Here is a 56,406-nt window from a genome sequence, read left to right on the forward strand (position 1 = left end):
CTTTTGCTCCTTGGAAAGCCAACCGGACTCATCATCGCCTACGGCGTCCTGGGCGCATTGTTTATGCCGTTCTTAGGCCTTACCCTCTTGGTCCTGCTGAATACCAAACACACCCCGAAACAATGGAGAAACGGCTGGATCGTCAACACCTTGATGGCGGTAATCTCCGTTGCCTTCGTTTACCTTTGCGTTTCCCAATTGGCTGAAATTCTCTAGCCGAGAATAAGTGCCTACTTCCCCTGCGGCACTCGCTTCGGCTTGTTCCCCACCCCGGCGTGCGGGTCGCGGCCGAATGCCCAGGCAATGATGCCGATGAAGGCGATGGCACCGCAGACGGTGAAGGCGAGGGGGAAGCCGGAGGCGTCGGCAAGCAGGCCAATGAGCATGGGGCCCAAGATTTGGCCGAAGTCTCCGGCCATCTGGAAGGTGGATAGCACCTTGCCGCCGGAGCGGTCATTGCCCACGATGTCGCCCACCGCGGCCTGCTGGGAGGGGTTGATAAGCCCGGAAGAGGCGCCGGCGAAGGCGGAGACGAGCAAGAGGAACCACACGCTGGTGGCCATGCCCATAAGCACCATGAAGATGGCGGAGCCAACGAGGCCGATGAGGATAAGTGGTTTGCGGCCGTGGATATCGGACCACTTGCCGGAGAACTGCAACACGATGGCGTTGCCGGCCGCAAAGACTGCGAGCGCCAGGCCGGAGGCGGCCGCGCCATTGTGGAAGATGGAGGCCGCAAAAAGCGGCAGGACGGATACGCGCACGCCCATGTTGATCCAGCTATGGGCAAAGTTGGAGGTCAGCACCGCGCGGTAGGCGGTATCACCCCAGGCCTCCTGCAGGCGCATGGGTGGCAGCTTATCCTTGCTGGCTTGTTTGTGGTTGACGCGGGGCATTTGCCACCAGACGACGAACGCGGCCAGCGCCACGCCCACGCCGTAGATGAAAAATGGCCAGCGGAACCCCAGGAAGGACAGGCTGGCACCAAGAACGGGGCCGGCGACGTTACCGAGCAGGAAGGCAGTGGCGTAGGTGGCAGAGCACTTGCCGCGAATCGTCGGCGGGGACATACGCACGATAAGACCCATGGCCGAGACGGTGAACATGGTCGAGCCAATGCCGGCCAGGGCGCGCAGGGCCACGATGTGCCAGTAGCTTTGCGCAATGGAGACTAGGCCCGTGGTCACCGCGACGGTCATGAGCCCGATGAGATAAACGCGGCGCGAGCCGACGCGATCCACAAGCGTGCCGGACATGGGCGCGAAGATAAGGCGCGAAGCGGCGAAGATGGAGACCACAAGGCCCGCGGCAGCCATGGAGACATCGAAGCTCACCACGAACTGCGGAAGCAGCGGGGCGATGAGGCCATAGCCCAAAGCGATAATAAAGGCAGCCGTGACCATGACCCAGATTTCGCGCGGAATCTTGGGCGCTTCCTCTTGTTCTACTTCCCCACTGCGTGCATTCATCATATCGGCTGCAACTCTAATCCTTGGTGTCAGGGAAAGCCATTTACAGTTTGGGCTCGAACATGCGTTCGTTTTTGGTGGGTCTATGTCCGCGCGGGGTTCTAGTGTGATGGCCATGCACAACGTACAAAAGAAGTTTCCCCAGCCCACCGCAATGAACCTGCCCCAGTCCGCCTCCGAGATTGCGGCGGACTTGCTCTACCACGAATATGACACCATCAATTCCATCGCCGCCATCATTCACCACCCGCGTTCCCTAGCGCGCCCTACTCCCACCTGGCGCCCACCGATAAAGCAACTGCCGACGCCCGCCGGTGGACCGGGCGGAGAGTATTGCATGAGCATTACCCGCCACCGTGTGGGTGCGCGCGTGAAGGCCCGCGTGCGCGGCTTTGGGCAAGACCGCATTCCGGCGTATCTGATTACCATCCGCATTACCGAGAACTTTGGTCAGCCGGTAGATCCAGCTGTGGCCGAGGGCTGGATACGCACGCTCGTGCCGGCAGAGATGGTGGGTGCAGTCCACGAGGTCTCCCGTGGCCCGAATGCCACTTATGTGTGGCTCGTGGATAGCTCCTATCAGCCGGTCCACTCCCCCGAGTCGCTCTTCGCCGGCTTCAGCCAAGCCGCCTAGGCGGTCGCGCGCTGTTGTGTTGACTGCGCAGATGCGTCTGACTCTGCATGCGGGTCAGGCGCGTGGAGCACCTTCCTCATCACCTCGTGGTTGAAGGTCACCGTGTAGTGCCGGGCAATTACCTTTGGCATAAAGCGCAGGACCAAGCAGGCGATGAGGACGGTAAAGACCTTATCCAAAATGTCCGAGGTAAGGCCCTGCAAGATGATGGCCAGGCGCTCGTCTTGGAAAATCATCTCGTAGAACTTGGTGAGGTTTTGTGGCCCCTTGCGCGGGCGACCGCTGAAGGAAAAGATGAGCACGTACACGCTCATCACGCCGCAGCCGATGCCCATTCCGAGGCCGGAGAAAATGATCCACGACAGCTTGTTGAATACCCCGCGGCGAGCCAGCAGGCCTACTGCGGCACCGATAAAGATACCTACGGGCGCAAAGGCGAGATCATAGGCAAAGTACACTCCACCCAATACGGTGGTGGTAAGCCCCGTGGCCATGCCGAGCACGGGACCGGCGATGATGGCGACGATGGCGGTGCCGACAGCATCGAAGAACATCGGCACCTGCGTGCGCACCGTCAACGAGCCCAACAGCAGGTTGATGGAGGCGCCGAAGATCGGATACAGGAGGATGCAGTTAGGCACCAGCCCATGCTGCGAGGTATATAGCAGCACCGCGGCCGCTAGGAGGAGGACCCAGACGCTGGCGGTCAGGTAGGACTCGAAAGTCACATTTACCGTGGAGTACACCCCAAAGACGGTGCAAAACCACGCGGCAAGCGAGAGTGCCACGGCTACTACAACAAGGACGTAGCGCCACGTGGTATCGCGGGTCATCGCCATGGTCTTCTCCTCCTCACAAGGCTAGGTTTAGGGCGGATTTCCAGCTGCAGGCTGGGAATGCCCTAAAGCCTAATTGGCGGCGCGCGAAAGTAGCAACACAAAAGGGCCCCTAAAACGGGAAAGGCCCAGCCTGGCCGCGGGAGGCGGCGGGGCTGGGCTATGGGAAGGCCGGGATTACTTTTCGTCAGCTTCGGGGCTGTCGGATTCGTCGTCCAGGTCGACATCGTCGCCGTCGAAGTAGTCCTCGTCTTCGTCCTCGTCGTCTTCGCCGAAGATATCGTAGACATCGGGCTCTTCGTAGTCTTCGTCATCGAAGGAGACGAGCTGTGCTTCCCAGTCCAGGGCCTGCTCGGAGACGAGGCCTAGGACATCAAAGAGGCGATCGAAGTCGGTGTAGGTGCCAAGCTCAAGGGCCTCGGCGGGAACCTCCACGATGGGAACGTCATCAAACTCGGCGTTATCAAAGAGGGCGAGGCGGTCAGCCTCGTCGAGGTCCTCATCCTCTTCGTCCACTTCCCACGCGAGGGCGACTGCCTCATCCTCCATGTCATCGAGATCGTCTTCGTCGAAGTCGAAGGCGAGGAAGCGGACGATGGCGGACGGGACGCCGTCAATGGTTTCCACGAGTACGCGCAGCTCCGAGTCATTGGCCACTTCAGCCACGACGAGGTGCGGGTTGAGCTCATCTTGGGCAAATTCCAGTTCCGCGATGCGCTCATCGGTGCCCTCCAGCAGGTCCCGCAGGACGGTGACCACCTGATCGGTAGCGATGTGGCGGGACACCGCCTCCACGGCATCGTCTACAGAGAAGGCGACGGAGACAAGGACTGCCTCGAATTCCTCATCGTCTTCATCAACATCCGCCGCGGCAATGTAGACGTTCGCGGCGGGGAGAAGCGGATCGATTTCAATAAATTGGATTTCCAGATCAGAGGTGATTGGAACGAACATGACGTCATCGTTGACGCGGGACTCGATGCCCTCGGCATCCAATGCAGAAGCAATATCTTCGAAAAAGCTCATGGTGGTTTAAAATCCATCCTTCGGAAGCAGAGGTTCCCACGGTAGGCAAGCCGCCGCCCGCGGTCACTGTGGAGTCTACCGTTATTCCCACCCGGATGGTTGGAAGCCCAAAGATCTCACCAGCTCCGGGCGCCCACTTCCCCACTCCAACATGTGGTATCCCTCCCAGGCTTGCCGCTTGAGCTCGTGCGGCGCGTGCTCAATATAGGCCGCGGCATCGAAGATCATGGTGGCGCGGTGGTTGGACCCGTAGCGTGGCCAGCTCATCTCCGGGCGGCCGCCGTGGATAAAGGCGGACCAGTGTTGCTGCATGGTGGCGGTAAGTTCCTCCATCTCCGCGCGCGAGCCCCAATTGGTAAGGAAAGATGCGCGCGAGGAGTAAGGGTCACCGAAGACATTGCCGAGCTCCATCGAATGCATGGCGCCGAGGCCGAGCCATTTGAGCACGGCAGAGGCGAAGTCGAAGCGATACATCCACGTCGGTGCCACTTTTGCATGGGCGGCGGCGATGCGGGTGGAGGGTGCCCAAAAGAGGGCGTCGGCAAGCAGGTGCGCAAAGTCCTCCCGGGCCACCGCGCCGTCATAGGCAGCGACGACCTCGGGGGCGTGCTGGGGATCGAAGGAAGCCAGGAGGCGCAAGGCGGCGCGCTCGCGGGAGCTTTGGCGCTGGAAGAGGAATTTGCCAAAGCTAGCCTCGTCCGAGTTCGTGCCGATGAGCAGCGGAACCTGGTGCTGATGCCCGTTTTCGAAGGCGGCGATGGGGTGTTCCGGAATGAGCTCATCATCCACCGTGGGCGCGTAGCAGGAATTGAGGTGAATGAGCTCGCCGGCCCGCCACATCATGGATTGGCCCGAACGCACCAGATCGGCAAAGTTTTCCTGGCGCAGGTCCTCCACCGAGGTACGCCGGGGCAAGGCCATGCGGTGGACCAGCTCGCGCGCCCACAAGGTGGACTGGGCGCGGGAATGGATCATGGCAATCGGCGGGGACTGGGCAATGGCGCGGTGGAAGAGGCCCTCCGCGGCCGGGCTCGCCATGAGGGTGAGCACCGCCGCGCCACCGGCCGATTCGCCCATGAGGGTGACGGAATCAGGATCACCGCCAAAGGCCGCGATATTGTCGCGCACCCACTGCAGCGCCAGGATCTGATCGGCCACCGCCGGGTTAGCGCTGCAGTCCCCGCCCAGGCTGCGCAGATCCAAGTAGCCCAGGGAATTGAGGCGGAAGTTAATGGATACGTAGACCACGTCCATGCGGGTGGCCAGCTCAAAACCGCGGAGCATGAGCATGTGGGACGAGCCCATAATGAAGCTGCCGCCGTGCAGGTAGACCACCACGGGAAGCTTCTCTTCAGTGCGCGGGCGCACGATGTCGAGGTGCAGGCAGTCCTCGGAACCGATAATGCGATCGGTCCAGGAATACGTGGGCTGCGGGGCCGGTGGGCCGAACTGGCTGCAATCGCGCACACCCTCCCAGGCCGGTGCGGGCTGCGGCGCGCGGAAGCGGTTGTCCCCGGCGGTGGTATCACCAAACGGGATACCGCGCCAGGTAAGCACCGGCCCGGCGCTAATGGGGCGATCGGTGCGCAGGTCTTCCTCTATAACGCCGCGCACCCACCCGGAGGTAGTGCGCACGGTGAGCTCATCTGCCAGGGCGTTTTGGGCCTCTTCGTGCGCGCGGCGGGCGCGTTCGTGCGCTTGTTTCGCTTTAAGGCGCGCCGCCGCGGAAGACTCCTCCAGAGGGAAACCCTCGGAGTCGCGGTTGTTCTCGTGCGGCGTAACCATACCCACTAGCTTAGGTCGCTTGCACGCCCTCGGCGATCTCATTACGGCGCGGCGGCGCATTAATAGAGCCTTTACTATGCTGGGCGCAGATAAGTTTTAGCGAAAGAGAAGGACACATGGGCTTATTTACTAAAGACAAAAAGGACAACTCCACCGAGGTCGACACCGTCGATACCTATGACATCGATCCGGAAGATACCAACCGCTTTACCTCTGCCCTGCTCAATTCCCTGGACCGCGCAGTGGCCGTACAGTCCGGTGTCATCATCAAGTACGTCGAGAACTTAAAGAAGCGCAATAAGGACGCGAGCCCGCAGCAGCTGCAGGAGCTCATTGACAAACACTTCCTCAATATCACCTCCGGCACGGGTGCGGCCGCGGGCGCTTCCGCTGCCATCCCAGGTGTTGGCTTGGTAACCGGCGCAGCTACCATCGCCGGCGAATCCGTGGTCTTTTTGGAGGCGACCGCGTGGTACATCTTGGCTTCGGCCTACCTGCATGGCGATGACATCAAGTCCCCCGAGCGCCGCCGCGCCCTTGTACTTTTGGTGCTGACCGGTTCGAAGGGCTCCGCTTTGGTGGATACCTTTGTGGGTGATCTCAATAGCGTGGCGGGCATGCGCTCGGCCGCTAGCCTGTCCCGTTTCTCCGGCCCGACGCTGTCTGGAATCAACGGCCGCCTGACCAAGCTTTTTACCAAGCAGATCACCAAGCGCCTGGAGTGGGCGTGGATCAGCAAGCTCATGCCCATGGGCATCGGCGCCGTGCTCGGCACTACCGCCAACCGCAAGCTGGCCAAGCAGGTCATCGAGCACGCCAGCGAGCAGCTTTCTCCCCTCACCCAAGCCTAGGGGTAGCCGGGAACCGATAAGTGGGGCAATTGATACCCCTAACATAGTGAGTTTAGGGGTATGACCCGTATCATGTAGGCAGACTCTTTGGCGAGTGACGCATGCGCTCGTGCAAAGGCCGCACTAAAGTCGAATAAACGACCATTTTAAAGCAGAGAAATGAGGCGAATACCTGCCGTGAGCACATCGAATATCTTCGGCCCCAATGCGTGGCTGATAGACGAGCAGTTCCAGCAGTACTCCAAGGACCCTAGCTCCGTAGATAAGGAGTGGCGCGACTACTTCGAAGCAAACGGCGCGCCCAAGTCTGAGGCACCTGCCAAGGAAGCCCCGAAGAAGCCGTCTAAGCCTGCCGCGAAGAAGACTGAGGGTACGACTACCGCCCGCAAGCAGGAGGCCCGCGAGACCAACGTGGATAAGTCCGTGGCCAAGGCGCAGGAAAAGTCCGCTAAGGCCAAGCAGTCCGTGAAGAAGTCCGAGTCCCCGCTCGACCGCATCGAAGACTACAAGGGCGGCGAGGAGCACCAGCTCAAGGGCATGTTCAAGGCCATTGCGAAGAACATGGAGGAATCCCTGGAGATTCCTACCGCTACCACCGTGCGCGATATGCCGGTCAAGCTCATGTGGGAAAACCGCTCCATGATCAATGACCACCTCAAGCGCACTCGCGGTGGCAAGATCTCCTTTACCCACATCATCGGCTACGCCATGGTTAAGGCCGTACAGCTGCACCCTGACATGAACGTGCGCTACGAGGAAAAGGATGGCAAGCCTTATGTCATCCAGCCGGAGCACATTAACCTGGGTTTGGCCATTGACCTGCCGCAGAAGGATGGCTCCCGCGCGTTGGTCGTCGCCGCCATCAAGGAGTGCGAGACCAAGTCCTTCTCCGAGTTTGTTGAGGCCTACGAGGACATCGTTACCCGTTCTCGCAAGAACAAGCTCACCATGGATGACTTCTCTGGTGTGACCATTAACCTCACCAACCCAGGCGGCATCGGCACCCGCCACTCCATCGCCCGCCTGACTAAGGGCGCCGGCTCCATCATCGGCGTGGGCTCTATGGATTACCCGGCCGAGTTCGCTGGCGCTTCCGCGGACCGCTTGGCAGACCTGGGCGTCGGCCGCCTGGTTACCCTGACCTCCACCTATGACCACCGCGTCATCCAGGGTGCAGAGTCCGGCGAATTCTTGCGTACCATTGGCCAGCTGCTTGTCGACGGCGCCTTTTGGGACGACCTCTTCTCCTCCATGGGCGTGCCTTATGAGCCGTTGCGTTGGGCACAGGACGTGCCGAACTCCGGCGTGGACAAGAACACCCGCGTCATGCAGCTCATCGAGTCCTACCGCTCCCGCGGCCACCTGCTGGCCGATACCAACCCGCTGGGCTGGGTACAGCCGGGCCTGCCTAACCCGGACCACCGCGACCTCGACATCGCGACCCACGGCCTGACCATTTGGGATCTGGACCGCACCTTCAACGTCGGTGGCTTTGGCGGCAAGGAGCAGATGACCCTGCGCGAGGTGCTGTCCCGCCTGCGCGCCGCCTACACCCTGAAGGTCGGCTCCGAATACACCCACATCCTCGACCGCGATGAGCGCGGCTGGCTGCAGGACCGCTTGGAGGCGGGTATGCCGAAGCCGACCAACGCGGAGCAGAAGTACATCTTGCAGAAGGTCAATGCCGCAGAAGCATTCGAGAACTTCCTGCAGACCAAGTACGTGGGCCAGAAGCGCTTCTCCCTCGAGGGCGCCGAGACCCTCATCCCGCTGCTGGATTCCATCATCGATACCGCCGCCGGCCAGGATCTGGACGAGGTCGTCATCGGCATGCCGCACCGCGGCCGCCTGAACGTCCTGTTCAATATCGTGGGCAAGCCACTGGCCGATATCTTCGGCGAGTTCGACGGCAACTACAAGGGCGGCCAGCTCGGCGGCTCCGGTGACGTGAAGTACCACCTGGGCTCCGAGGGCCACCACCTGCAGATGTTTGGCGATGGCGAAATCAAGGTCACCCTCGCCGCCAACCCATCCCACCTCGAGGCCGTCGATCCGGTCATGGAGGGCATCGCCCGCGCTAAGCAGGACATCTTGGACAAGGGCCCAGAGGGCCACACCGTTGTTCCAGTCATGCTCCATGGTGATGCTTCCTTCACCGGCCTGGGCATTGTTCAGGAGACCATCAACCTGTCCCAGCTGCGCGGTTACACCAACGGCGGCACCGTCCACATCGTGGTCAACAACCAGGTGGGCTTCACCACCACCCCGGACTCCGGCCGTTCCACCCACTACGCCACCGACCTGGCCAAGGGCTTCGACTGCCCAGTCTTCCACGTCAACGGCGATGACCCAGAGGCAGTTGTCTGGGTAGGCCAGATGGCAGCCGAGTACCGCCGCCAGTTTGGCAAGGACGTCTTCATCGACCTCATGGTCTACCGCCTGCGCGGTCACAACGAGGCCGATGACCCGTCCATGACCCAGCCGGAGCTCTACTCCGTCATCGACGAGCACAAGGCAGTGCGCGAGCATTACACCAACGACCTCATCGGCCGTGGTGACCTCTCCGCCGAAGACGCCGAGGCAGCCGCTCGCGACTTCCACGACCAGATGGAATCCGTCTTTGCTGAGCACAAGGAAGCTGGCAAGGCTCGCCCGAAGGAGCAGACCGGCATCACCTCCTCCCAGGAGCTCACCCGCGGCCTGGATACCTCCATTACCGCTGAGGAACTCGCCGAGCTGGGTGCCGCCTACGGCAACCCACCAGAGGACTTCGAGTACCACAAGCGCGTGGGCAAGGTAGCCAAGGAGCGCGAGAAGTCCTCCCGCGAGGGCGGCATCGACTGGGGCTGGGGCGAGCTCATCGCCTTCGGTTCCCTGGCCGGCGAGGGCAAGGTTGTCCGCCTGGCTGGTGAGGATTCCCGTCGCGGTACCTTCACCCAGCGCCACGCCGTCACCTTCGACCCGCGCAACGGCAACGAGTACAACCCGATGCACGCCATCGCCACCTCCAAGGGCAACGGCGGCAAGTTCATGGTTTATAACTCCGCGCTGACCGAGTACGCCGGCATGGGCTTCGAGTACGGCTACACCGTGGGCAACCCAGACGCCCTCGTGGCGTGGGAGGCACAGTTCGGTGACTTCGCCAACGGCGCCCAGACCATCATCGACGAGTACATCTCCTCCGGTGAGGCCAAGTGGGGCCAGCTGTCCAGCCTGGTGCTCCTCCTGCCACACGGCTACGAAGGCCAGGGCCCGGACCACTCCTCCGCCCGCATCGAGCGCTACCTGCAGCTGTGCGCTGAGGGCTCCATGACCGTGGCTCAGCCTTCCACCCCGGCTAACCACTTCCACCTCCTGCGCCGCCAGGCACTCGGTGAAATGAAGCGCCCGCTGGTCGTCTTCACCCCGAAGTCCATGCTGCGCAACAAGGCAGCTACCTCCGCCGTGGAAGACTTCACCGAGGTCAAGCGCTTCCAGTCCGTTATCAACGACCCGAACTTCGTTGACGTCAACGGCAAGAAGGTCGGCGATACCGACAAGGTCAAGACCATCATGCTGGTCTCCGGCAAACTGTACTGGGATCTGGAAAAGAAGCGCGAGGCCGACGGCCGCGATGACATCGCCATCGTCCGCGTGGAGATGCTCCACCCGATTCCGTTCAACCGCCTGCGCGAGGCATTCGAGGCTTACCCGAATGCCACCCAGGTCCGCTTCGTTCAGGACGAGCCGGCCAACCAGGGCCCATGGCCGTTCTACAACGAGCACCTGCGCACCCTGATTCCGGATATGCCGGAGCTGGTACGCGTTTCCCGCCGTGCTCAGTCCTCTACTGCCACCGGTAACGCCAAGGTGCACCAGATTGAGCAGAAGAACCTGCTGGAAGAGGCCTTCGACATCTAGTCGCCTCTACCCCGTTTAAACCCCAGTGAGGACCTCCTCGCTGGGGTTTACTCATGCCGACGTCAGCATTAGTAAAACTTCAGTTCTTGCTTCTGCCGGAGCACTCCCTCGGCGTTCTTGCCCTCTCACGTCTTTTCTCATCTCCGATTCCTTCGCGCTCACCAGCGGAACACTGTTGTCTTGGCGGTCGCTTTCCCATGAGCGCCAAGGGAGCGGGTTAAGAAGTAACGCGCTTACTCGATATGTCCAATCGTGTCGCGGATGCTTGTCACTCAAACCCGGGAGCAATGAAAAGCACTAGCGTCGGTATTCACGAGCCCAGAATGGTTCCATATCGAGTCACACGTGTCCTTGATCCTGTGGAGGTGTTGGTCTGCCGGTTGCTAACCATCAGGAGCTCCAAGTTGCCAACAAGCCCGGGAAACTCACACAAACCTGCCAACGGTCAAATATTAAGAACCAGTGAGATTCGACCCGCCGGAAGAATCGGAGTCGCCTTCTTCATGGGCGATGTCGCCACCGGAGGAATTCATCCAGGAGCGTACGACCTTCTCCGCGCTGGAGTCGTCATTTTCTACCTCTTCGACCATGTCAGAGAGATCTTTTTGGGTAATGAACTTAGTCAGCGAGGCCACGGCCTGGCGCTCTTCGCGGTCGAAAAGAATCGTCTTGATAGAGCACCACGAAATTCTCTGGCAACTCGGGCTCAGCCTCCTCGCAGCCGCTGGCACCGGAAGGCTCGACCGTGGTGGTATCCGTGGGCAAGCTCGACATGAGCGCAATGTGGGTGCGGGCCAGGTAGTCCTCCCCGCCGGGCTCGGAGGATTTCTGTGCCTTCTTGTAATCCTTAGAAATCGCCCGCGCCTCACCGGGGTTAAGGATATTAAGGAACGCGCCGGTGCAGCCTACATAGAAATTGCCGCCCGGGTTCATGGAACGCCCACCCTTGGTGTCTAGGAAAATGTCTTCCTTCACAATGGACGCCTCGCGGCCCTGCCCCATCAGCTCCTGGCGGAAGATTTCCGCAAGGACAAGCTGGTCGGTCTCATTGGTATCCACCAAAATGCCGATGGGCTCGCTCTGGGGGCTCTTGGCAAAAGGGTTGGCATCGAACTGGGAAGAGCAGCCGGTAAGCAGCGTTGCGGACAGCACCACACCGGCAATGGCGCGGGCGGGGCGGGCAAAGCTGCGCATAGCGATACTCTTCTCCTTTTAGTTAGCGGCGCGTGAGCGTCTAGCTGATTCTACACCGAGGGCGTGTTTACCTCCTGTTGCGGCGTGACTAAGATGGCAAGGGTTATGTCTAGCGTTATTACTGAATCCGCCGTACGCGAGGCACTCTCCCGCGTCGAAGACCCCGAAATCGGCCGCCCCATCACCGAACTCAACATGGTGAAGTCCGTTACCGTCACCGGTAATGACGTGGCCGTGGAAATCTACCTCACCATCGCTGGCTGCCCCATGAAATCCACCATCGAGTCCAATACCCGCGCTGCGGTAGAGGATATCGAGGGCGTTGGAAACGTCACGGTGACGATGGAAGCCATGAGCGACGAGCAGCGCCGCGAGCTGAAGAAGAAGCTGCGCGGTGGCCAAGCCGAGCCGGAAATCCCATTTGCAAAGCCAGATTCCACCACTCGCGTTTTCGCGGTGGCCTCCGGTAAGGGCGGCGTAGGCAAGTCCTCCATGACCGTCAACCTTGCCGCGGCATTGGTCCAGAAGGGCCTCAAGGTTGGCATCGTGGACGCCGATATTTACGGCCACTCCGTACCCAACCTGCTGGGCTGCACCGACGGCCCCACCGTGCTCGATGATGAGATGCTGCTGCCGCCGATTTCTCATGGCATTAAGCACATTTCCATCGGTCAGTTTGTGGAGGGTAATGCCCCGGTAGTCTGGCGCGGCCCCATGCTCCACCGCGCGCTACAGCAATTCCTGGCTGACGTTTTCTGGGGCGACCTCGACGTGCTGCTCTTGGATCTGCCTCCGGGCACTGGCGACGTCGCCTTGTCCGTAGCCCAGCTCATCCCGAATGCGGAGCTACTCATTGTCACCACCCCGCAGGCCGCGGCGGCCGAGGTGGCAGAGCGCGCCGGATCCATCTCCCAGCAGACCCGTCAGCGCGTGGCTGGCGTAATTGAAAACATGGGCGCCATGGTGATGCCGGATGGCTCCACCATGGATGTCTTTGGCACCGGCGGCGGACAGATTGTGGCCGATCGTCTGGGCGTCATCTTGGGCCATGAGGTGCCATTGCTGGCTTCCGTGCCGCTGGATCCCACCTTGCGCAGCGGTGGCGATGCCGGCACGCCGATTGTCCTCGACTCCCCCGAGTCCCCCGCCGCCCAACAGATCCAGGCGGTAGCCGATAAGCTGGCCATCCGCTCCGATTCCCTGGTGGGCAAAAACCTCAACTTGGGCGTGAACTAACGCCTTAGGTCACATCGCCCCACATGCCGCCGCCGGTGGATTCTTCCCCACCGCTCGGCGGCTTTTTCTCGGGCGCGGGCTGCTCCGTCGGCTGGGGGGCTGCGGTGCGTTGCTGCGGCTGGGGCTGAGGCTGCGGCTGCTCAGCGTAGATCTGAGAGTAGTCGAAGCTCGGGCGCTGCTGCTGCGGTTGAGACTGCGGCTGCTCCTCCGGCTCCTGTGGAGCGGTAGCGGTCTTGACGTTTTCTGCCATCTTCTTGGGGTTGAAATCGTCCCAGGCGGAATCGTCGCCGTCGAAAAGCGCCTTGGTAATAGCGCCCTTCGGGCCAAGGCGCGTCCACTGTGCGGCTTGGGTGAGCGGGCCGCGGATATCATCGAATTCCGAGGTAATCGAGCCCATCTCGCCGTTGAGCTCCGCCTTGGCGTTATTGATGGCCTTGCGCGCCGCGTAAATGGCCGCGCGCACGTCCTTGATCACCTCGGGCATGCGCTCCGGGCCGATGACGATGATGCCCAAAACCACGATGACGAAAATCTCGGGCCAACCAATGGAAGAAAACACGGTTAAATACTAGTCCCTCACTCTTAGCCGCGCTGATTGTGCTTGATTGCGCGAACCACCATCTCCACCTTGTCCAAGAAATCCTGCTGCGGCCGGTGCACGGGCGTTGCCGCATCCGGCCCGGGCGCAACCTCTTCGGTGGCAATGCCCGCGAGCTTTGCCAGCAGGGATTGTGGCGCCTTGACCTTAGCGGAATCCGCGCAGTGGCGAACCCACTCTGAGGCATGGCGCTGCTGGTGCACATCCGCGCGGCACTCGGCGCAGTGCACCAAGTGGATGCGCACGCGGTGCATGAATTTCGGCTCCATCTCCCCGTCCACGAAGGCAACGACAGCCTCTGGGCCAAGGTGCCCGATGGTATCGCTGCGCCGCGCCTTGGCTTTCGCCTTATCGCGGGCCTTGGCCTGGGCGGCATCGAATCCGCCGCGCACGCTCAGCGTGGACAAGGTTCGGCGTCCCCGCAGCGAGTCCATCAACACCCTCCTCCACTAGTTGCTTGGCCTTCAGTGACACGGAAAGTCCCCGCCGGCGGCGGGGACTATGCAGTTTCTTTAAAGTTTAGCGCGCGATGGTTTAACGCGTGCGCAGCAGAATGCGGGTTTCCGCATTGGTTTGCGCCTCTTTTTCGAGCGCCGCACGCAGCTGGGAACGGCCACGGTGGATGCGGGAGCGCACCGTACCCATCTTGACGCCGAGGGTCTCCGCAATCTCGTCATAGCTCATACCTACGACATCACACAGCACCACGGCCACGCGGAAATCGGGAGCCAGACCATCGAGTGCGGACTGCAGCGCTGGGTCCAGGTTGGCCACGGTATAGGCCTGCTCCGGGGTCATATCCGTGCCGGGCACGCGCTCATAATCCTCCGGCAGGGCCTCCATACGGATCTTGGAGCGATGGCGAACCATGTCCAAGAAGAGGTTGGTGGTAATGCGGTGCAACCAGCCTTCAAACGTACCGGCCTGGTACTTGTCCAGGGAACGGAAGACACGCATGAAGGTTTCCTGGGTCAGGTCCTCTGCATCGTGCTGGTTGCCGGAGAGGCGATACGCCAAGCGGTAGACGCCATCGGCGTGTTCGGCCACGAGGTCACCCCAGGCTGGCATGTCGGCTTCGCCGGCATCGAACGCCGCGGTACCGGTCAACTCCGCCTCAGGGGTGGCGGGCTGAAGGGATTCGGCATCGCGCTTCGTTGTTGTCATGCATGTCATCTTTCTACACTTCATGGTGAAACTCCAGCCACAGTGCTGATAATTTCCTGTGAGTCCGTCACATTATCCCCACCCACCACAACCTCGCTGGCTAGGCGCGTTTTTGCCACATCGGCAGCCACTTTTCCCTATGGTTTATTACGTGACTACTACCGCATATGAAGCACTGCGTTCTTATATCGAGACCACCAGCGAGCCCTCCGCGGCCCTACGTGGCGCGCGCGACCACGCCGATGAGTACGGTCTGCCAGTTCCAGATGAATCTACGGGCCAGCTGCTCACCACCCTGACGGCCGCCTCCGCCGGTTCCACCGAACGCCCCCAGTCCGTAGCGATCACCCCGGCCGCCAATGTGGTGGGCCTCTACCTGCTCGCTGGCATGCCCGATAATGGCATCTTGACCTGCATCGACCCCGAGGCAGAGCACCAGCGCAGCGCCAAGACCGCCTTCCGCGAGGCAGGCTATGCACCTTCGCGCGGCCGCTTCCTGCCGTCTCGCCCGCTCGAAGTCATGGGCCGTCTGGCTAATGATGCCTACCAGGTCATCTACGCGGACGTCGCCGCGCTCGAGCTCCCCGCCATCATCAAGGCCGCGTGGCCCCTGCTGCACCAGGGCGGCACCCTGGTCTTGGCTAATTCTTTGCTCGATGGCACGCTTGCCGACGCCTCCCGGACCGACCGCGACACCGCCGCCGCCCGCGAAGCAGACGAGTACCTGCGCGAGCTCGAGGGCGCGAACGTCACCCGCTTGCCGCTGGGGTCCGGGCTCACCCTCGTAACGAAGCTTTAGACCTTCTGGTTTTTGCCGACGACAACCACGCCGCCGTCAGAAACCTTGAAGCGCTCCTCATCGCGCTCGCGGTCCACGCCGATAATTGCGCCATCGCTGACGACGACGTTCTTATCGAGGATCGCGCGGCGCACCACCGCACCACGGCCGATGCGCACGCCCGGCAGGATGACCGATCCTTCGACCGTGGCGCCATCGGCCACGTGGACGTCAGACGCCAGCACCGAATTGCGCACCGTGCCGCCGGAGACGATGCAGCCCGGCGCCACCATCGAGGACTGCGCGATGCCATTTTGCACGAACTTCGCCGGCGGGAAATTGGAATCATCCGTGGAGTGAATCGGCCAATTCCGGTTATAGAGGTTGAAGATTGGGTGCACCGAAATCATGTCCATGTGCGCTTCATAGAAGGAATCGATGGTGCCCACGTCGCGCCAGTAGCCATGATCGCGCTCGGTAGATCCCGGCACCTCATTGGCCATGAAGTCATAGACGTGCGCCTGCCCGCGCTCCACAAAGTACGGAATAATATCGCCACCCATATCGTGGGCGGAGTCCTCGTTCTTTTCGTCCTCCAAGAGGGCGTCAATAAGCGCCTGCGCAGTAAAGACATAGTTGCCCATCGAGGCATAGCTCATATTCGGATCATCCGGCGTGGCCGGTGGGTCCGCGGGCTTTTCCACGAACTCCGTGATGGTTCCCATGCCATCGGCCTGGATGCAACCAAAGGCCGTTGCCTCAGAACGCGGCACGCGAATGCCGGCCACCGAGCAATCCAGCCCCGTGGCAATGTGCTCTTCTACCATCTGCGCCGGATCCATGCGGTAGACGTGGTCCGCGCCGAAGACGATGACGTAATCCGGATTCTCGTCATAGATGAGGTTGAGCGACTGCACGATGGCATCCGCCGAACCGTTGTACCAGCGCTTGCCGCGGCGCTGTTGGGCAGGCACCGAAGCAATGTATTGCGGCGTCGGCCCCGCCAAGTTCCACGCCTGGGAAATGTGGCGGTCCAGCGAGTGGGACTTGTACTGGGTCAGCACCGCAATCTTAAGGAAACCGGCATTGACCAGATTGGAAAGGACAAAGTCAATGAGGCGGTAGGAACCTCCGAAAGGCACGGCGGGTTTGGCGCGGTCTTCGGTCAGGGGAAAAAGGCGCTTTCCCTCGCCGCCGGCGAGGACGATGGCTAGGACATTTGGCAGGCTTCTCACGTTTTCAAACCTATCCGCAAATCCCACATTTCGCAGCAGATATATGCACATTTCTACCCCCATCCCGTATTTCTGCACGCGGCACCAGAGATACGTATTCTGGGTGGGCATGAGAGCCGGAATCTTTTCCAAAGAATACCCGCCGGAAATCTACGGCGGAGCCGGAGTTCACGTAGCTGAACTCACCCGTTTCATGCGCGATATCATCGACGTCTCCGTGCACTGCATGGGCTCCCCGCGCGAAGAAAAGGACGTCTTTGTACACGGCGTAGACCCCGCACTCGAGGGTGCCAATGGCGCGCTTAAGACCTTGTCCACCGGGCTGCGCATGGCCGATGCCGCCTCTGACATCGACATCGCCCATTCCCACACGTGGTACACGGGTCTTGCCGGCCACCTCTCCGCCCAGCTCTACGATATTCCGCATGTGGTCACCGCCCACTCGCTGGAGCCGCACCGCCCGTGGAAGCGCGAGCAGCTCGGCGGCGGCTATGACGTCTCCTCGTGGTCCGAGAAGAACGCCATGGAATATGCCGACGCCGTCATCGCCGTCTCCGCCGGCATGAAGGACTCCATCCTGGATGCCTACCCGCGCATCGACGCCTCCAAGGTCCACGTCGTCCTCAACGGCATCGACACCGAGCTATGGCAGCCGCGAGAGGGGGATGTGTTGGACAAGCTGGGCGTCGATAAGCAACGCCCCATCGTTGCCTTCGTCGGCCGCATTACCCGGCAAAAAGGCGTGAAGCACCTGCTGCAGGCGGCGCAGAAATTCGACCCGGATATCCAGCTGGTGCTGTGCGCCGGCGCGCCCGATACGCCCGAAATCGCGGCGGAGACCGAGGCGCTGGTAGATGAGCTGCGCGCCCAGCGCGATGGCATTTTCTGGGTCAAGGACATGCTCCCGCGCAACGAGGTCCAGCAGATTTACTCCGGCGCAGATGTGTTTGTCTGCCCCTCCATCTACGAGCCGCTCGGCATCGTCAACCTGGAAGCCATGGCCTGCGGCACGGCCGTGGTCGCCTCCAACGTGGGCGGCATTCCGGAGGTTGTGGTCGATGGCGAGACCGGTGTGCTGGTGCCTTACGACGCCACCGCTACCGCAGCCTTCGAAGCCGACCTCGCCGCCGCCGTCAATGACGTCGCCGCTGATAAAGAGCGCGCCGCCAATTTTGGCCGCGCCGGCCGCGAGCGCGCCATCCGCGATTTCTCTTGGGCTACGATTGCCGCCCAGACCGTCGATATCTACCGCAGCTTGATTTAAGGAAGGATAGCCGTGACAACTCACCGCCCCGAACTGCATTTTGTCCCTGAAGACGGCGTCCTCGACGCCCCCGCTGGTATCCTGCGCGACGGCGATACCTGGCACCTGTTCTACCAGTACCGCCCCACCGCGGACTCCCCTGCCCGCTGGGGACACACCTACTCCGAAGAGTCTCCCTTTGACTGGTTGGACTGCGACGATGTCCTCGCACCCGTCGGCGGCGAGCTCTCCCTGCGTGCTGGTTCCGTAGCCCAAGGCCCGGACGATATCCACCTCTACTTCACCTCCGTGACCGCCGCCGGAATCGCCGTTCACCTCGCCCGCTATGCTGACGTGGACGAAATCTGCGAGGTCTCCGATGACCCGCAAGCCCTCGACCCCAATGTCGTTCGCTTTGGCGAGGTCGTAGGCAATACCCGCAACTTTGATCACTTCCGCTCCCCCTCCGTGGTGCCCGATTGGGCCTCCGAGGACCGCGATGACGGCCACGACGGCTGGCTCATGCTCGCGCTCACCGGCCACTCCGACGCCCCGGTTCCCGTCATCCTCGAATCCGCCGACGGCGTGTCTTGGCGCCTGCGCGGCAGCCTCAAGTTCGACGGCGACCCTGGCTTCCTAGAGGGCGAGGTCCCCGCTACCTCACCGATTCCCCCGGTCGTCTCCCCGCGCCTAGTCCGACTGCGCGATGAGGTTGACGGCAATATCTACGACGTCCTCTTTGTCACCTTGGAGCGCGGCGGCCGCGACGTCTCCGGCTACCTCGTCGGCCGGCTGGAGGGCACCACCTTTACCGTGGTCTCCGGCTTCCGCCGCGTAGATTTCGGCCACGATTTCTCCCGCCCTCGCAGTACCAACACCACTACCGGCACGCTCACACCGGAGCAGCGCTACGAGCGCGCCGTCATCATCGGTCTCCTCAACGGCAACGGCCGCGGCGATGATGCCACCGCACACGCCTCCTGGGAGTCCGAAGGCTGGGCCAATGCCCTCTCCCTGCCTCGCCGGGTCACCCTCGAAGGAGGCGTCCTCTATCAAGCACCCGCCCCTGGCCTGCCCGATGCCGTCAAGCTCTCCGATTACGCCCGTTCCTGGACCGGCGTCATGGAGGTCCCTTCCGGTTCCTGCGTAACGGTCACGCTTCTCGACGGCGCCGGTGACCCCGCCGCCACCATCCGCCACTCCGGCGATGGCATCAGCCTCGATCGCTCCATGAATAAGGCATTCGACCACTGTTTCGCCGATTCCGAGCCCGCCACGGCCACGCTTGCCGAAGGCGACTCCGATACCCTCACCATCATCCAAGACGGCTCCACAGTCGAGGTTTTCGTCGACGGTGGCCTCATCGCCATGGCATCCCGCGTCTACTTCGAAGGCGGCTGCTCCGGACTGCGGGTCGAGACCTCCGGCGATGCCATCATCGAGCAGGACTGGCAGCGCTCCGGTTCCAAGCTCTAACCCCCCGGCTCTCAACGCCGCCTCACCCGACCCCGTTTCTCCTCACCCCGCCCTTCGCGCTCACCGGCGCGGCCGCCCAGCGCGGTCCCGCCTCCCTTGGTGAGCGGCAAGGGCGGGGTTTTCGTTTTCAGTCCACATCGCTGGGTGGCGCCGCCCCGCGTTCCTCCTCGCACCGCCCTTCGCGCTCACGGGGAGGGGCTGGGGCGTCGGAAAGCGTGTGCCGGTGAGCGGCAAGGTCGAAAACCTCCCCTCGCGCTCACTGGGGAAACGAAAGAACCGCCCCACGCGCTGCCGGTGAGCGCGAAGGGCGGTGGAGGTGGCTGGGGCCGGCCGAGACCTAGACGGCGCAAAGGCGATCCAAGCGTGCGCGGGCGGTGACCGTGAGCGTCGGGGGCAGCGCGGCCATGCGCTCGGCGAGTTCGCCGGCGCTGATGTGGCGCGCGGACGGGCTCATGCCCACCTGAGCGGCCACGGAGGCCTTATCAAGCTCGATGGGGAACGAGATATCCACCGGGTCGGCCGCCTGCTCGAGGAAGCCCTCGGCCTGCTCATACATGCGCTCGACCTTGCCTTCTTCCACGCCGAGGATGCCGAGCGGCTCGCGCAGCTCGTCCAAGTGTCCGGCGCCGGGGGTCAAGACGATGACCTGGCCGCCCGGGGCGAGCACGCGCTGGAATTCGGCGGGATTGCGCGGGGCGAAGACGACGGAGATTGCGTCGACGGACTCATCCTGGATGGGAAGGCGCTCCCACACATCGGCCACGACGGCGCCGACGCGCGGGTGGCACTTAGCCAAGTGCTTCGCGGCGTGCGGGGAAATATCGAGGCCAACGCCACGGGCCTCCGCGATGGAGTCCAGAGTATGGGCCAGGTAGTAGCCGGTGCCGGCGCCCACCTCGAGCAGGGAGGCGGGCGTGGACTCGGCCAGGGAGGCGGAATCCAGTCCGTCCTGGACGGCCCCGGTTACGGCCTCAACGAAGGGCGCGAAGTGGCCCATGGCCAAATAGGTCTCGCGGGCGTTGACCATATCCATGTCATCGCCCTTGTGCTTGAGTCCGGCGCCGGCTGCGAGGGTGACGTAGCCCTGCTTGGCCACATCAAAAGAGTGGCCGGATTCCGAAACGAGGCGAGAGAAATCATCGGCACCAGAAAGCGCGGTGCCATCGTTGGGATCGGCCAGAATGTCGACGATATGAGAAAGCATGTACCTAGACTAGCTAGAAACCTCGGTCAACAGGGAACCGAGCTCGGCGGCCTCGTCCTTGCTCAGCTCGATGACGATGCGACCGCCGCCATCCGAGGGGATGCGCATGACAATTTTGCGGGACTCCTCTACTGCTTCCATTTCTCCGCCCGTCGTGCGCGGCTTCATTGCTGCCATAGTGAGTCTCCTTTAGTTAACTTCTTTTCCTTCCAGCTTAGACCTTTTCTGCGCGGAAGATAGTTGTTCTTCCAGTTGCGCGAGGAGATCGTCTACCTGATCCTGGCGATATCCACGGGGAACTACCTCGAATTTCACCTGGTCAAGGCGGCCTTCGCGGAGGGCGGCGCGGTTATTTTCGCGCACCTTCTGCGGCTCGTCTAGCGGGTGCATGACCTCGCCGCGGCCAAAGATGGAGCCCCATACCCAGGTGCCGATGACGGTCAGGGCGATGAGGACAAGGAGGAGCATAATCCAAGACAGCATGGCTTAAACCTTACCTTTTAGCGGCGGGCGTTGAGCAACGGGAGCGATGACCCCGGCGCGGGCGAGCAGCGTGCGCGCGACTACCTCGGCCATCGGCGCCAGCTCGTGCAGCGGCCGGTTGCGGTGTACCCGCGTGCCCAGGTCTACCTGTGCGATTGTGCCCCGCTTGCCGACGTCCACCATTAGCCCCGCTTCCACCCCATACCCCTCCACGAAGGGCAGTTCTAGGGCGGTGGCGCGGCGCAGGGCGTATTCGCCGCCGAGGGGCTGATCGATGTGGGCGAGCTCGGGAAAGAACTGCTTGATGAGCGGCTTGGCGGTCAGTTCGGTCACGCGGCCACCGCCGGTGGGCTGGCCATTGAGGCTGCGGCGGTAGCGGGCTTTGACCATCTCCACCGCTGGGTCAGCGAAGGGCGCGGCCAAGGCCGAGACCATGCCGGGTGCAGCGGATCCAAGGTCGGCGTCGACAAAGACGACGATGTCTCCCTTCGCCGCGGCAACCCCGCGCCAAAGGGATTCACCCTTACCGGGGCGCGGTTCCTCTGGGAGGATATCGCGCCAATTGCGCACATCCGCTCCGGCGGCGGCAGCGCGGGAGGCGGTGGCGTCGGTGGAATCGGCGTCGATCACCAGCACTTCCAGGGGGTCATCGGCGAGGCAGGCGCGCACGACGTCCGCGACGGTGCCCTCTTCGTTGAGCGCTGGGATGATAACGGAGACGCTCATGCAAGGCCTCGCGTGGCTGCTAGCGGGGCGACCTCGCCTTGGATGGCTGCGGTCATGCGTATGACATCGGCGGTCTCGGCCACCTCGTGGACGCGGAAGGCGGCCACGCCGCGGGCCGCGGACCACGCGGTGGCGGCTAGGGTACCGGCCACGCGCTCTCCTACCCCGCGGTCGAGCGTCTCGCCCACGAAGTCCTTATTGGATAGCGCCATAAGCACCGGCCAACCGGTGGCCACGACCTCGTCGATGCGCCGCAGGAGCTCGAGCCCATGGAAGGTGTTCTTGCCAAAGTCATGCGTCGGATCGATGAAGGTCAATTCCTCCGGGCAGCCGAGGGAGGCGGCGCGCTCGGCCAGTTGGGTGGTTTCCGCGATGACATCGGCCACCACATCGTCGAAGTGGACGCGATGCGGCCGGGTGCGCGGGGTGATGCCGCCGGTGTGCGAGCACACGTAGCCCACGCGGTGGTGGCCAGCGACCTCGATGAGCTCGGGATCCCAACCGGCCCAGGTGTCATTGACCAGGCCGGCGCCGGCTGCGATGGCGGCCTCTGCCACCTCGCTGCGCCAAGTATCGACGGAGATGAGCACGTCCGGGTGGCGCTCGTGTACCTTCTCGATGGTCGGCACCACGCGGTCGATTTCCTCCGCCGCGTCCACGGCCTTGCCGGGGCCAGCCTTCACGCCGCCAATATCGACGATCGACGCACCGGCCGCGATCACCTCATCACAACGGCGCAGCGCCGGGTCAAGGTCAAAGGTTGCGCCCTTGTCATAGAAGGAATCCGGGGTGCGATTGACAATCGCCATCACACGCGCGAGGCTCAACGCGGCTCCCTGATGCGCTTATCGCTCATGACTTGGTGGCGCTGGATGATGTGGGAGAGGGCCTCATCGGGGTCGTCGGTAAGCAGGAAAAGCTCCCGGTCGCCCTCGTTGATATAGCCGCTGGCTGCCAGGGTCTTGTCCATCCATTCCAGCAGGCCGGACCAGTACTCGGTGCCCATGAGCACGATGGGGTAATTGGTCACCTTGCCGGTCTGGACCATGCACATGACCTCGAAGAACTCATCCATGGTGCCCATGCCACCAGGCAGGCAAATGAAGGCCTGCGAGTACTTCAAGAACATTGTCTTGCGGGCAAAGAAGTAGCGGAAATTCAGGCCCAGATCCACATACTCATTAAGCCCCTGCTCGTGGGGCAGCTCGATGCCCAGGCCCACGGAGAGCCCGCCGGCCTCGTGGGCGCCGCGGTTGGCTGCCTCCATGATGCCGGGGCCGCCGCCGGTGATGACGGCATAGGAGTGCTCGGCCAGCTTGCGGCCAACCTCGACGCCCAGCTGGTAGCTCGCATCCTCCGGGGTGGTACGGGCGGAGCCGAAGACGGTAACGGCCTTCGGCAGCTTGGAAAGCGCATCAAAGCCAGCGACGAACTCGCCTTGGATGCGCAGGACGCGCCACGGATCGGCGTGCTGCCACTCATGGTCCGCGCCGGACTCCAAGAGCCGCTGGTCAAAGGTGGAGGCCTGCTCGCCTTCGGTGCGCAGCAGCATCGGACCGCGCAGGGTGCGCATCTGTTCGGGGGTCATTATTATCCCTTCAGGTAGTTCAGGAGGGCGGTGGATACTTCGGCGATCTGCGCGGTGGGGACCTGCTCGTCCTTCTTATGCGCGAACCCGGGGTCGCCGGCACCGAAGTTTACGGCCGGGGTGCCCATTTCGGAGAAGCGGGCGACGTCGGTCCAGCCGTACTTGGCGCGGACGTTGCCCCCGACGGCGTCGATAAGAGCCTTGGCCGCCGGCTGGCCCAAACCGGGCTGGGCGGCCGGCGCGATGTCATCGATCTCGATGGTGACATCTTCTTCCTCGCCGATGATGGACTTCATATACTCCAGCGCCTCGTCGCTCGTGCGGTCCGGCGCAAAGCGGAAGTTTACAAACATCCATGCCTCATCCGGCAGCGTATTGGTGGCCACGCCGGACTCGAGGTGAACGATGTTGAGGCCCTCGCGGTAGGTGCAGCCATCGATGGTGACATCGCGGGACTCATAGGCGGCGATGCGGCTCATAATGGGCGCGAGCTTGTGCGCAGCGTTGGATCCGAGCCACGCACGGGCCGAGTGCGCGCGCGTGCCGTGGGCGGTAACGCGCAGGCGGATGGAGCCCTGGCAGCCGGCCTCCACCATGGCGCCGGAGGGCTCGCCCAGCAGCGCGAAATCGCCCTCGAGCCACTCAGGGTGGTCTTTTTGCAGGTGGCCCAGGCCATTAAATTCAGTGGCTACTTCTTCGCCCTCATAGGCGATGACGGTGAGGTCATGCTTTAGCTCGTCCGCTTCGTGCAGCTGGGCAAAAGCATTGAGGTAGACGGCCATGCCGGACTTCATGTCCACGGTGCCGCAGCCCCACATAATCTCTACCCCGTCTTCAGAGGTTTCCATGTGATGCGGTACATTTTCTGCCAACGGAACGGTATCAATGTGGCCGGCGAGTACTACGCGGGAATCTAGCCCTCGGTTCGTCCGGGCGCACACGGTATTGCCGTAGCGGGCAACCTCGACGTCCAATCCGCGCAGCGCTTCTTCGATGGCGTCTGCGATGGCCTCCTCATGGTGGGAGGGGCTCGGAATATCCACGAGCGCCTTGGTTAGTTCGATGGGGTCTGCATATAGATCTAAAGTCACAAAGCGCCATGCTAGCGCTCCGCGCAGCTCACCGCATTGTGTAAAGTTCACTTCACTGCAAATAATTCGTCCTCCCTAAGGTGATAACAATGGCCGAAGCCACTCAATTGAAATCCCGTCATCTCACGATGATGGGCCTTGGCTCCGCCGTGGGCGCCGGCCTCTTCCTCGGCGTGGGTCTCGGCATCCAGATTTCCGGCACCTCCGTGCTCATCTCCTATGCCGTGGCCGGCGCGCTCATCGCACTGGTGATGTGGATGCTTGGTGAAATGGCCGCCGCCCGCCCCTCTTTGGGGTCATTTTCCACCTACGCCGGCCAGGCCTTCGGCCACTGGGCGCGCTTTACCATGGGGTGGATTTTCTGGTTCATGCTGATCATGGTCATGGGTGCCGAAATCACCGGCGCGGCCGCCATCATTTCCAACTGGTTCGATATTGCCCCATGGATTCCAGCGCTTATCGCCGTGGCGTTTTTCGCGGTGGTCAACTTCGCGGCCGTGGGCGGTTTTGGTGAGTTCGAGTTCTGGTTCGCCATCATCAAGGTTGGCGTCATCGTCACCTTCCTCGTCATCGGCGCACTCATGGCGCTGGGCATCCTGCCGGGCATGGATGTCTCCTTGGCCGGTACCAACTTCACCGATAACTTCCTGCCTAATGGCATGCCTGGCTTCGCCGCCGGATTGCTGGCCGTCGCCTTTGCCTTCGGCGGCATCGAGCTGGTGACCATCGCGGCGGCCGAGTCCGAGGATCCGGCGCACAACGTCGCCACCGCGGTGCGCGCCATCATCGTGCGCATCATGATTTTCTACATCGGCTCCATCGTGGTGATCACCATGGCGTTGCCGTTTAGCTCCATCCAGGACGCCGATGTCGCGGCCGATTCCCCCTTCACCCTGGTGCTCGCGGCCGCCAAGATTCCTTTTGCGGCCGGCTTCATGGAGGCCATCATCGCCCTCGCCTTGCTGTCTGCCTTCAACGCGCAGATTTACGCCACCTCCCGCTTGGTCTTCGATATGGCCAAAGACCACTGCGCCCCGGGATTCTTCCTGAAGCAAAATCGTGCCGGCTCCCCCATCAACGCCGTCATCTTGTCCATGGTCTTCGCCTTCGCTTCGGTGGGCCTGCAGTTCTGGAACCCGCCGGGGCTCCTGGCATTCCTCTTCAACGCGGTCGGCGGGTGCCTGCTGGTCATCTGGTCCTTCATCGTGGCTTCCTTTATCAAGTTGCACCCCGTCCTGCGCGATAATGGCGAGCTGACCGAGATCCACGTACCCGGATTCCCCTGGCTTCCGTGGGTTACGGCCGCCGCCCTGGCCGGACTGACCCTGCTCATGCTCTTTGATCCGGCCGCGCGCAACCAGGTCATCTCGGTGCTCATCCTCGCCGCGGTGCTCGTCATCTTGTCCTTCGTGCTTCCCACCGGCCAGCGCGCGGAGGCGCAGAAGTAGTTGCTAAGCTAGCGGGCATGACTTCTGCATCCGCACGTGGCCTAGCAACCATTACCCATGACGGCACCGTCTTGGACGTATGGTTCCCGGCCGTATACACCGATAAGAACGTAGAGACCACCGAGACCAAGCGCTTGGAAGAGGTTCCCCAGCAGTTCTCCGCGCTGGCAGGCCCGGACGAGGAGCGTGGCGTGGCCCGCGTCGCCGTTGAGACCTCCATCAAGGATCTGGATGACGCCCCCGTCGATACCTACGATGCTTACCTGCGCCTGCACCTCCTGTCCCACCGCGCGGTCAAGCCGCACGGCCTGAATATGGACGGTATCTTCGGCCACCTCAATAACGTGGTCTGGACCAACTACGGTCCGTGCGCCGTGTCCGATTTCCAGATGGTGCGCGGCCGCCTGGCCTCCCGCGGCCCGGTCGTTGTCTACTCCGTGGACAAGTTCCCCCGCATGGTGGACTACGTTGTGCCGTCCGGCGTCCGCATTGGTGACGCAGACCGAGTGCGCCTGGGCGCCCACCTGGCTGAGGGCACCACCGTCATGCACGAGGGCTTCGTCAACTTCAACGCCGGCACCCTGGGCGCCTCCATGGTGGAAGGCCGCATCTCCGCGGGCGTCGTCGTGGGCGATGGCTCCGATATCGGCGGCGGCGCATCCATCATGGGCACCCTATCCGGCGGCGGCAAGGAGGTCATCTCCATCGGCGAGCGCTGCCTGCTCGGCGCCAACTCCGGCATCGGCATTTCGCTTGGCGACGACGCCGTGGTCGAAGCCGGCCTCTACGTCACCGCCGGCACCAAGGTCGCCGTCTTTGGCAAGGTCGCGGAAGCACTGGGCGTCGACAATGGCGAGAACGTCAAGGGCTCCCAGCTCTCCGGTGCCTCCGGCATGCTGCTGCGCCGCAACTCCGTCTCCGGTGCGGTTGAGGCCGTGGAGTGGAAGGCTGAGGCCGTCGCGCTTAACGACGAGCTGCACAAGAATTAACACCCCCGATTCCTATAGCCCAATCGGGCAAAATAAGATGGAGGAGTGACTGATAACTCCTCCACCCTCGGTTCTGGCCTGAAGGTCCGCCACCTGACGATGATGGGGCTAGGCTCCACCATCGGTGCCGGACTTTTCTTGGGCACCGGCGTCGGCATCTCCGCCGCCGGCCCCGCCGTGCTCCTCGCCTACGTCATCGCAGGCTTTCTGGCCATTTTGGTGATGCAGATGCTGGGCGAGATGGGCACCGTTATCCCCGCCTCCGGCTCCTTTTCCGAATACGCCGAACACGGCATCGGCCGCTGGGCGGGCTTTACCCAGGGCTGGATTTATTGGCTAGCCACCGTCGCCGTGCTCGGCGCCGAAATCACCGGCGCGGCCGGCTTCATTGGCTCTTGGTTCAACGTCTCGCCGTGGATTCCCGCCGCCATCTGCGTGGTCCTCTTCGGCATCGTCAACTTGCTGCGCGTGCGCAGCTTCGGCGAATTCGAGTACTGGTTCGCCCTCATTAAGGTCGTTGTCATCGTGGCCTTTCTCATCATCGGCGCGCTGCTCATCCTGGGCCTCCTGCCCGGCCATTCCTTCATCGGCACCTCCGTCTTCCTGGAGGACGGCTTCATGCCCAATGGCCTCGGCGGCGTCGCGGCCGGCCTGTTGGCCGTAGCCTTCGCCTTCGGCGGCATCGAGGTGGTTGCCATCGCTTCTGCCGAATCCGAGGACCCCGAGAAATCCCTGGTCAACGCCGTGCGCTCCACCATCTTGCGCATCTCCGTGTTCTACTTGGGCTCCGTCCTCGTCATCACGTTCCTCCTGCCCTATTCCATCCTGGGCGGCGCCTCCACGGCCGCGGAATCCCCCTTCACCATGGTCCTCGAGCGCGCCGGCATCCCGGGCGCGGCCGGCATCATGGAAGTCGTCATCGTCCTCGCGCTGCTCTCCGCCTTCAACTCGCAGATTTACGCCTCCTCCCGCATGATGCATTCCCTCGCCTCCCGCGGCGAGGCCCCGCGCATCTTCACCACCACCAGTAAAGACGGCGTTCCTACCACCGCCATCGGCCTGTCCGTCCTCCTCTCGGCCGTCATGGTCGCGCTCAACTACGCCGACACCGGCTGGCTCCTTACTTTCATGCTCAACGCCGCCGGCGCCTCCCTGCTCATCGTCTGGGTCTTCATCGCCGTCAGCCAGCTGCGCCTGCGCCGCCAGCTCGAGGCCCTCCATCCCCTCCCCATCCGCATGTGGGCCTTCCCCTACCTCACCTGGTTCGCCCTCGCCCTCTTTGCGGCCATCGCGGTACTCATGCTTACCGACGCCACCGCCCGCACCCAACTCCTCTCCGCCGCCGCCATGTTCGTGGTGCTCGCCATCGCCGGCGTTATCAATTCCAAGGTTCGCGGCATCAACCCGACCTCGACGCTGCCCCTCACCTAGCCCCTCGCCCCTGGAGGCACGGCTCGCCCACTCCCCTTGGCCCCTCCCCGCCCTTCGCGCTCACCGGCACGAGGCGGGGTCTCTCTTTTTCGTCACCTGGTGAGCGCCTACGGCGAGCTCTGCCCACGCCCCTCCCGTCGCGCTCACGGGGAGCACAAATCAGGGCCACCCGAGGCCGCCGGTGAGCGCGAAGGGAAGTTATCCACAGCTATCCAGACCACGCAGCGGAAAATCGCCCCCAACCCCAGGGTTATCCACAGGATGCCGCGACGCGCATAGCTACAGCTCAACACGACCGCTTAGGTTAAGCCCCATGGGGGAATGGACTACCGCGGAACTGCGCGGCCAAGGTTTGAGCAAGGATGCGATTCGTCGCAAGGTTCGCGAGGGGAAGCTCTTTCGCGTGCACAGGGGGATTTATACCGATGAATGGACGCCCTGGGCGGTGGCGCGGGCGCTGGCGCATGGGCTCAGCCGCATCCATTTCACGGGAAAGACGGCGCAGGAGATTTACCTCGGCCGGCAGCTGACATTTCCTCTGGAAGCGGAGGGACCGCGTACTTTGAAGGGAAAGAACTTTCGCGTTTCGCACTCGCGCCTCAGGGCCACACACAAGGTCGATGGCCTACCTGTGGTGCAACCGCTATGGGCTGCACGCAGAATTTCGCGTGCGTGCAGGTCTTTATTGGAAGACTACTACCAAGGAAAGCACGGCCCCGGCCGCCTAGAAGAGGACCAGCGGCGAATGAGGCGCGTCCCGAAGCCTCTAAAAGAGACGATACGACACTCGGCTATAGGCGCAGATAGCCCGCCGGAACGCACACTAAGCAGGCAGCTGCGCGCAGAAGGAATCTACCCCAAGCACAATGTTCTCATCGCCGGCTACCGCTTTGACCTGAAGATTGGCAAGTTGCTGGTGGAAGTTGACGGCTGGGAATACCACAAGCACAGTGTGGCCTTTCAAGCTGACCGCTCCAAACAGAACGCGGCCGTAGCCCATGGTTATACCGTTTTGCGCTTTACTGCCGACGACATCAATTACCACCTCAGCGAAGCCATCCTGCTTATCAAAGCCACTATTGAGGTGCTAAAAGGCCGCAACCCTGAGCTTCCGATCTCAGCAGCTCAGCCCTATTGGAAGTGGCATCTATGTGTCAGACATTTGCCTTAATGACAACTATCCTTTACATTAGGACATGTAAGCAAGACACACAGTAAAGGAGTCCGGATGGCCGACCACCCCAACATGGTCCGCAAGTGGCGCCGCTGGGTCGAATTATCACAAGCCGAACTCGCTGAAAAAGCCGGCGTCTCCCGCCAGACCATTGCCAATATCGAACGGGGAAATTACTCCCCTTCCGTGCACCTCGCGCTGGACATTTGCCACGAACTAGGAAAAACCGTCGAAGAAATTTTTGGAGCTGAACAACATGATTAACGCCATCGCCAATTACTCCCTCAAGGAAATCGATCGCGCAACCCGCGATGAATTCGAACGCGACACGCTCTACAAGGCCTGCGTAATCGGAATGACCCCAATCCCGTTCCTCGAACTCGTCGTCGCCGCAGTTCTGGCCTGGGTCCTTCCGGGCCAGATGTCTATGCTGAGCTTCCTCGCGCTCGTGCCGTCCATCGTGGGCAACTCCATCGGTTCTGCTTGGATGCGCAAGCGCGTGGCCACCCCGCTGGTCAGCCGCAATTGGGCGGCTATCGCCGTCTACCTCATCCCACTAATTGTCATGTTCGCAGGAATTGCCTATAACGCCTATGCGCCTGCCGACGGCCACGACCCCGTTTCCTATCTCATCGGCGCCGCCGTCGGTATCACCACGGTGCTCATCCTCGCCCCCTTCATTCGTCGCCGCCAGCACCGCCGCGACCAAGCTCGCCTCGATGCCGAGCTAGAGGACTAGTCCCACTCCGGCACCTCACCCCGCCCTTCGCGCTCACCGCGGACGGCGGGTTTTCTCTGATTTCGTTCCCCGTGAGCGCGACGGAAGGTACTGTGCCCTTCGCGCTCACCGCGGACGGCGGGTTTTCTCTGATTTCGTTCCCCGTGAGCGCGACGGAAGGTACTGTGCCCTTCGCGCTCACGGGGAGAAAGAAAAATCTCCGCCAGCCTGCGCTGGTGAGCGCGAGGGGCGGAGAGGAAGGAAATACGGGACCTAGCTAGGCTGGCTCGGTTTCTTCGACAAGTTGAGGCGTCTTCGGCTGCGAGCGGAAGGTCCAAAGCTTGTTCAAAATAAAGTTAATCGGCATAGCGACAATGATAGAAATGGCCGATGCCCAGTACACCTTTGTACGCAAACCGGTCGAATCATCCAGAATGTCTGAGGGCAAGTGCAGCGGCGAAGTCGGATTCATTAACAGTGTCGCCACAACTTGACTTACGATAAAAGCTCCAATTCCAGCGAGAAGGAATGGGAAGAAACCGCGCAGCCAAGACACCTTCGCCACCGATCGGAAAGTCCACATGCGATTCAGCTGGTAGTTCCAAGTGTTGGCGACCAAGAACGCAATGGTCAAAAACACATGGTACCAACGGATATGGAAAACAGAGCCGAAGAGATTGATGAAGGGGTCATCCGCCTCGATGCCGCCAGACCACCAAGTAATCTTTCTGCACAAATAGACCACAAAGAGATTAACCGCGGTACCCGAGCCGCCAACAATGCCGAATTTGAGAAACTGCCCAAAATTGGACACAAAGCGCGCGACGCTGAGGTCTGCCATGGGCCGCCTTTCTAGCCAGTGATTAAATAACTACTCGATTGTAGTTCTTAAGGCCTGGGAACTGAAAAATTGACGCTCGGAATGTGATAGAGGATCTATAAAAGTTATAGCCTCGTGGAGCAGGGCGAGCGGAGTTCGGAAATCATAGAGGTCGAGCTCGCGCGGGGTGGGATAGGTATCGTCGCCAAGCAGCGGGTGGCCGAGGTGATTGAGCAGCACGCGCAGCTGGTGGGTATGGCCGGTGCGCGGCCACATGGTCACCTCCCGGCCGGCCGCGCGCACGTACGTGGAGGTGAGCGTGCCCTTGGAAGCGACGAGCACCTGGCGCGCCCCGCGGGGCTTGCGCATGCGCAGGGTGATTTCCCGGTCCACGAAAAGCGGCTGCTTGACGACGCCCCGATACCTCTTCACCGCACTCCCCTCCAGGAAGATGCGCTGGTAGTCGGCGCGGGTTGCGGGATTGCGGGAGCAGATGACAAGCCCAGCGGTCAGGCGGTCCAAGCGGTGCAGGGGTACGATGTCGTCTTCGCCGAAATCCACGCGGAGGCGGGTTTGCAGCGTTTCGTGCTGGAGGCGGCCGTTGGTGGTCGTGGGCAGGAAGTGCGGCTTATCGGCCACAATGAGTTCGCGGTCGGCGTGGACCACGGAGTAGTCGAAAGGAATCGGGGGCTCCGGCGGCACCGCAGGGTGGTACCACGCCGGCACGGGACGCGGAAGCGCGGCGCCGGGCGGCAGCACCGTGCCGGGCGAAAAGGGAGAGTCGCCGGCACGGGCGGCGAAGTACTCCCCTTCCTCCGGCACGCGGCCGCGCAGGACCGTCTTGCGCGGTGAAATGCCCGCGCGGGCGGGAGGCCTGCCCGAATTAGGCACCGGCGAGGCGGTCCACGGCGGCATCGATGCGCTCATCGGTGCCATTGAGGCCGATACGCACGTGCTTCTCGCCTGCCGGGCCGTAAAAGTCACCCGGGGCAGCGAGGATGCCGCGCTCAGCCAGCCAGTCGATGGTCTCGCGGCAATTCTCGCCACGGGTGGCCCACAAGTACATGCCGGCATCGGAGTGGTCGATGGTAAAGCCGGCGTCGACAAGCGCGTGCATGAGCACCGCACGGCGGGAGGCGTAGCGGTTGCGCTGGAGGGCCTCGGTGTCGTCGTCGTTTAGCGCGGCGACCATGGCGGCCTGGATGGGACCTGGAACGATGAGACCGGCGTGCTTGCGCAGCTGGAGCAGCTCGGCGATGAGATCGTTATCACCCGCGAAGAAGCCGGCGCGGTAAGCGGCCATATTCGCGGTCTTGGACAGCGAATGCATGGCGATGAGCCCGGTGTTATCGCCATCGGTCACGCGCGGATCGAGGATGGACACCGGCGGATTATCGTCGTTCCAGCCCAGGCTCATATAGCACTCATCGGAGGCGATGATGGCGCCGTTCTCGCGCGCCCACGCCACGATGCGGCGCAGCTCCTCCACGCCGAGGACGCGGCCGGTGGGATTGGACGGCGAATTCAAAAAGACCAGGGAGGCATCCTGGAAATCGGAATCCGCGCGCAGCGGCGTGGCGCCGGCGAGCAGGGCGCCCACCTCGTAGGTGGGATAGGCCACCGAGGGGAAGGCGACGGTCTCGCCGCGCATGCCCAGAAGCGTAGGCAGCCAGGCGATGGCCTCCTTGGTGCCGACCACCGGCAGGACGCGGTCAACCTGCATGTTATAGCGGCGGGTGAGCGCGGCGGCGATGGCCTCGCGCAGTTCCGGGGTGCCGGCGGTCTGCGGGTAACCAGGGTTCTGCGCGGCTGCGGTCAACGCAAGCTGCACGCCCGGGGATACAGGGTCAACGGGGTTGCCCACCGAGAGGTCAACGATTCCACCCGGGTGGGCCTGGGCCTTCTTCTTGGCGCCGGCCAGCGAATCCCAGGGGAAGTCTGGAAGCGTCTTTCCTAGCGGTGTGCGTGCCATGTCTTACTCCTGATTCTGTGGTGGAAGCGCGGCAATCATCGGGACGTCAAAGTCCTGTGGCCCAAGGGCCGCCGCGCCGCCCGGGGAGCCCAGGTCATCGAAGAAGGCGGCGTTGGCGTCGTTGTAGTCCAGCCACTCATCGGGAACGTCATCCTCGTAGAAGATGGCCTCGACCGGGCAAGCCGGCTCGCAGGCACCGCAGTCCACGCACTCATCCGGGTGGATGTAGAGCATGCGCTTGCCCTCGTAGATGCAGTCAACAGGGCATTCCTCAACGCAGCCGCGGTCCATTACGTCAACGCAAGGCTGTGCGATCGTATAAGTCATGGAGATTCCTTGAAGCTTCCTGATTTCTCGGATTTGGGATGTTTAACAGTATGTCACTTCTGCTTGAAAAATGGCCAAACGCCCCCGCCAATCCCGGCCAAAAGCAGGAGCAGGCTGAGAATATTATTGGCCAAGAGCATGTCTCCTGTCATCGGTACGAGGAGCATGAAGGCAAAAAAGCCCAGGCACCAGACGATGAGCGGGATGGCGCCGACCATCGGCGCGGGGCTCCACAGCCGGGCGGTGCGGGTGAGCACGGAGTTGAACCACCACGCAAGCAAGATGGTGATGGGAAAAGCCACACTCGCCCCATTGGATAGCGGAATGCGGGCGGTGAGGTAGATGACCTCGAGGAAGACCGACAGCAAGGCGCCGATGGCCAGCCACACTAGCCCGGTGACCTGCTCGCCGCGGCTAAAATCCGTACGCATTACAGGCCGCCCAGCAGATCATCGGCTGGATCGCCTTGGCCCAGCTGGAAGTACTCGGCGCGCAGCAGGGGCATGACCAGCAGGTTGGATAGTCCATAGGCTCCGGGCACGTGCTCGGGTTCGTGCAGCGCGGCCACGGCGGCCTCGGGGTTAGTGCAGGTGGTGGAGCCATCGGCCACCCAGATTTGGGAGGCGTGGGCGCGCATGGCGCAGCGCTTGGCGTCAAGGGCGGCGTCGGAAAGAGCGACGGTGACATCGGCGCCCTCGTTGGTGAAATTGTCCAAGTATTCCTGGCTGGGCTTAGTCCACCCGGCCGGCGCATCGAGGGTGTCCAGGCCGGCATAGTTGGCGGCGCGTTCAAAAATGCCGTACCAAATGCGCGTGCTTGGCGACGCCGCCTTCATCACCGCCTCATGCACCGCAATGTGGTCCGGGTGCCCGTAGCCACCATCGGGCCCGTAGGTGAGGATGGCGTGGGGCTGGATGGCCTCGAGCTCGTCGCTCAGGAAATCCGCCGCCTCCTCGATGCGATTGACCAGTGCACGCGGGTTCTCATGCGAGGGAGAGCCCGCCATGCCAGAGTCATGGAAGTGGCCGAAACCGCCCAGCTGGATCCCCTTGACGCCCAGGGCATCGAGGGCATTGGCCAATTCGCGGGCGCGGAAACCGCCGAGCTGATCGTGATCGGCCAGGCCTTGGTAAGGTTCGCCGATGACCTCGCCGTCCTCGCCCAAGGTAAGCGTAATGACGATAACCTCGGCACCGCGTGCGGCCAGAGTTGCCAGGGTGCCACCCATAAAGAGGGTTTCATCATCCGGGTGGGCGTGCACCGCCACCACGCGGTAGCCGGTTAAGTCCTTAGTCTTCATCTATCCTCCAGCGGGGCGCGGTGATAAGACCCTCGTCCCAATCATCAATGCTTTGGCCGGGGCCTACAATACCCTCCCCGAGCGCGTGGATACGCGTCTCATCCACCAAAGGCACATAGAGGGCTTCTTTAGAGTTCACATCGCGAATGCGTCCGAGCGCTTCCTTCGGGCTCATGGCGCCGGATAAAATCTCCTCGCGAATCTCATCCGCGTTCTCCGGGCAGATTCCGGACAGGTCGCCGGCGAGCGGCTGCTTGTCATCGCAGCTGAAGATATTTGCCGCGGCCACCGAGTTCAGGGAGATATCCTCCCAGGTCACTACCGCATCCACCTCACCTTCGGGCAGGAGCTTGGAGGTGATCGTGGTCAGGCGCTCGGACACCACCTCGGCACCGATCCCGTGGGCTTCGAGGACGTCATAAAGCGTATTGGCCGCGGCCAAGGCCGTGGGGCTGGTGGGGTCTACCGCAAAGCGAATCGGCTTCTTACTCGCGCGAGTGCGCAGCGCAGTGAGGTCCGTGTCCTTACTTATAGGGTTATTCCCCGGTTGGAGGTTAGAAGCGCGGCCGGTGGCCAAGCGCGCGACCTGGTCCGTATCAATCAGCGAGGCCAATCCGCGGCGCGCTGCCCTTTCTTCCAGTGCTCCATCCGCAGTGGACATGTGCAGGCGCAGTTGGCGCGGGCGGGTCAGTGTCTTATCGGAAACATGTCCCAAAAGGCCCAGGGCCTCCTGCGAGGTTTGGCCCGGAGTGAAGTCCGCGAAACCAATCTGCCCGGAGCGCAGCATATTAAGCGCCTGGGTGCTATCGCGCACTTCGCGCAGCTGGATGACGTCCACCTGCGCCGGATTGGCACCCCAGAAGCGGTCGTTGCGGTTCAAGGTAATGACTCCGCGGCCGCGGTCCACGCTATCGACGAGGAAGCGCCCGGCCGATGCTGGAATCTTATCGGCTAAGGCAGAGCCAAAGTTATCGTCCTGCAGCAGGTGGGAAGGCAGCAAATTATGGAAAAGCAGGTGCCAATCTTTCACCTTCTGGGAAAAGTCCACGGTGACTACGCGGCCGCCATCGGAGGTATTGACGGCTGATATGGCGTGGTAGCCGGCGGGATCGCGCACACCAGCGGTGGTGGTCATCTGCTTCCACAGGTAGCTAAAGTCCGCGCCGGAAATGGGTGTGCCATCGGACCATTGTGCGGGCGAGGCAATGACGTAGCGCACTCGCTGCGCCACGCCCTTAGGAGCGGTGACCTCAGAGGCAGATTCGAGGATATCGGCGTCCCTTTGCCCATTGTGGAACGCCGAGGGCAGAACTAGTTCTGCGATCTGGTCGACCAGCTCGGAATTATTGGCCACCAAGTGCGGGTTCAATCCCGCGCGCAAGGGGTCCACGCCCACCGAGATGGTGGGGCGCTTGGCGGAGTCGGCATCCTGCGGCTGCTCTTCGTCCGGGGTAGCCGTGGTGGTGGTCTGATCTTCTTGCAGCGCGGAGGAATTTTCCTCCACCACCGGTGGTGGGCCGGGGTTAGCCGCGCAGGCGCTAAGTAGTGCAAGGCTGGCGGTGCTGAGTACCGCTGCGATTGCCGACGCCGCGCGCCTTGGTGAAGCCGGATTCTTTTTCATCGCGGACTACTTTAGTCCCTCTACCCCGCCGAAACGAAGATTATTGGCGCTAGACTCGGCCATAGACCGCAACTTTTAAGGAGGCCCCAATGCTCATCTGCCAAGAAATGTTCCTTCTACTGACCAAGGACAACGGCAAGCAGGAAGACTGGGTGTCCAATAATGAGGCCGCCCTGCGGGCCACCGTACTCACGGACCTGCTGCTGGGCGGTCACGTAGAGATCGGCGAGAAGAAAAGGGTGGAGACTACTCCACAGCGCCCAGAGCACCCCGTCTTGGCATGGGCTTGGGAGGAGCTGCAGCAACACAAGGCCACCAGCATGCAGAGCCTCTTGGAGGCCTCGTGGTTTACCCCGCGGGAAATCATCGCGTTGGATTTCCACGCGAATGGACAACTCGACGTGGAAAAGGCCAAGTGGTGGCAGATAAGCGGCGACCGCTACATCATGACGGACCTGGAGCTAGAAAAGGAACTGCGCGAACGGTTGGTTGCGGTGCTGGAGGCGCAGCGCCCAGCCGCGGTCAATGACGTCATTATTCTCGATATTCTCCGCGAGGTCAGCGGCGCCTATACCCTGCTGAAAAACGATGCGGAGGGAATGAAGCGCCGAGAGATGCGGGCACGCATTCAGGACATCAAAAAAGAGGTGGAGTATGACAAAACCGCCTCCTCTGCGGTCAAGGCCGTAGTTGAGGAGGCGGCAGCGGTTGCGGCGATGGTGGCCACTTCAGCAGCAATCACCATCACCTAGGGTGCGGCTTTTTACTTATTCATCTGCTTCTTGCGAGCAGCAGCACGCTTGCGGTCGGTAGCGGAAAGCTCCACCTTGCGCACGCGCAGGACGTCTGGGGCGACCTCGACGCACTCGTCGTTGCCACAGAATTCCAGTGCCTCTTCCAGAGACAGGGTGTGTGCCTTAGCCAGGGTGACCGTGGCATCCGCGGTGGCGGAGCGCATATTGGTCAGCTTCTTTTCCTTGGTGATGTTGATGTCAATATCCTCATCGCGGTTATTGGCACCAACGACCATGCCCTCATAAGCCTCGGCGCCCGGCTCGACGAAGAAGTTGCCGCGGTCAGCCAGCTGCATCAGCGCGTACTGGGTGATCTGGCCGGTGCGGTCAGCCACCAGGGAGCCGGTCGGGCGGGACTTGATCTCGCCGGCCCAGACATCCAGGCCGTCAGAGATGGAGTTAGCGATGCCGGCACCGCGGGTCTCGGTCATGAACTGGGTGCGGAAGCCGATGAGGCCGCGGGCAGGGACGCGGAAGATCATGCGTACCCAGTCGCCCTCGCGCACGTCCATGGCCTGCATCTGGCCCTTGCGGGCGGCCAGCAGCTGGGTGATAGCACCCTGGTGCTCGGACGGGGAGTCAATGGTGAGGATTTCGTATGGCTCGTAGGTCTTGCCGTCGATTTCCTTGGTCACAACCTGCGGCTTGCCGATGGTCAGCTCGAAGCCCTCGCGGCGCATGGACTCAATGAGCACGGACAGCGCCATCTCGCCACGGCCCTGGACCTCCCAAGCATCGGGGCGCTCGGTAGGCAGCACGCGCAGGGAAACGTTACCGATAAGCTCCTGCTCCAGACGGGCCTTGACCATACGTGCGGTGAGCTTATCGCCGCCGCCCTGGCCTGCCATCGGGGAGGTATTAACGCCGATGGTCATGGAGATGGCCGGCTCGTCCACGGTGATGCGCGGCAGGGCCTCTGGGTGCTCTGGATCGGCGATGGTGTCACCAATCATGACGTCAGAGATGCCGGAGATAGCAACGATGTCACCGGCGATGGCCTCCTCAGCGGGCTGGCGCTCGAAGCCAACGGTGCGCAGCAGCTCGGCGACCTTCACGGTCTTGGTGTGCTGGTTGCCATCCTCGTCGTAGTGGATCCAGGCCACCTGCTGGCCCTTCTTGATGCGGCCGGCGTAGATGCGCAGCAGCGCGATACGGCCCAGGAAGTCGGAGGCGTCCAGGTTGGTCACGTGCGCCTGCAGCGGGGCGTCGACGGTAGCGGAGGGCTCTGGGAGGACGTTGTAGATGACGTCGAAAAGCGGCTGCAAATCGTCGCCCGCAGGGACGTTGCCATCGCCTGGGTTCTCGGTGGAGGCAACGCCGGCGCGGCCGGAAGCGTAGAGAACCGGAAGGTCCAGCAGCTCCTCGGCGGCGGCCGCGGCTTCCTCGTCCTCCAGGCCGGCGGCGATTTCCAGCAGCAGGTCCTGGGACTCGGAGACAACCTCGTCGATGCGGGCATCCGGGCGGTCAGTCTTGTTCACGCAGATGATAACCGGCAGCTTGGCTTCCAGTGCCTTGGTGAGCACGAAGCGGGTCTGCGGCAGCGGTCCCTCGGAGGCGTCGACGAGCAAGACGACGCCATCCACCATGGAAATACCGCGCTCGACCTCGCCACCGAAGTCGGCGTGGCCCGGGGTGTCGATAACGTTGATAATCAGGTCTTGGCCGTCCTTGCCCAGGCCCTTGCGGTGGATGGCCGTATTCTTGGCCAGAATGGTAATGCCGCGCTCGCGCTCCTGATCATTGGAGTCCATGACGCGGTCCGTGTGTTCACCGTGGTCACCAAAGGCGCCGGACTGCTCCAGCATGCCGTTGACCAGGGTGGTCTTGCCATGGTCAACGTGCGCGACGATGGCAACATTACGGAACTCGGTATTACTCACTAGTGGGGTTCTCCTTCGGAGGATCTACAGCGCTTGCGCGCGCGAAATTGATCTTGAACGAGCTCCCACGATACCCCCTTAAAGGGCCAAGTGCAGCATTGGGGATGGCTTTACCCCGTAACGCACCGTATAGGGAGAGCGAAAACTCTTATAGATTGCCAAAATACTTGACACCGCCCTTGCCATCACTATCGTTACTGTAGGTAATATTGTTACAAATGTGACAACTGGGGTTAAACCCCTTCCCGAGACCGCACCCAAGGAATTGATAACGTGAGCCACGCCCGCACCACCTGGCGCCTGTCCGGCCGTACCGGTTATATCGCCGCTGCCACGGCCGCGCTCATCGGCCTCGCCTCTCCCCTCGTCGCCCCTGCGCAGGCATCCGCACCGGATCTTTCTTCCTTAGTACAGCAGGCATCCTCGCATAGCCCACTGGACGAGCTCGGCCGCCCCAATCAGGAAACCCAGGACCGCATCCGCGCTTTTGCGGCACAACCGTGGATTCCCGAGGATGTACGCAACGCTATCCTCTCGGGCCTCGCGTTCTTCGCCGGCGGCGGCGATGGCAAGGGCGGCGTAGCCATGCCAGAGGGCAATAACCCGAACTTCCGCCAGTTCTACTGGCCCACGGTCTCCGCACACTGCATTGGCGGCACCAGCGATGCCATGGGCTCGGCCATTGCCGTTCCTGGCCCCACCGAAATGCCGGCACCGGGCGCAAAGTCCGGCGAAACCGTCTTTCTCTTCACCGCCCTCGGCACCCCACCGGCCGCACGCGAACAAGGCGGGATGAACGTGCAGTGGTTCAACCTTGACACCCTGCGCAGCGGCATCACCCCACTAAATAACAATGGCATCAATCAGGACGGCCCTACCACCTTGTCCGGTACCGCCCAGACCGGCAAGGGCACCGTCATCGCGCTGCTTTCTGGCGGCGTGAACACCCAGGAGTCCCGCTGCAATTTCGCCCCCACCGCCGCCTTCCTTGAGGTGAAGTAGATGCCGGTGGATCTCCATCCGGTCAAGCGCGAGACCTTTAATACCGCCGAGTACACCAATACCGACCCCAAGGGGTTCCTGCGCGAGGTCGACACATACACCGAGACGGATTTCGGCCTTTACATGGCACGCGGCGCCGATCACCCGCGCTTCGGGTACTTGGAATCGTGGCTGCTTCCCGATCTCAACCTGCGCGCCAATATCTTCCATTTCCGCCCCGGTGTAGACGTCCACCAGGACTTTTATATTGATGTGGCCGAAATCCAGCGCGATGGCGCGGTGTGGACCACCCGCGATCTTTATGTGGATCTTGTTGCCACCCGCGGCAAGCCCATTTCCGTGCTCGATATTGATGAGCTCTCTGCCGCGACCTCCGCCGGCTTGATTTCTGCCGAGGACGCCGAGAAAGCGATCGACACTACACTTGCCGCGGTCGAGGGCATTACTCGCAGCGGTGATGATGCGATGGCTTGGTTGGCGCATCAGGGGATACACTTAACGTGGTCCGATAACATCACCCTAACCCCAGAAGGATAATTTATGGCCGGTGGCCTTTTTGCCCTGCTTGACGACGTCGCCCTGATCGCCCGCTCCGCTGCCTCTAGCGTTGACGATGTGGCCGCCCTTGCGGGCAAGACCTCCGTGAAGGCCGCAGGTGTGGTCGTCGATGATGCGGCCGTAACCCCGCAATATGTGGAGGGGATTAAGCCCCAGCGCGAGTTGCCGATGATCTGGCGCATCACCAAGGGCTCGCTTATCAATAAGCTCGTCATCATCTTGCCCATCGCGATGATCCTCTCTTGGATCGCGCCGTGGGCGCTTACTCCCATCTTGATGTGCGGCGGTACCTATCTATGCTTTGAAGGCGCGGAAAAAATCCTGCACCACGTTCTCCCCCACCGAGAGAAGGAAACTGAATCAGTCCAGGAAAAGGGCGCAGACGCCGAAGATAGCTTGGTCAAGTCCGCGATTACCACTGACCTCATCTTGTCTGCCGAGATCATGGTCATTTCCCTAAATGAGGTCATCAACGAGCCATTCTGGATGCGCCTGGGTGCCCTCATCTTCGTCGGTATCTTGCTGACCCTGGGTGTCTACGGCGCCGTAGGCCTCTTGGTCAAGATGGACGATATTGGCATGGCCCTTAATAAGCGCCACGATGGCAAGTCCACGGTGGGCAACGCCTTGGTCAAGGGCATGCCGGTCGTACTCGATATCATCGGCGTCATTGGTACCGCCGCCATGCTGTGGGTAGGCGGCCATATCGTGGTCAAGGGCCTGCACGAGTTCGGCATGGATCAGCCCCACGAATTCATCGCGTCCACGACCGAGAATATCTCCAATGGCGCCCTGGCATGGCTGGCAGATACCGGCATGTCCATGGTCTGCGGCCTGGTGCTTGGCACAGTGGTTGCCACCATCGTGATGGCGGTTAAGGCCTCCTTTGGCAAGACTTCGGCCACTTCTGCCGAGCCGGCGGAAGCTTAACGCTCCGTAGCCCGGCTGCATAGCCGGCTACATAAATAGCATCAGCGAAACCGCCATCACGGCCATGCCGGCAATCAAACCGTAGATAGCGTGATGGTGCTCGCCGGTCTCCTCAGCGGTGGGCAATAGCTCATCCAGCGAGATGAAGACCATAATGCCGGCGATGGCGGCGAAACTAATGCCCATCGTCGCCGGCCCAATAACCGGCATGAGAAGGCCAAAGCCGATGAGCGCGCCGAGCGGCTCAGCCAGTCCAGACAAGGTGGCCCACCAAAAGGCCTTCTTGCGGGAGCCAGTGGCCTCGCGCAGCGGAACAGCCACCGCAATGCCTTCCGGAATATTGTGAATGGCGATGGCCACCGCCACCGGCACCGCAACTTCCTTAGAATCCAGGCCGGATAGGAAGGTGGCAAACCCCTCGGGGAAATTGTGCAGGCCCAGCGCGCAGGCGGTAAATACGCCGGTTTTCATTAGCTTTTTGCGGCGGGCTTCTTCGGCCGTGGTGGCCGGCTCATGGGGGTTAATCTCCTCCGGCACGAGCCGGTCAATGATGGCGATGACGGCGATGCCAGCAAAGAACGCCCCGACGGCGGCCCAGGTGCCGGTGGTTTCCTCGCCGAGGGCGTCGGAAAGCTGCGCAATGCCTTCCGGCAGGATCTCCATAAAGGAGACATACAGCATCACGCCGGCCGAAAGCCCCAGTGCAGCGGCCATAAAAGCCGGCCCCGGCTGGCGCCTTCCCACCGCCAAAGCGCCGCCAATCGAGGTCGATAGACCCGACAGCAGCACCAAGGCGAAGGCAAAGGCAAAGGTACTAAAAGTCATAGCTGGCACCCTACCAGCCAATAATTGTCAAGTATTAATTTTCTTCCTTATCTTCCGGTACCGGAGAGATGAACTCGCCATTCTTGATAGATGGATCGTTGTCCACATACTCGCCTGCCTCATAGTCATAGCCCACGGCGCGGCCCTCTTCGTCCGTGCGCGCGTACCAATCGGTCACCTCTGCTGCAGTGGAGTTAAAGTGCGCGCCCGTTGCGTAGTCGCCGTCTGTCGGCTCAATGGACAGGGCAAAGTTATCGCCATAATCGCGCACGCCCCGCACGATCGCATTAGAGACCGCTTCGTCCTCGTAGAAATGGCGGATGGAGGCAGGATCATGACGCAGCTCGCGCACCAACGCGATGCACATGAGCACGATGATGACCGCGAAAGGCAGGGCCGTCACCGTAATAAGGTTCTGCAGGCCCTGCAGCGCATTGCGGCCGCCGGCGAGCAAAATAACCACGGCAATGCCGGCCATGCATACCACCCAAAAGACCGTAACCACCGGGTTTGGCTTGGGGTTGCCGCGCTGGGTGAGCTGCGAGTTCACAATGGATGCGGAGTCAGCCGTGGTAATGAAGAAGACCACCAGCATGACGATGACGATGGGCGCCATCCACTCCGCTCCTGGGAAGTGATCCAAGACCTTGAAAAAGATGTCTTCTGCCGCCGGCATGGAATCAATGGTGCCATCTGGGGCGATATCGCCATCGCGGCGCTGCAGCCAAATGGTGGTGCCGCCCAGGATGGTAAAAGCGGCAACAATGATAGCCGAGGGAATAAGCAACACACCGAGCACGAACTGGCGGATGGTTCGCCCGCGGGAAATCTTGGCTACGAAGACGCCCACGAATGGCGACCAGGATACCCACCAAGCCCAGTAGAAGGTGGTCCAGGAGGACAGGAAGGCCACCATGTCTTCCCCCTCGCCCATGTTGGCCGAGAGCATCTGTGGCATTTCATCGAGATATTCAATCACTACGGCCGGCAGCATATTGGCCAAGAAGGCGGTCGGCCCCACGACGAAGAAGAACAAGGCCAGCGCCATGGCCAGCACCAGGTTGATATTGGAGAGCCACCGAATGCCCTTGGCCACGCCGGAGACGGCCGAGAAGATCGTTCCGATGGACAGCACCACGATGATCACCAGCGCCGCAGCATTGCCGGTGGTAGACCAGCCGCTAACCAATTCCACGCCGCGGCCGATCTGCAGCGCACCGATGCCCAGCGTGGCGGCGGTGCCGAAGAGAGTGGCAATAATGGCCAGGCCATCGATGATGCGCGCGGGCAGGGAATCAGAGGAGCGATTGCCAAAGAGCGGCATCAGGATGGAGCTCATCAGCGGCACGCGGCCGCGGCGGAAGGAGACGTAGGCCACGCACAGGCCCACGATGGCGTAAATTGCCCAGGCATTAAAGCCCCAGTGCATGGCTGCCTGCGCCATGGCGCCCAGCACCGCTTCATCGCTCGCAGCCTCATAGGCACCAGGGCGCGGCGAAAGGTAGTAGCTCAGCGGCTCGAAGGGGCCGAAGAAGATAATGCCGATGCCAATGCCGGCACCAAAGAGCATCGCGGCCCAGCTCACCGTGGAAAATTCCGGCTTCTCCCCATCTAGCCCGAGAGGGATTTTGCCGTACTTTGAAAAGGCCAAGATGATGAGCAAAAACATCAGGAACGTCGCTAGGGCGGTAAAGATCCAGCCCAAGTTACGCATCACCCAATCGAGCGCTGCCGAAGAAGCATCGAAGACCTGCTCGGGTGCAATCACACCCCAGATTACGAAGGCGACGACCAGTCCGCCGACCACAAAAAGGATCGGTTTATCCACGCCATACTTGACCTTCTGATCCTCAATGGAGACGCCCGGCACCAGCGCGGGGTGGATATTATGCGGGTACATAATGTCCTTTAAGATGCGCTTGGCATTGCGGGTGCGCTTTTTGCTTTCCTCCGAGCTATTTACCCCACGCACAGGGCGGGATGAGGAAGACGATGAAGAAGAGATGGTTCTACTCCTATTCTGTTTTCCGGGTTTCACTTTTAAGAGAGCTGTCTATACATTAATAAAAACTCGCAGGATATAAAGCTGGCGCCAGCCCTTCCCCCATATGCGTAAAATGAGCTACGCATTGTTTACCGGCCTTTAACCTTGGGAGTGACGTTCTATGGCGCTTTACCCGCTCGCGACTAGTTACTTCGGCGTGGAGCATGTTGCGGTCCTCGAGCACCCAGTGCTGGGCACCACATTGAGTATCCCCGGCGTGGCAGAGCACGCTGCGCTTGTCGACGTCTCCCTAGAACCCGATACCTACACCAACGGCTGGCGCGTCCGCTCGGACTTCGGCTTCTTGGGGTTTCTGGACGAGGTCGAGGCGGCGGAGTATCCCGCCTTGGAGCGTTTAAAGGCCTCCTCCGCACAGCCGCAGACGATCGCCACCGTGGAAGTAGTAGACGGCGAGGTTGAGGTTGCCGTGTCACTGGGCCTGTGGCCGTGGATGGTGCCGGTCAACGACCAAACGCAAGGAACCGCACTGCTCTCCGGTGGGCAAGGCGTGCTCATCGATGCCGCCGCCGGCGACCTATCGCCCGCCCAGCTGGAGAGCATGGGCACGCAGCAATTCTTCGTCACGCTGGAAGACCTTGCCGGCACCGCAGTGGCCACCTGCGACGATATGGTGCTCGGCCCCATCGGCGACATTCCTGCGTTCCCCGGCCTGCGCGCCGCTTTCGCCGCGGCCAGCGGCTCTGGAGCGGGGCTTTCCGCCCGCGCCTATGCGAGCCACGGCATGCTTGCCGTCGATATCCCCGCCGATGAGGCCACCACCGCGGAGCTCTTCTCCCCCGCTGTTCCACCGCTGCGCGTGCCCGCGCCACAACCTGCGATTCCCACTGCTGCGCCCGCAGCCACACCGGCTCAACCCGAGGTCTGGGAGCACACGCTTGCCGGCGAGGCCATCGTGACGGCGCTGCCCACCGGCTCACGCCGCCCGAAAGGGCCACAGGCCCAGCCGCCTGCACCCGCTGAGCCAGATGCGCCAGCTCAGCAGCACAATGAGCAATCACAACAACCGCAGGCCAGCGCCAAGCTGGCGGAGTTGGTCTCTTCCATCCCGGGCGAGCAGAATTTCAGCTGGCGTGCGCTGCCGGTAGCCGAAGAACCGGGCCGCTTTTCCTCCGAATCCGCGCGCGTGCGGGCCCGGCGCGTGGCTCGCGAAACCTCTCACCACCGCGGGGGCAATCACCGCAAATAGGTGCGGTGACCGGTCACAGGGGCCTTGTTAGCGCAGGGTGCGTTGGACCCCGTCGCCGAGGCGAGTAATCCGCTGGGCGTCGAGGTATTCCAGCAGCGGGATGGCTACCCGCCGCGTGGTGCCCAGCGCTTTACGGGCTGCCGAAAGCGTAAAAGGCTGCTCCAGTTCGGCCAGCCGCCGGCGCGCTTCCTCCGGCGCCGAGGGCAAGAGCACGATTCCCTGCTTGAGGCGCAGAAGGCGCCCGGCGCGCTCGGCGGCGGCAAGTTCCTTTGGGCCCAGGCCCAGCTCCGTTAGGTCATCTGCCTCGGGTGCCGCAAAAGGTTCTACCTTAAGCCTTTCCTCGATGGCAGCGACCCCGCGCTCCGCCGCGCCGAGGTCCGCCTGCTGTCCGGGAAGGCGCAGCACTCCCTCGCTGCTTTCCGCCTTCGCAGCGGCGATGGCAAGGCCCAGCAAGCCTTCTTCTTGCAGGCCGAGGGCATCCATGGCTGCTTTGCGGGGCATTCCCGGTGCCAGGGGATGTGCGGCGGTGTGGGCATGCAGGGCGTCGGTAAGCGCGTGCTTCCACCGCGTAACTTGGGAGGCCGCAATCCACCAGTCGCGGAAGGCGATAATGCCTTGCGGCGGCGCCGCGGTAGTAAAGCCGTCACGGGCTAAGTCATCCACACGGGCAAAACCGACGCGGCGCAGGTAGGAGGCAGGATCACGGAAAGAGTCCTGGGCACTGAGCTCTTCTGCGCGGCGGCGGGCGGCACCGCGCCGGTTAAGTTCCGGCGGGCGCAGGTCTACTGCCTCTACGCCGGCGACGACGTGCCGGCCGCCGGGGCTACGCACTACGAAGCGATCAAGGAGCTGCAACGGCAACGCATGCGCCAGGCTGATGCGCGCGAACTCGGCAGACAGGGGACGAAGGTAGGCCTCTACCCCGGCGGTACCGGTGTGCACGACGAGGTTATCGGGCAGCCCATCGAGCTCCGCGCCAAAGGTGCGGCGGACATCAAGGTGGTCCACCAGGCGCCACGCACCCGGGGTAAGCAGCACGTCGCCGCGGTGGATATCGGTGGCATCTGCCCCACGCAGGTTGACGGCCGCGCGAGTGACGGGGCCAAGTGAATCCTGCGCGCGGTTTTCACTATGCAGGCCGCGGATTTCCACGTCCCTTTCCCCATCGGCCGTGGCCACCGTGAGGCTATCGCCCACGCGCAGGGTGCCCGCGGCGAGCGTTCCGGTCACCACGGTGCCCGCGCCCTTCACGCTAAAGGCGCGGTCTACCCACAGGCGCACGGGTGCCTGCGCATCGGGAACGGGCGCAGCGGCAAGAACCTTATCGAGCGCCTGCCGCAGCGCCGCAATGCCGTCGCCGGTTGGGGCGGATACGGGGATAATGGGGGCGTCGGCAAGCGGGGTGTCGGCCAGCTGCGTCCGGATTTCTGCGGTGCGGTCCACGGTGGCGCGGTCGCTGCGAGTGAGCGCAATAATGCCGTGCTCTACTCCCAGCGCGCGCAAGGCATCGCGGTGGTCGGTGGACTGGGCCTGCCATCCCTCATCGGCCGCGACCACAAAGAGGACCACCGGGGCCGGGCCCACGCCGGCGAGCATATTGCCTAGGAATTTTTCATGGCCGGGCACATCTACGAAAGCCACATCCGCGCCAGAAGGCAGCGTGGTCCAGGCAAACCCCAGGTCAATGGTAAGACCGCGGCGCTTTTCTTCCTCCCACCGGTCCGGGTCCATCTCCGTAAGAGCCCGCACCAGGGTGGACTTGCCGTGGTCCACATGGCCGGCAGTAGCGACGACGTACACCTAGCCTACCGCCTTAATAGCGGCAATAACCGTGGCGTCGTGGTGGGCGGGAACGCAGCGAATATCCACCAAGCAGCGGCCCTGATGCACGCGGCCTACCACGGGCGGGTCCTGGCGGCGCAGCGCGTCCGCATAGTGCTCAGGCAGGCTAACCGCGAAGCCGGGCAGCGGGTACTCCGGCGCCCCGCCGCCGCCCACGCGGCCATCATGAGGCACCACTTCTGCCCCAACTGCCTGCGCGATGGCTTCCGTGCGCTCGCGGTGGGTCTGGGGATCGAGGTGGAGGGCGTCCTGCACCGCATTCGAGGGCGTTGAAATGGCCGCCTCCAGCGCGTTGAGGCGCAGCTTATCTATGCGCACCGCACGCGCCAGCGGGTGCTTCTTCACCGCGGCAATCGCCTCCTTGGTGCCGAGCAAAATTCCTGCCTGCGGACCGCCAAGCAGCTTATCACCTGAGGCAATGACGATATCGGCCCCGGCGCGCAGCTGGGCCTGGATATCTGGTTCTTCTGGCAGCGCTGGGTCATGGGTGAGCAGGCCGGAGCCCAAGTCCACGATGAGTCGCGTATCGTGCTGCACGGCTAGGCGGTGCAGTTCCTCTACCCCGACTGCGGAAGTAAATCCCTCGATGCGGAAATTGGAAGGGTGCACCTTCAAGATGGCGCCAGTGTTATCGCTCAGCGCGCGCTCGTAGTCGGCCAGGTGCGTGCGATTAGTCGCCCCAATTTCTTTAAGGCGCGTGGCCGTGGACTCGATGAGTTCGGGCAGGCGAAAGCCCGCACCGATCTCAATGAGCTCGCCGCGCGAGATGATGACCTCTTTGCCGGGAGCGAGCGCAGCGGTGGCAAGCAACAAGGCGCTGGCGCCGTTATTGACCACTAAGGCATCTTCTGCACCGGGGCAGGCCGCGAGCAGCGCGGCCGTGGCGCCGGCCCCGCGCTTTTTTGATCGCTTGCCCGAGTCCAGGTCCATTTCCACATCCGTATAGGAGGCAGCGGCCTGCAGGGCCTCTACCGCGGCGCTGGGAAGCGGGGCGCGCCCTAAGTTCGTATGAATGATGACGCCGGTGGCGTTAATGACCGGCTGCAAGGAATGCGCATTCTTTTGTTCCAGGCGCTGCGCAATTTCTGCGGGTATATCACTGACCTGCAGCTGACCGCGGCGCGCTTGGGTGACTGCGCCTTGGAGTATCGCGCGGATGGTGTGCTCGGCTAGGCGCTGGCGGGCAGATTCTACTTCCGGCAGCTGAAGCAGCTCATCCATGCGGGGAATATTCCTGCGGGGATCTGGGCCGGCAGCAGGCGTGGGTGTGGGCACTGTGGCATTCCTCCTTGCGCGCGGGTGGCGGAGACGGACAGGAATCGAACCTGCCAGACCGAGATGCTCGGCCTCACCGGTTTTGAAGACCGGGGCGCCCACCAGGACACGTACGCCTCCGTGTGCTCACCTTACACGGGGGAAGAAATTTCCCGGGATTCTCCGTACAATTAACGTTTTTCTAAGATTCAGGCTAAGATTCTACTTATGTTCCTATCAGGTTTAAGGCGGCGAGAGATTGGCCGGCGCGCGGGCGCCGGTTGCATACTCGGCTTCGCCCTTCTCGCCACCGCGTGCTCCCCTGCCACTTCCCCACCTGCGGAGTCCCCCAACATGACCCGACCAGAGGTGGAGTCGCAGCAGCTGGAAGCCTTCACCGAGGACGCAGCCGGCGCCCCACATGGCTTCACTGCCACCGAGCCTGGCACCCACTTGCGCTATGGCGAGACGGCCTCCGTCCTCACAGAATCTCGCGAGGGGAATATAAGTTATTTTAAGGTTCGGATAGATGCCCCACGCATCGCTGACAGCATCCGCCCTACCGGCTCTTCGGAAGACGTCACCCTCCCTGAGTCCGCCTCCACCATCTGTTTCCCGGTATCGCTGACCTACCTCGGAGCTGCGGATACCTCCGCACCGACTTCCTTTCCAGACCTCGCACCAGCTACAGCTGATGGCTCGCGCGCCAATGAGGTGCCCAACTCCGCCGCGGCAAGCTGCCCCTATAGCCAGGTCCCTGCGATACCCAAGGTGGGCCAGACCTATCGCACCGCACTGGTTTCCTTTACAGAACCTGCCCATGCGGCAAGCGATCCCCACGGGGCACAGTTCCACTTCCATGTGCCCTCCTTCAACCGCCTCGACCACGCGGAGGCAATTTCCTGGGGCTAGTAAAATGGCGCTATGACCCAAGATATTAAGCTCACCTCTTTCGCAGCTGGTGGCGGCTGCGCCTGCAAGATCCCCGCTGGGCAGCTGGAATCCGCCGTCGAAGGCCTCATCGGCAAAGCCGACCCCAACGTGCTGGTCGGCTTGGACGATGGCGATGATGCCGCAGCCGTAAAGATTCAAGATGGCCTGGCGGTTATCTCCACCGCGGACTTTTTCACTCCCATGCTCAATGACCCCTATGACTGGGGGCGGGTGGCCGCGGCCAATGCGCTCTCTGATGTCTATGCCATGGGTGGCACCCCGGTTACCGCCATCAACCTGGTGGGCTGGCCCAATGAAAAGCTGGGCCTGGATGTGCTGCGCGAGGTCCTGCGCGGCGGCATGGATATAGCCACCGAGGCCGGCATCTCCGTAACAGGTGGGCATTCCATCACCGCGCCCGAGCCCCTGTACGGTATGGCAGCTACCGGCATCGTGGCCCCCGACAAGCTCATGCGCAACGACGCCGCCGAACCCGGCCTGCCCATCACCCTAACCAAGCCCATTGGCGTGGGCATCCTCAACAACAAGCACAAGGCCACCGGCGAGGTCTCCCAGGCCGCGGTCGATTCCATGACCACCTTGAACCATGAGGCCGCCCGCGCCGCGGTGGAGGCGGGCGTGCGTGCCGCCACGGATGTCACCGGCTTCGGGTTGCTCGGCCACTTATACAAGCTGTGCCGGGCCTCCGGCATCGCCGCGGAGCTCGATTTTTCCGCCGTGCCCACCATCGAAGGCGCAAAGGAAGCGCTGGCAGAGGGCTTCATCCCCGGCGGCTCTCGCCGCAATCTCGACTGGGTGCGCCCACACCTCGATACCTCCTTGAGCGAGGAAGAGCTAGTGCTGCTTGCCGACGCCCAAACTTCCGGCGGCCTCCTCCTCATCGGCGAGGTTCCCGGCTACCCCGTCATCGGCCATACCACCGAGCGCACCGGCGATGCGTTCATTAAGGCCTAAGATGCGCCGACGCCTCCCCGCTTTCCTCACCCTCGCCTCCACCGCCCTAGCCGGGGCGGGGCTGGTGGGGTGCTCGTCCGAGGGGGCATCGCCAATGAGTACTCCCCCTTCGAGTTCACCGCCGCTGACAGGCGCTTTTACTGCTCCGCCTGGCCGGTCGAAGAGTCAGTGTCTACCACGTGCGTGACCACCGTGGGCGATGTGGCGCTGAACTACTACCTTCACCGCGATGGCCGCGACTCCGCAGCCGAGCAACAACGCATGGAAGACATCGGCGCGGAGCTCGCCCCCGCCCTGCAGGACCTGGACTAGTCCGGGCTCACCACATCGTGGTCGAGGCCCTGCTCGCGCCGGCGCCTTTCCGCCCGGCGCTTCTGCGGCCCGATGGTGGTCTCCGGGTTCTTCACCGCTTCCAAGCCGGCGTTGAGCACGCCAAAGCGCGTGCACGCCGAGCCAGCCAAGAGCGATAGCCCCGCAGCCACCGAGACCGCCCGCGACTTCGTCACCGCAGCCACCGCGCTACCGACACCGCCGGCTGCGATGAAGTATTCCGAAGCCTTCATCAACGCGCCCGGCTTACCCTGGTGCAGAGCTTCGCGCGGCTCCGGCTCCATGCCTTCCTCCAGCACCTTGGTCGCTGCCAGATCACTTGCTGCAGCGGCCATGCCCAACACACGGGCCGGTCCCGCGTGCTCGACCGGAGTGGTCACCATAGCCAGGCCTGACGACGCCGCACCTGCCGAGGAAACGAAGACATACGGCAGGTGCTTTTTCATGTCATTCCACACCGGGTTCGAGGTATTGGACAGCAATACCGCGGTATAGCCTGCGAGCGGACCACCGAGTACACCCGCGACCGCGCCCGCCGGCCCGGCCGACTTCTTCAGCGCCGTGCGCACGAATTTCGGCAGCGGCAGCTTGTGGCCAGTCGCCGCGTCCACTTCCGCCGCGGCAGGCAGCGCGGCCGCGCTGGCAAAGCCCGACAAAATCCACGAGCCCATGGACATTGGCGAGGTCACCTTGAAGACGCGGAACATGTTCAATGCGCGTTCCGGGCGGCCCAAATCCAGAATCAAAAAGACCGATCCCACGGCCGCCGCGCCAAAGGCAGAGATCCGCGTGGTGCGACGCAGCGGCGCATTGCCCACGGCCTGTGCACCAGCGGCTAAGAGACCTGAACCGCCACTCACGCCGCCCAAGAAGAGGTAGGCGCCGATGGGCCATTCCCACGGCGGAGCCTTGACCACTGGGCGGCCGTAGTAGGACGAGAACTCGAAGTCCTGCGCCATGCGCTCCTCTTTGGAGCCGTCCTGCGCACCCGCGCCTGGACGCTTCCGCTTCTTCTTCGGCTTCGTACCATCGAACTTCCGGTAGCGATTGCGGCGCTCCGGCTGCGGTGGACGGTATTCATCAAAGTTGCTCATTTGCGTCCCCCAATCAGGAAGGAACCGGCCACGGCCAGCGCCATGCCGCCGATAGCCTTGGCTGCGGTCTTATACATCTGCGGTAAATCGGCCGTCGGCACGCGCGGGTCCGGCGGCAAACCGTAGACCTCAGGTGAATCCAAAAGCAGGAAGATGGAGCCGGTTCCGCCCACGCCATCGTCCTGGTTGGCGCCGTAAAGGCGGGCCTCGGTAAGCCCTTGCTCGTGCAATACACGCACGCGTTCCTTGGCCGCGGCCACCATCTCCTCGTACGGGCCGAACTGAATGGAATCGGTAGGACAGGTCTTAGAACATGCTGGCTGCTCTCCCTGCTTCAGGCGGTCGTAGCACATGGTGCACTTTTGGGCCACACCCAAATTCTTAATCGGCATCGACTCGCCTGGCGTGTGGTCCGGCCCCTGCGGGGCAAGCTGCTTAAGCTTTTTCAGCACGTTCACGCCGGCATGGGAATTATCCACGTAATCCACCGTGGCCGTCTTGTCGTACTTCAGCGCCACACCGCCGTCATCGCGGCGCTCGATGACGCCAAACGGGCAGCCGGCCACGCAGGTACCGCAGCCATTGCACACATCATCTTGGACCACAACGGTGCCAAACTCGGTGCGGAACAGCGCGCCGGTAGGACACACGTCCAAGCAGCCCGCATGCGTGCAGTGCTTACACACGTCCGAGGACATGAGCCACCGGAACGTATCCGTATCCGGCGGGGTGGTATCAACCTCTGGGGCCTGCGCCCCTACCGAGGGCATACCCAGGGAAATGAGATTCTTTCCCTCCTCGCGGGCTTGCTCGATGCGGTCATTGTTTTGCTCCACAAAGGCCACGTGCCGCCAGGTATTTGCTCCCAGTGCGCCGGTGTTGTCATAGGAATCACCCGTGACGTCATAGCCTTCTACCGGGTTGCGGTTCCACTCCTTGCACGCCACCTCGCAGGCCTTACACCCGATACACACGGAAGTGTCGGTGAAAAAGGCCATGCGGCGGTACTTGTCGTAGCCATGCCGGCTGGCGTTTTCGGTCAGAAGATTTGTCATTTACTTACCTTCTTCGCTTTCCTCGCCCTTTTCGCCGTACTCATCCACATCCGCGGGCTGCTGCGGCTCTGGGTTATAGGTGAAGGAATCATCCACGGTGAGCAGATCATTGCCGGAATCCAGGTTCAGGTGCGCGCGCTTCTGATATTCCTTGAGCATCTCCACACGAGCCTCGCCGCGCGGGCGACGGCCCGGCTGGATATCGCAGGCGCCGATCTTGGAATTCTGGATGAATACGTTCGGCTCCAACGTAAGGCCCAGCAAATCATTGGCACCATCGCCTGCAACGGCCGTGGAATCGGACTCGCCATAGTGATACGGCAGGCCGATCTGGTGGAACTCCTCGCCATTGATCTTCATCATCTGCATGCGGTCAGTGACCAAGACCTGTGCCTCAATCACGCCGCGCGGCGAGACGATGGTGGCCCACTTGCCGTTTTCCAAGCCACGCTTTTCTGCCAAGGCCTTATCGACCTCGCAGAAAAGGCCCGGCTGCAGCTCCGCCAAATACGGCAGGCGGCGCGACATCGCACCCGAGGTATACATCTCGGTGAGGCGATAGGTGGAAAAGACAAACGGGAACACCTCGGAGCCCGGCTCACCAGGTTCTGGGCGCGACAGGTTGTCTGGGCGCTTAATGGTCAGGCGCGTCGGTGACTGCTGCTGCTTGTATAGCACATTGTGCACCGGGGACTCGTGCGGCTCATAGTGGGTGGGCAATGGGCCGTCGGAAAGCCCGGTCGGTGCAAAGAGCCAACCGCGGCCATCTGCCTGCATGATGAAGGCATCGGTGCCATCGAGGGCGTCCGGGCCCACGGCGTCGACCGGAGCCTTGTAGTCCGGGGCCTTAGTAGCCGGGAAGTCCGGCACGTCATCGCCAACCCATTGACCCTGGTCAGCGTCCCACCACACATACTTCTTGCGCTCGGACCACGGAGTGCCGTCCGGCTTCGCCGAGGCACGGTTGTAGAGCAGGCGGCGGTTGGCCGGCCATACCCAACCCCACTCGGGAGCTACCTCGTTTTGCTCCGACCCCGGTACCTTGCGCGCGGACTGATTAATGCCGTCCTTAAACACCCCGGTATAGATCCAGCAACCGCCCGAGGTGCTGCCGTCATTCTTCATCTCCACGAAGGCAGGCAAAAGCTCGCCCTTCTTCGGGCCCTCGAGGTAGTAGCCGTTGATCTCCTTGAGGACGTCCTCAGAATTCGGCTCGCCTTCCTCGGTTTCCACATAGTCCCACGTGACCTTCTGCAGAGGAATATCTCGCGGATCGGTGGAATCGCGCAGGCGCTCCTTGATCTTCTTGCCCAGCTGGTAGAAGAACCACAGGTCACTCTTGGCATCCCCTGGCGGCGGGGCTGCCTGGAAACGCCATTGCAGCATGCGCTGCGTCTGGGTAAAGGTTCCCGCCTTTTCCACGTGGGTGGCCGCCGGCATCAAGAAGACCTCGGTGCCGATGTCCTCGGTCTTAAGCTCGCCGTTTTTAATCTCCGGCGAATCCTTCCAGAAAGAGGCGGTCTCAATCTCCTGGAAATCGCGCACAACCAGCCACTTCAGCGCTGCCAAGCCGCGGCGCTGCATGCCGCCATTGGACTGCGCGACGGCCGGGTTCTGGCCAAACACAAAGTAGCCTTCCACCTGTTGATCCAACATGGCCATGAGCGTTTCATAGGTAGAATGCGCACCAGAAATGCGCGGCATGAGGTCATAGCCCCATCCATTGTCCTTGGTTGCCGCATCGCCCCAATAGGACTTCATCAGCGAGACTGCGTAGTTCTCACCAATCTGCCAGAAGCCCTTCTGCGACTCGTTACGGATTCCATCAACGAACTCTGGCCAGCTTTGCTTATCGACGCTCGGCATGGGCAAATACCCCGGCAACGAGTGGAACAACGTCGGGATATCGGTAGAGCCCTGAATCGAGGCGTGACCGCGCAACGCCATAATGCCCGAACCTGGGCGACCCACATTGCCGGTGAGAAGCTGCAAGATGGCGGCGGTACGAATGAACTGCGCACCCAGGGTGTGCTGGGTAAAGCCCAACGCATAGGCAAAGCAGGTGGTGCGATCCGGCGTAGAATTCTGCGCGATCGACTCCGCTAGGTAATAGAAGTCCTCCTGCGCAATACCGCAGGTCTCCTCCACTACCTCAGGCGTATAGCGCGCGTAGTGCCGCTTGAGAATCTGGAAAACCGAATTCGGATGCTCTAGCGTCTCATCGCGTTCCACATTCCACGACGCACCCTCCGGTTTCTGTACGTACTGCCACGAATCCGTGACGTACTTACCGGTCTCTGGGTCATAACCAGAGAACAGGCCGTCCAGATCTTCGGTGTCCTGGTAGTCCTCCGAGATGATCATCGGCGCATTGGTATACGCCACCACGTAGTCATGGAAGTACAGCTCGTTTTCCAGCAGGTAGTTAATGACTGCGCCCAAAAGCACCACGTCCGTGCCGCCGCGAATGCCAATGTGGCGATTCGCAAAGGCTGACGTGCGCGTATAGCGCGGATCCACGTGAATGATGCGGGCACCACGCTTCTTGGCTTCCACCACCCACTGGAATCCCACTGGGTGACACTCGGCCATGTTAGAACCCTCAATGACGATGCAGTCCGCATTCGCCATATCCTGCAGCGGTTGGGTTGCGCCGCCGCGGCCAAACGAAGTTCCTAGACTAGGAACGGTGGCGGAGTGTCATATGCGCGCCTGGTTCTCGAGCTGAATCGCACCAGCGGCGGTAAATAGCTTCTTGATGAGGTAATTTTCCTCATTATCCAAGGTCGCACCGCCCAAACCGGCGATGCCCATCGTGCGGTTGAGCGCACGACCTTCATCGTCCACATCCTGCCAGCCATTGCGGCGGGCTTCCAAGAAACGATCCGCAATCATCTCCATCGCGGTATCTTCATCAAGGTCCTGCCACTCCGTAGAGTGCGGCGCACGGTACTTAATCTTGGTCAAGCGCGTAGCGGAGTTGATCAGCTGCTCCGACGCAGATCCCTTCGGGCACAGGCGCCCACGGGAAATAGGCGAATCCGGATCGCCCTCCACCTGGATGACGCGGTCATCTTTGACATATACGCGCTGCGAGCAACCAACCGCGCAGTACGGGCACACCGACTGCACCACGCGGTCCGCTTCCACGGTGCGCCCATGCTTATCTTTACTCTTTTGAGACTGCGTATTGACGTCCCTTCCGAAGGGATCGCCACTGCGCAGCTGGCGCACAACCGGCCAGTTGAGAGGGCTAAAGCGAGACATGTCCTTTAATCTATATTTCGCCGGTTAAAAAAGCCACAAAGGCTACCCTAACTAGCTTGCACCGCCCAGAGTGCCCGCTTAATCCCCTCAACGATGTCC

At 62.2% G+C, this 56,406-nt stretch carries 55 protein-coding genes and 1 tRNA gene (2 of these 56 only partly in view); 22 read left to right on the plus strand and 34 right to left on the minus strand.

The window, feature by feature from the left end; genetic code table 11:
* A protein-coding gene (locus tag ACKFRY_RS09725) for an Nramp family divalent metal transporter (protein ID WP_239277909.1) crosses the window boundary here: on the plus strand, positions 1-216 show its final stretch. 1,077 nt of this gene lie to the left of the window's left edge; only the last 216 of its 1,293 coding nucleotides appear in the window; the start codon falls outside the window, past its left edge; it ends in the stop codon at positions 214-216.
* Positions 217-230: 14 nt separating this feature from the next.
* On the opposite strand, the gene ACKFRY_RS09730 is transcribed toward ACKFRY_RS09725, so the two are convergent.
* Positions 231-1,472 carry an MFS transporter gene (locus ACKFRY_RS09730; protein ID WP_408922769.1) on the minus strand — a complete coding sequence of 414 codons (1,242 nt, stop codon included), beginning with the start codon at positions 1,470-1,472 and terminating at the stop codon, positions 231-233.
* Between the two features lie 106 nt (positions 1,473-1,578).
* Between ACKFRY_RS09730 and ACKFRY_RS09735 the strand changes: the two genes are divergently transcribed.
* Positions 1,579-2,103 carry a hypothetical protein gene (locus ACKFRY_RS09735; RefSeq protein WP_408923427.1) on the plus strand — a complete coding sequence of 175 codons (525 nt, stop codon included), beginning with the start codon at positions 1,579-1,581 and terminating at the stop codon, positions 2,101-2,103.
* On the opposite strand, the gene ACKFRY_RS09740 is transcribed toward ACKFRY_RS09735, so the two are convergent.
* The 3 genes from ACKFRY_RS09740 to ACKFRY_RS09750 all read right to left on the minus strand — a co-directional run bounded on the left by ACKFRY_RS09740 (position 2,100) and on the right by ACKFRY_RS09750 (position 5,750).
* Entirely contained in the window at positions 2,100-2,942 is an 843-nt protein-coding gene (locus tag ACKFRY_RS09740) for a hypothetical protein (RefSeq protein WP_408922770.1), read from the minus strand. The genes ACKFRY_RS09735 and ACKFRY_RS09740 overlap by 4 nt on opposite strands.
* A gap of 174 nt (positions 2,943-3,116) precedes the next feature.
* Complete coding sequence (locus ACKFRY_RS09745) at positions 3,117-3,965, minus strand: DNA primase (RefSeq protein ID WP_408922771.1); 849 nt, start codon at positions 3,963-3,965, stop codon at positions 3,117-3,119.
* An 81-nt stretch (positions 3,966-4,046) separates the two neighbouring features.
* Positions 4,047-5,750: a carboxylesterase/lipase family protein gene (locus tag ACKFRY_RS09750; RefSeq protein WP_408922772.1), complete on the minus strand. Its 1,704-nt coding sequence runs from the start codon at positions 5,748-5,750 to the stop codon at positions 4,047-4,049.
* A gap of 116 nt (positions 5,751-5,866) precedes the next feature.
* On the opposite strand from ACKFRY_RS09750, the gene ACKFRY_RS09755 reads away from it, so the two are divergent.
* Entirely contained in the window at positions 5,867-6,601 is a 735-nt protein-coding gene (locus ACKFRY_RS09755) for a hypothetical protein (RefSeq protein WP_250410284.1), read from the plus strand.
* Between the two features lie 177 nt (positions 6,602-6,778).
* Positions 6,779-10,501, plus strand: a complete 3,723-nt coding sequence (locus tag ACKFRY_RS09760; protein ID WP_408922773.1) for a multifunctional oxoglutarate decarboxylase/oxoglutarate dehydrogenase thiamine pyrophosphate-binding subunit/dihydrolipoyllysine-residue succinyltransferase subunit — start codon at positions 6,779-6,781, stop codon at positions 10,499-10,501.
* 452 nt (positions 10,502-10,953) lie between these two features.
* Here the strand turns inward: ACKFRY_RS09760 and ACKFRY_RS09765 are convergent, their stop codons facing one another.
* Positions 10,954-11,136, minus strand: a complete 183-nt coding sequence (locus ACKFRY_RS09765) for a hypothetical protein (RefSeq protein ID WP_408922774.1) — start codon at positions 11,134-11,136, stop codon at positions 10,954-10,956.
* Positions 11,120-11,695, minus strand: a complete 576-nt coding sequence (locus tag ACKFRY_RS09770) for a hypothetical protein (RefSeq protein WP_408922775.1) — start codon at positions 11,693-11,695, stop codon at positions 11,120-11,122. The genes ACKFRY_RS09765 and ACKFRY_RS09770 overlap by 17 nt, the downstream gene beginning before the upstream one ends.
* A 105-nt stretch (positions 11,696-11,800) precedes the next feature.
* Between ACKFRY_RS09770 and ACKFRY_RS09775 the strand changes: the two genes are divergently transcribed.
* Positions 11,801-12,931 (plus strand): Mrp/NBP35 family ATP-binding protein, encoded by a 1,131-nt coding sequence (locus ACKFRY_RS09775; RefSeq protein WP_198492846.1) that lies wholly within the window; start codon positions 11,801-11,803, stop codon positions 12,929-12,931.
* 4 nt (positions 12,932-12,935) lie between these two features.
* Here the strand turns inward: ACKFRY_RS09775 and ACKFRY_RS09780 are convergent, their stop codons facing one another.
* From ACKFRY_RS09780 to sigE, 3 genes are all read right to left on the minus strand, one after another.
* Positions 12,936-13,490: a twin-arginine translocase TatA/TatE family subunit gene (locus tag ACKFRY_RS09780; RefSeq protein ID WP_408922776.1), complete on the minus strand. Its 555-nt coding sequence runs from the start codon at positions 13,488-13,490 to the stop codon at positions 12,936-12,938.
* Between the two features lie 23 nt (positions 13,491-13,513).
* Positions 13,514-13,963, minus strand: a complete 450-nt coding sequence (locus ACKFRY_RS09785) for an anti-sigma factor family protein (protein WP_408922777.1) — start codon at positions 13,961-13,963, stop codon at positions 13,514-13,516.
* 100 nt (positions 13,964-14,063) lie between these two features.
* The gene (sigE, locus tag ACKFRY_RS09790) at positions 14,064-14,693 is read right to left on the minus strand and encodes an RNA polymerase sigma factor SigE (RefSeq protein WP_250413477.1); all 630 of its coding nucleotides are present in this window, start codon (positions 14,691-14,693) and stop codon (positions 14,064-14,066) included.
* 151 nt (positions 14,694-14,844) lie between these two features.
* On the opposite strand from sigE, the gene ACKFRY_RS09795 reads away from it, so the two are divergent.
* Entirely contained in the window at positions 14,845-15,492 is a 648-nt protein-coding gene (locus ACKFRY_RS09795) for an O-methyltransferase (RefSeq protein ID WP_316986566.1), read from the plus strand.
* On the opposite strand, the gene glgC is transcribed toward ACKFRY_RS09795, so the two are convergent.
* On the minus strand, positions 15,489-16,706 hold the full coding sequence (gene glgC, locus ACKFRY_RS09800) for a glucose-1-phosphate adenylyltransferase (protein ID WP_239277895.1): 1,218 nt from the start codon (positions 16,704-16,706) through the stop codon (positions 15,489-15,491). The two genes, ACKFRY_RS09795 and glgC, sit on opposite strands and share 4 nt — an antisense overlap.
* A gap of 109 nt (positions 16,707-16,815) precedes the next feature.
* On the opposite strand from glgC, the gene glgA reads away from it, so the two are divergent.
* Positions 16,816-17,970 carry a glycogen synthase gene (gene glgA, locus ACKFRY_RS09805; protein WP_408921288.1) on the plus strand — a complete coding sequence of 385 codons (1,155 nt, stop codon included), beginning with the start codon at positions 16,816-16,818 and terminating at the stop codon, positions 17,968-17,970.
* A 12-nt stretch (positions 17,971-17,982) separates the two neighbouring features.
* Positions 17,983-19,425, plus strand: a complete 1,443-nt coding sequence (locus tag ACKFRY_RS09810; protein WP_408921289.1) for a GH32 C-terminal domain-containing protein — start codon at positions 17,983-17,985, stop codon at positions 19,423-19,425.
* Positions 19,426-19,762: 337 nt separating this feature from the next.
* Here the strand turns inward: ACKFRY_RS09810 and ACKFRY_RS09815 are convergent, their stop codons facing one another.
* Genes ACKFRY_RS09815 through dapE form a run of 7 tightly spaced genes read right to left on the minus strand, consistent with a single transcriptional unit; the run spans position 19,763 to position 24,517 of the window.
* Entirely contained in the window at positions 19,763-20,629 is an 867-nt protein-coding gene (locus ACKFRY_RS09815) for a methyltransferase domain-containing protein (RefSeq protein ID WP_408921290.1), read from the minus strand.
* 9 nt (positions 20,630-20,638) lie between these two features.
* Positions 20,639-20,806, minus strand: coding sequence for a DUF3117 domain-containing protein (locus ACKFRY_RS09820; RefSeq protein WP_005323535.1), 168 nt, complete (start codon positions 20,804-20,806; stop codon positions 20,639-20,641).
* A 12-nt stretch (positions 20,807-20,818) separates the two neighbouring features.
* Positions 20,819-21,112: a DivIVA domain-containing protein gene (locus ACKFRY_RS09825; RefSeq protein ID WP_005327512.1), complete on the minus strand. Its 294-nt coding sequence runs from the start codon at positions 21,110-21,112 to the stop codon at positions 20,819-20,821.
* 3 nt (positions 21,113-21,115) lie between these two features.
* Positions 21,116-21,838 carry a glucosyl-3-phosphoglycerate synthase gene (locus ACKFRY_RS09830; protein WP_179386325.1) on the minus strand — a complete coding sequence of 241 codons (723 nt, stop codon included), beginning with the start codon at positions 21,836-21,838 and terminating at the stop codon, positions 21,116-21,118.
* Positions 21,835-22,647 (minus strand): dihydropteroate synthase, encoded by an 813-nt coding sequence (folP, locus tag ACKFRY_RS09835; protein WP_302259729.1) that lies wholly within the window; start codon positions 22,645-22,647, stop codon positions 21,835-21,837. Before folP ends, ACKFRY_RS09830 begins: the two co-directional genes overlap by 4 nt.
* 14 nt (positions 22,648-22,661) lie before the next feature.
* A complete protein-coding gene (locus ACKFRY_RS09840; RefSeq protein WP_236882573.1) occupies positions 22,662-23,426 on the minus strand; it encodes a TIGR00730 family Rossman fold protein in 765 nt (254 codons plus the stop codon).
* A 2-nt stretch (positions 23,427-23,428) separates the two neighbouring features.
* Positions 23,429-24,517 carry a succinyl-diaminopimelate desuccinylase gene (gene dapE, locus ACKFRY_RS09845; RefSeq protein ID WP_408922778.1) on the minus strand — a complete coding sequence of 363 codons (1,089 nt, stop codon included), beginning with the start codon at positions 24,515-24,517 and terminating at the stop codon, positions 23,429-23,431.
* Positions 24,518-24,606: 89 nt separating this feature from the next.
* On the opposite strand from dapE, the gene ACKFRY_RS09850 reads away from it, so the two are divergent.
* From ACKFRY_RS09850 to ACKFRY_RS09875, 6 genes are all read left to right on the plus strand, one after another.
* Positions 24,607-25,965, plus strand: coding sequence for an amino acid permease (locus tag ACKFRY_RS09850; RefSeq protein ID WP_408922779.1), 1,359 nt, complete (start codon positions 24,607-24,609; stop codon positions 25,963-25,965).
* A gap of 17 nt (positions 25,966-25,982) precedes the next feature.
* Positions 25,983-26,954: a 2,3,4,5-tetrahydropyridine-2,6-dicarboxylate N-succinyltransferase gene (gene dapD / locus ACKFRY_RS09855; protein WP_150851324.1), complete on the plus strand. Its 972-nt coding sequence runs from the start codon at positions 25,983-25,985 to the stop codon at positions 26,952-26,954.
* A gap of 99 nt (positions 26,955-27,053) precedes the next feature.
* Positions 27,054-28,385: an amino acid permease gene (locus ACKFRY_RS09860; RefSeq protein ID WP_408923428.1), complete on the plus strand. Its 1,332-nt coding sequence runs from the start codon at positions 27,054-27,056 to the stop codon at positions 28,383-28,385.
* 313 nt (positions 28,386-28,698) lie between these two features.
* A complete protein-coding gene (locus ACKFRY_RS09865) occupies positions 28,699-29,556 on the plus strand; it encodes a type IV toxin-antitoxin system AbiEi family antitoxin domain-containing protein (protein ID WP_005323546.1) in 858 nt (285 codons plus the stop codon).
* 57 nt (positions 29,557-29,613) lie between these two features.
* A complete protein-coding gene (locus ACKFRY_RS09870; RefSeq protein ID WP_005323547.1) occupies positions 29,614-29,823 on the plus strand; it encodes a helix-turn-helix transcriptional regulator in 210 nt (69 codons plus the stop codon).
* On the plus strand, positions 29,816-30,298 hold the full coding sequence (locus ACKFRY_RS09875; protein ID WP_179386321.1) for a transcriptional regulator: 483 nt from the start codon (positions 29,816-29,818) through the stop codon (positions 30,296-30,298). Before ACKFRY_RS09870 ends, ACKFRY_RS09875 begins: the two co-directional genes overlap by 8 nt.
* A 256-nt stretch (positions 30,299-30,554) precedes the next feature.
* Here the strand turns inward: ACKFRY_RS09875 and ACKFRY_RS09880 are convergent, their stop codons facing one another.
* The 7 genes from ACKFRY_RS09880 to ACKFRY_RS09910 are packed head-to-tail and all read right to left on the minus strand — an operon-like array spanning position 30,555 to position 36,317.
* Positions 30,555-31,118: a GtrA family protein gene (locus ACKFRY_RS09880; RefSeq protein WP_005323549.1), complete on the minus strand. Its 564-nt coding sequence runs from the start codon at positions 31,116-31,118 to the stop codon at positions 30,555-30,557.
* A 30-nt stretch (positions 31,119-31,148) separates the two neighbouring features.
* Complete coding sequence (locus tag ACKFRY_RS09885; protein WP_408922780.1) at positions 31,149-32,024, minus strand: pseudouridine synthase; 876 nt, start codon at positions 32,022-32,024, stop codon at positions 31,149-31,151.
* Positions 31,981-33,069: a succinyldiaminopimelate transaminase gene (gene dapC, locus ACKFRY_RS09890; RefSeq protein WP_408921296.1), complete on the minus strand. Its 1,089-nt coding sequence runs from the start codon at positions 33,067-33,069 to the stop codon at positions 31,981-31,983. Before dapC ends, ACKFRY_RS09885 begins: the two co-directional genes overlap by 44 nt.
* A 3-nt stretch (positions 33,070-33,072) precedes the next feature.
* On the minus strand, positions 33,073-33,396 hold the full coding sequence (gene fdxA, locus ACKFRY_RS09895; protein WP_005327491.1) for a ferredoxin: 324 nt from the start codon (positions 33,394-33,396) through the stop codon (positions 33,073-33,075).
* A 53-nt stretch (positions 33,397-33,449) separates the two neighbouring features.
* Positions 33,450-33,827 carry a hypothetical protein gene (locus tag ACKFRY_RS09900; protein WP_005327488.1) on the minus strand — a complete coding sequence of 126 codons (378 nt, stop codon included), beginning with the start codon at positions 33,825-33,827 and terminating at the stop codon, positions 33,450-33,452.
* Positions 33,827-34,696 carry a PIG-L family deacetylase gene (locus ACKFRY_RS09905; RefSeq protein WP_250409669.1) on the minus strand — a complete coding sequence of 290 codons (870 nt, stop codon included), beginning with the start codon at positions 34,694-34,696 and terminating at the stop codon, positions 33,827-33,829. Before ACKFRY_RS09905 ends, ACKFRY_RS09900 begins: the two co-directional genes overlap by 1 nt.
* The gene (locus tag ACKFRY_RS09910) at positions 34,686-36,317 is read right to left on the minus strand and encodes an ABC transporter family substrate-binding protein (RefSeq protein ID WP_250409670.1); all 1,632 of its coding nucleotides are present in this window, start codon (positions 36,315-36,317) and stop codon (positions 34,686-34,688) included. The genes ACKFRY_RS09905 and ACKFRY_RS09910 overlap by 11 nt, the downstream gene beginning before the upstream one ends.
* Before the next feature lie 89 nt (positions 36,318-36,406).
* On the opposite strand from ACKFRY_RS09910, the gene ACKFRY_RS09915 reads away from it, so the two are divergent.
* Positions 36,407-37,069, plus strand: coding sequence for a GOLPH3/VPS74 family protein (locus ACKFRY_RS09915; RefSeq protein WP_408922781.1), 663 nt, complete (start codon positions 36,407-36,409; stop codon positions 37,067-37,069).
* An 11-nt stretch (positions 37,070-37,080) separates the two neighbouring features.
* On the opposite strand, the gene typA is transcribed toward ACKFRY_RS09915, so the two are convergent.
* Positions 37,081-38,991, minus strand: coding sequence for a translational GTPase TypA (gene typA, locus ACKFRY_RS09920; protein WP_408922782.1), 1,911 nt, complete (start codon positions 38,989-38,991; stop codon positions 37,081-37,083).
* Between the two features lie 273 nt (positions 38,992-39,264).
* Between typA and ACKFRY_RS09925 the strand changes: the two genes are divergently transcribed.
* From ACKFRY_RS09925 to ACKFRY_RS09935, 3 genes are read left to right on the plus strand one after another with little or no spacing between them, the layout of a single operon-like run.
* Positions 39,265-39,993, plus strand: coding sequence for a hypothetical protein (locus ACKFRY_RS09925; protein ID WP_150851671.1), 729 nt, complete (start codon positions 39,265-39,267; stop codon positions 39,991-39,993).
* A complete protein-coding gene (locus ACKFRY_RS09930; protein WP_316981637.1) occupies positions 39,994-40,530 on the plus strand; it encodes a DUF402 domain-containing protein in 537 nt (178 codons plus the stop codon).
* 3 nt (positions 40,531-40,533) lie between these two features.
* Positions 40,534-41,481 (plus strand): DUF808 domain-containing protein, encoded by a 948-nt coding sequence (locus ACKFRY_RS09935; RefSeq protein ID WP_408922783.1) that lies wholly within the window; start codon positions 40,534-40,536, stop codon positions 41,479-41,481.
* A 27-nt stretch (positions 41,482-41,508) separates the two neighbouring features.
* Here ACKFRY_RS09935 and zupT read toward each other — a convergent pair whose 3' ends face one another.
* Positions 41,509-42,306, minus strand: coding sequence for a zinc transporter ZupT (gene zupT / locus ACKFRY_RS09940; RefSeq protein WP_150851315.1), 798 nt, complete (start codon positions 42,304-42,306; stop codon positions 41,509-41,511).
* A gap of 34 nt (positions 42,307-42,340) precedes the next feature.
* Positions 42,341-44,278, minus strand: a complete 1,938-nt coding sequence (locus ACKFRY_RS09945; RefSeq protein WP_408922784.1) for a BCCT family transporter — start codon at positions 44,276-44,278, stop codon at positions 42,341-42,343.
* A gap of 193 nt (positions 44,279-44,471) precedes the next feature.
* Here ACKFRY_RS09945 and ACKFRY_RS09950 point away from each other — a divergent pair, with 193 nt between their 5' ends.
* Complete coding sequence (locus ACKFRY_RS09950; protein ID WP_408922785.1) at positions 44,472-45,557, plus strand: hypothetical protein; 1,086 nt, start codon at positions 44,472-44,474, stop codon at positions 45,555-45,557.
* 27 nt (positions 45,558-45,584) lie between these two features.
* Here the strand turns inward: ACKFRY_RS09950 and selB are convergent, their stop codons facing one another.
* The 3 genes from selB to ACKFRY_RS09965 all read right to left on the minus strand — a co-directional run bounded on the left by selB (position 45,585) and on the right by ACKFRY_RS09965 (position 48,794).
* Positions 45,585-47,357, minus strand: a complete 1,773-nt coding sequence (selB, locus tag ACKFRY_RS09955; protein WP_408922786.1) for a selenocysteine-specific translation elongation factor — start codon at positions 47,355-47,357, stop codon at positions 45,585-45,587.
* The gene (selA, locus tag ACKFRY_RS09960) at positions 47,358-48,674 is read right to left on the minus strand and encodes an L-seryl-tRNA(Sec) selenium transferase (protein ID WP_408922787.1); all 1,317 of its coding nucleotides are present in this window, start codon (positions 48,672-48,674) and stop codon (positions 47,358-47,360) included.
* A gap of 25 nt (positions 48,675-48,699) precedes the next feature.
* Positions 48,700-48,794 (minus strand) — tRNA-Sec (locus ACKFRY_RS09965).
* Positions 48,795-49,007: 213 nt separating this feature from the next.
* Between ACKFRY_RS09965 and ACKFRY_RS09970 the strand changes: the two genes are divergently transcribed.
* From ACKFRY_RS09970 to ACKFRY_RS09980, 3 genes are all read left to right on the plus strand, one after another.
* A complete protein-coding gene (locus ACKFRY_RS09970) occupies positions 49,008-49,565 on the plus strand; it encodes a hypothetical protein (protein WP_408922788.1) in 558 nt (185 codons plus the stop codon).
* A gap of 12 nt (positions 49,566-49,577) precedes the next feature.
* Complete coding sequence (gene selD, locus ACKFRY_RS09975; RefSeq protein ID WP_408922789.1) at positions 49,578-50,561, plus strand: selenide, water dikinase SelD; 984 nt, start codon at positions 49,578-49,580, stop codon at positions 50,559-50,561.
* 69 nt (positions 50,562-50,630) lie between these two features.
* The gene (locus ACKFRY_RS09980) at positions 50,631-50,873 is read left to right on the plus strand and encodes a hypothetical protein (RefSeq protein ID WP_050776581.1); all 243 of its coding nucleotides are present in this window, start codon (positions 50,631-50,633) and stop codon (positions 50,871-50,873) included.
* Here the strand turns inward: ACKFRY_RS09980 and nrfD are convergent.
* The 4 genes in view from nrfD to pcp are tightly spaced (at most 47 nt apart) and all read right to left on the minus strand, a layout consistent with a single transcriptional unit that may run on beyond the window.
* Entirely contained in the window at positions 50,870-51,985 is a 1,116-nt protein-coding gene (gene nrfD / locus ACKFRY_RS09985; RefSeq protein ID WP_179386306.1) for an NrfD/PsrC family molybdoenzyme membrane anchor subunit, read from the minus strand. The genes ACKFRY_RS09980 and nrfD overlap by 4 nt on opposite strands.
* Complete coding sequence (locus ACKFRY_RS09990; RefSeq protein ID WP_005323573.1) at positions 51,982-53,040, minus strand: 4Fe-4S dicluster domain-containing protein; 1,059 nt, start codon at positions 53,038-53,040, stop codon at positions 51,982-51,984. Before ACKFRY_RS09990 ends, nrfD begins: the two co-directional genes overlap by 4 nt.
* Entirely contained in the window at positions 53,041-56,307 is a 3,267-nt protein-coding gene (gene fdnG / locus ACKFRY_RS09995) for a formate dehydrogenase-N subunit alpha (protein WP_408922790.1), read from the minus strand.
* Positions 56,308-56,354: 47 nt separating this feature from the next.
* Positions 56,355-56,406 carry the 3' portion of a pyroglutamyl-peptidase I gene (gene pcp, locus ACKFRY_RS10000; RefSeq protein WP_408922791.1) on the minus strand. The gene runs 536 nt beyond the window's last position, so 52 of the gene's 588 nt are visible here — the last part of the coding sequence; the start codon falls outside the window, past its right edge — the gene reads right to left on this strand; it ends in the stop codon at positions 56,355-56,357.

The sequence above is a fragment of the Corynebacterium tuberculostearicum genome (assembly GCF_046097255.1).
GTDB lineage: Bacteria > Actinomycetota > Actinomycetes > Mycobacteriales > Mycobacteriaceae > Corynebacterium > Corynebacterium tuberculostearicum_J.

What these genes read in the sequence shown, in the direction of transcription:
- ACKFRY_RS09735 (WP_408923427.1), top strand. Translation starts at nt 1,579, where the DNA reads ATGGCCATGCACAACGTACAAAAGAAGTTTCCCCAGCCCACCGCAATG.
- glgA (WP_408921288.1), top strand. Translation starts at nt 16,816, where the DNA reads ATGAGAGCCGGAATCTTTTCCAAAGAATACCCGCCGGAAATCTACGGC.
- zupT (WP_150851315.1), bottom strand. Translation starts at nt 42,306, where the DNA reads ATGACTTTTAGTACCTTTGCCTTTGCCTTCGCCTTGGTGCTGCTGTCG.
- ACKFRY_RS09970 (WP_408922788.1), top strand. Translation starts at nt 49,008, where the DNA reads ATGACCCGACCAGAGGTGGAGTCGCAGCAGCTGGAAGCCTTCACCGAG.
- ACKFRY_RS09820 (WP_005323535.1), bottom strand. Translation starts at nt 20,806, where the DNA reads ATGGCAGCAATGAAGCCGCGCACGACGGGCGGAGAAATGGAAGCAGTA.
- dapC (WP_408921296.1), bottom strand. Translation starts at nt 33,069, where the DNA reads ATGGCACGCACACCGCTAGGAAAGACGCTTCCAGACTTCCCCTGGGAT.
- ACKFRY_RS09830 (WP_179386325.1), bottom strand. Translation starts at nt 21,838, where the DNA reads ATGAGCGTCTCCGTTATCATCCCAGCGCTCAACGAAGAGGGCACCGTC.
- ACKFRY_RS09900 (WP_005327488.1), bottom strand. Translation starts at nt 33,827, where the DNA reads ATGCGTACGGATTTTAGCCGCGGCGAGCAGGTCACCGGGCTAGTGTGG.
- ACKFRY_RS09990 (WP_005323573.1), bottom strand. Translation starts at nt 53,040, where the DNA reads ATGACAAATCTTCTGACCGAAAACGCCAGCCGGCATGGCTACGACAAG.
- ACKFRY_RS09755 (WP_250410284.1), top strand. Translation starts at nt 5,867, where the DNA reads ATGGGCTTATTTACTAAAGACAAAAAGGACAACTCCACCGAGGTCGAC.
- dapD (WP_150851324.1), top strand. Translation starts at nt 25,983, where the DNA reads ATGACTTCTGCATCCGCACGTGGCCTAGCAACCATTACCCATGACGGC.
- ACKFRY_RS09950 (WP_408922785.1), top strand. Translation starts at nt 44,472, where the DNA reads ATGGCGCTTTACCCGCTCGCGACTAGTTACTTCGGCGTGGAGCATGTT.
- sigE (WP_250413477.1), bottom strand. Translation starts at nt 14,693, where the DNA reads ATGACAACAACGAAGCGCGATGCCGAATCCCTTCAGCCCGCCACCCCT.
- ACKFRY_RS09930 (WP_316981637.1), top strand. Translation starts at nt 39,994, where the DNA reads ATGCCGGTGGATCTCCATCCGGTCAAGCGCGAGACCTTTAATACCGCC.
- ACKFRY_RS09915 (WP_408922781.1), top strand. Translation starts at nt 36,407, where the DNA reads ATGCTCATCTGCCAAGAAATGTTCCTTCTACTGACCAAGGACAACGGC.
- ACKFRY_RS09815 (WP_408921290.1), bottom strand. Translation starts at nt 20,629, where the DNA reads ATGCTTTCTCATATCGTCGACATTCTGGCCGATCCCAACGATGGCACC.
- ACKFRY_RS09860 (WP_408923428.1), top strand. Translation starts at nt 27,054, where the DNA reads ATGATGGGGCTAGGCTCCACCATCGGTGCCGGACTTTTCTTGGGCACC.
- ACKFRY_RS09770 (WP_408922775.1), bottom strand. Translation starts at nt 11,695, where the DNA reads ATGCGCAGCTTTGCCCGCCCCGCCCGCGCCATTGCCGGTGTGGTGCTG.
- ACKFRY_RS09865 (WP_005323546.1), top strand. Translation starts at nt 28,699, where the DNA reads ATGGGGGAATGGACTACCGCGGAACTGCGCGGCCAAGGTTTGAGCAAG.
- ACKFRY_RS09775 (WP_198492846.1), top strand. Translation starts at nt 11,801, where the DNA reads ATGTCTAGCGTTATTACTGAATCCGCCGTACGCGAGGCACTCTCCCGC.
- ACKFRY_RS09750 (WP_408922772.1), bottom strand. Translation starts at nt 5,750, where the DNA reads ATGGTTACGCCGCACGAGAACAACCGCGACTCCGAGGGTTTCCCTCTG.
- ACKFRY_RS09910 (WP_250409670.1), bottom strand. Translation starts at nt 36,317, where the DNA reads ATGAAAAAGAATCCGGCTTCACCAAGGCGCGCGGCGTCGGCAATCGCA.
- ACKFRY_RS09745 (WP_408922771.1), bottom strand. Translation starts at nt 3,965, where the DNA reads ATGAGCTTTTTCGAAGATATTGCTTCTGCATTGGATGCCGAGGGCATC.
- ACKFRY_RS09905 (WP_250409669.1), bottom strand. Translation starts at nt 34,696, where the DNA reads ATGAAGACTAAGGACTTAACCGGCTACCGCGTGGTGGCGGTGCACGCC.
- fdxA (WP_005327491.1), bottom strand. Translation starts at nt 33,396, where the DNA reads ATGACTTATACGATCGCACAGCCTTGCGTTGACGTAATGGACCGCGGC.
- folP (WP_302259729.1), bottom strand. Translation starts at nt 22,647, where the DNA reads ATGGCGATTGTCAATCGCACCCCGGATTCCTTCTATGACAAGGGCGCA.
- ACKFRY_RS09880 (WP_005323549.1), bottom strand. Translation starts at nt 31,118, where the DNA reads ATGGCAGACCTCAGCGTCGCGCGCTTTGTGTCCAATTTTGGGCAGTTT.
- ACKFRY_RS09785 (WP_408922777.1), bottom strand. Translation starts at nt 13,963, where the DNA reads ATGGACTCGCTGCGGGGACGCCGAACCTTGTCCACGCTGAGCGTGCGC.
- ACKFRY_RS09935 (WP_408922783.1), top strand. Translation starts at nt 40,534, where the DNA reads ATGGCCGGTGGCCTTTTTGCCCTGCTTGACGACGTCGCCCTGATCGCC.
- ACKFRY_RS09870 (WP_005323547.1), top strand. Translation starts at nt 29,614, where the DNA reads ATGGCCGACCACCCCAACATGGTCCGCAAGTGGCGCCGCTGGGTCGAA.
- ACKFRY_RS09825 (WP_005327512.1), bottom strand. Translation starts at nt 21,112, where the DNA reads ATGCTGTCTTGGATTATGCTCCTCCTTGTCCTCATCGCCCTGACCGTC.
- selD (WP_408922789.1), top strand. Translation starts at nt 49,578, where the DNA reads ATGACCCAAGATATTAAGCTCACCTCTTTCGCAGCTGGTGGCGGCTGC.
- ACKFRY_RS09850 (WP_408922779.1), top strand. Translation starts at nt 24,607, where the DNA reads ATGGCCGAAGCCACTCAATTGAAATCCCGTCATCTCACGATGATGGGC.
- nrfD (WP_179386306.1), bottom strand. Translation starts at nt 51,985, where the DNA reads ATGAGCAACTTTGATGAATACCGTCCACCGCAGCCGGAGCGCCGCAAT.
- ACKFRY_RS09840 (WP_236882573.1), bottom strand. Translation starts at nt 23,426, where the DNA reads ATGACCCCCGAACAGATGCGCACCCTGCGCGGTCCGATGCTGCTGCGC.
- ACKFRY_RS09885 (WP_408922780.1), bottom strand. Translation starts at nt 32,024, where the DNA reads ATGAGCGCATCGATGCCGCCGTGGACCGCCTCGCCGGTGCCTAATTCG.
- ACKFRY_RS09875 (WP_179386321.1), top strand. Translation starts at nt 29,816, where the DNA reads ATGATTAACGCCATCGCCAATTACTCCCTCAAGGAAATCGATCGCGCA.
- ACKFRY_RS09740 (WP_408922770.1), bottom strand. Translation starts at nt 2,942, where the DNA reads ATGGCGATGACCCGCGATACCACGTGGCGCTACGTCCTTGTTGTAGTA.
- ACKFRY_RS09730 (WP_408922769.1), bottom strand. Translation starts at nt 1,472, where the DNA reads ATGATGAATGCACGCAGTGGGGAAGTAGAACAAGAGGAAGCGCCCAAG.